Here is a 55,189-nt window from a genome sequence, read left to right as displayed (position 1 = left end):
GCTACCGCAATTTCAATGTGTTCCTGAACAACCACCGGATCGAGGAAGCCAAGGCGGCGCTCGCCGATCCCGCCCAGGCCGAGGTCCCAGTCATCACCATCGCGATGGACGCCGGCTTCCAATCGCTCGGTCCCTTCAACCGCGCCTTCAAGGCGGTGACGGGCGTGACGCCGACGGAATACCGGCGGCTCAAGGTGAGTGCGGCGTAAGTTCTAACCCTTTCCAATCACGCCGAAATTCCAGAATCGACCAGCCCGGTTCAGTTTCAGCCAGTCCATTTTCCAAATCCGGCGAGCACTCCTCCGCCCGCTCCGGCTTCCTCCCGGCACACGCCCCAGCCGGAGAAAGCCCGTGACCCGCCGCCGCAAGATCATCCTCCTGACCACCGCCGTCGCCTGTCTCGGCCTCGCGTTCGGCGCGGCTCGCGCGCGCACTGCGCCGCAGGTCGCCACCGGCTTCCTCGCCGACATCCTCTGCGCCGAGACATTCGTCTCCGGCCTCGATCCGCAGCGCACCTTCACCGAGACCACCGACGCGATGCCCGGCACGGGCCTGATCACCTGGGCGATGGACTACCGGATCGACCGGGCGCGCAAGGACGTCACCGTGACGCTGTTCGGTCTCGGCCGTAGCCATGCCGTCTATCGCGAGGGGCTGGGCTGTACGCTGGAGCACGGAGCTGATATCGCCGACGTCGCGCCGCCGGCCGACGACAAGCAGCCCGCATTGCTCCCCGAGATCGCGGGACCCTCGATCGTGCCGCCACAAAGCCCGGAGCTGTCGGCCGCACTCGATCGCGCCTTCACCGAACCCGCGCAACCGCCCGCCCGCCGCACCCGCGCCATCGTCGTCATGAAGTCAGGCCGCGTCATCGCCGAGCGTTATGCGGATGGTGTCGGGCCCGAGACGCCGCTGCTCGGCTTCTCCATGACGAAGTCGGTGATCTCGGCGCTAACAGGCATTCTCGTGCGCCAGGGCAAGCTGAAGCTCGACGGGCCCGCGCCGGTCGCGGCGTGGACAAATCCGGATGATCCGCGCCACGCCATCACCGTCGACCAGCTGCTGCGGCACACCGCGGGCCTCGCGCTCGGCAGCTCGCTGCAGGCTTCGCTCGGCTCCGCCTTCGAGCCGGTCAATCGCATGAAATTCATCGAGGACGACATGGCCGCCTATGCCGCGAGCATGCCGCTTGCCACCGCGCCGGGCGCGGTGTGGAATTATCACGACGGCAACACCATCATGCTCGCGCATCTGATCCGCAATGCTTCCGGCGGCAGCCCCGCGGACGCGCTGCGCTTCGCGCGCCGTGAATTGTTCGCGCCGCTCGGCATGCGCCACGTCACGCTCCAGCTCGACGGCGCCGGCACGATCGAGGGATCGAGCGAGATGCTGGCCTCCGCGCGCGACTGGGCGCGCTTCGGTCAGCTCTATCTCAATGACGGCGTCGCCGGCGGCAAGCGTATCCTCCCCGAGGGCTGGGTGAATTACGCGGCGTCAGCCACGCCGAATGCCTTGGTCGGCATCGGCGCCGGCTTCTGGACCAACCGGGGCGACAGCTTTGGCGCGAATTTCCGCGTGGAGCACGGCTGGCCGCGCGATGCGTTTTTCGCCAAGGGCACGATCGGGCAGTACACGATCATCATTCCCTCGGAGCGTCTGGTGATCGTGCGGCTGGGCCGCTCGTCCAACTGGCCGCCGGAAGCGGATGGCGTGTTCGATCTGGTGCGGGATGTGGTGGCGGTGACGCGCGAGAAGGGGAAAATGGCGGGGGTGGATTGATGACAGCAGCAGAGCGCTGTCTCTTACCCTCCCCTGGAGGGGGAGGGTCGATCGCGCGCAGCGCGAGCGGGGTGGGGTGAACCCTCCGCACGGGCACTGTTGAATGCGGAGGGACCGTCACCCCACCCCGTCTCATATTTCGCTGCGCTCTATATGAGCCGACCCTCCCCCTCCAGGGGAGGGTAAGCAGCTCCTACCTCCCCAGCTCCGTGGCTTTCGCCACGCGGTCGAACCGCTCCAGTGTCATGATCGCGTCCGCAAACTTCTCCGCGCGCGCGTTCAGCACCGGGCGCGCCAGCGTCAGAAACTTCTGCTGCATCGCCTGCGCGTCGGGGAACGAATTCGGCTCGCCCGAGGGATCGGCATAGAGCCGCTCATGCACGCCATCGTCTGTCGTGATGCTGACGCGCGCGCCGAACGGGTGGGTGCGGCCGACCTCGAGCCGATCGTCCTGCACCACGTCGAACTTGTCGGCGAGCGCGTCGATGGCGGCGTCACCAAGGCGGTTGTAATCGTCCCAGCCGAACGAGCCCTGGTCGAGCGCGAGCGCACCGGTGAAGAACATCGAGAACTGGCCGCCGACGATCGAGGTGGGATGCCGCTTGGTCGCGACATCGCCGGTCAAGGTGATGCCGTTCCGATGCAGGCCGATCTCGACGCGCTTGACCTGGTCGGGCGTCAGATTGTGCTCGCGCCGCATCGCGATCAGCGCGTCGATCGCCGCATGGGTGTAGCGGCAGCTCGGATACGGCTTCACGCCGATCTTCATCGTCTCATAGGTCTTGCCGAGCCCGGCGACCGCCTTGGCCGGATGCGCGTTGTCGGTGTAGCCGGCGAGCAGGCCGTGCTTGCCCTCGACCGATTCGCTCGCGCCGACGAAATCGTTGCGCGCCAGCGTCGCGGCGATCACGCCATTCATCGCGGCGGCGCCGACCTGGTAGCGCTTGTTCCAGGCGCCGTTGACCAGGAATTGCAGCGAGCCCGCGGCCTGGCTGCCGGAGACGCCGAAGGCGGCGATGATCTGTTGCTCGGACAGGCCGAACAGTTTGCCCGCGGCGGCCGCCGCGCCATAGGTGCCGGCGGTCGCGGTCGGGTGGAAGCCGCGCGCGTAATGCGAGGTCGGGTCGAGCGCGTTGCCGAGCCGGCAGCAGACCTCATAGCCCGCGACGATCGCGGTCAGCACGTCGCGGCCCGACGCGCCGACCATCTCGCCGACGGCGAAGGCGGCCGGAACCACCGGCGCGCTCGGATGCAGCGAGGAATCCGCGTGCGTATCGTCGAAATCGAGGGAATGGCCGAGCGCGCCGTTGAGCAGTGCCGCGACCGCCGGCGTCCAGGTCTTGCTGTCGCCGAACACGGTGGACTCGCCCTTGGTGTCGAGCGCGAGCGCTTCCAGCATCTTCAGGATCGAGGGGGTGGATTCCGCCTCGCTGCGGGCCCGGATGGCGCTGCCGAGGAAGTCCAGCGTCAGCACCTTGGCGCGATTCAGCACTTCCGCCGGAATATCCTGGTATTTCAGATTGACGACATAAGCGGCGAGCGTTGCGGTTTCGTGAGCCATCGTGTTTCCTCGTTTTGGCGCGCAAGTTAGGCGGGCTGATTTGGCCTTTCAAGCGGCCTTGGGGCCGCGGGCATCAGCCATGCTTTTGGCAGGCTCCAAGAGGATCGGACCGGGACATTCGACGATGGCATTCGCAAGACAAATGTTCGACCGGATCCGATCACGACGCACGCAGTTGGGGCTGGCGATCCGGGTCACGGTGGCCGCAGTGGCGGCCTATGCGATCGCCACCGCGCTGCATCTGCTATTGCCGCTCTGGGCCGTGCTGACCTCGCTGATCGTGACCCAGATGAGCGTCGGCCGCTCGCTGAAGGCGACGCGCGACTACGTGCTCGGCACGATCGGCGGCGCCATCTATGGCGGCGCCATCGCGATCCTGATCCCTTATTCCACCGAGGCGGGCCTGTTGGGGCTGCTGGTGCTGGCGGTCGCGCCGCTCGCCTTCGTGGCCGCGATCAACCCAAGCCTCAACGCCGCCACGGTGACCGCGATCATCGTGCTGCTGGTTCCGACCATGCATCATTCAGATCCCCTGGCGTCGGCGATCGACCGCGTCAGCGAGGTCGGGGTGGGCGCCATCACTGGCCTGCTGGTCTCATTCCTAGTGCTGCCGTCCCGCGCCGTGCGGCAGATCCGCGCCAGCGCGGCCACGCTGCTCGAACTGATCGCGGATGCCTTCACCGAACTGCTCGCGGGGCTCACGCGCGGCCGCGACAACGACGCGCTGCACCGGATCCAGGACGGCATCGGCACGGCAATGGTGGGCATGAACGCGATCGGCGCCGAAGCCGAGCGTGAACGCTCCGTGCGACTGTCGAGCGGCCCCGACACCGGCCCGCTGCTGCGCACCGTGCTGCGGCTGCGCCATGACGTCGTGATGATCGGCCGTGCCACGGTGGTGCCGCTGCCGGCCGAGGTGCAGATGCGGCTTGCAGCCCCGCTGACGGAAGTCTCGACCGTGATCGCGCGATTCCTTCGCTCCGCCGCCGCGGCGCTGCGCGAGGGCGCCGGCGCGCCGGCGATCCATCCGGTCCACGTCGCGCTCCAGCATTATGCCGAGGCCGTCGCCGCCGTCCGTCATGACGGCCTGATCCGCGGCCAGCCCGGCGACACCGCCGAGCGCTTCTTTGCCATCGGCTTCTCGCTGGAGCAGATGCACCAGAATCTCTGCGATCTCGATCGCGTCGTCGGCGAATGGTCAGAGGCTTCGACCGACAAGTCCGCGCGCGTGGCGGAGTGATTCTTTAGAGGTCGAAGAAAGCGAGCGCTGCCGCGTCGCGCTGCTCGATGCCGTCGGTCAGCGCCTTCAGCGCGACATCGAAGCCGGGCTGCTTCTGCTCCAACTCCCATGCGCCGTCATGGTCCCACTGAAAGCACTGGCCATGTCGCTCGCCCGGCTCGACATGGAGCAGCAGGCAGCGACTGAGCTGTGATGGCTCGGCGATGGGCACCAGGTGTTTCAGCGACACGCCATACTCCTTGCGGAAATAGGCGCAGGCCTCTTCGAGCTCGTCCTCGGAATGAGCAATGAAGTCGAGGACGTTGCGCAGCTGCGTGGCCAGCTCGTCCGGTGCGTAGAAGCGTAGCTCGGAGGACGATTCAGGCAGCCGTACCAGCAGCTCGGTCTCGCCGCGGCTCAGCAGGAAATTGCGATAATCGTCGGGCAGTTTGACATCGATGGCCTGCTCTGCCGCGCTGACATCCGCTTCGCTGGCCGGCGTGCCGGGCTTCCAGCGCCAGCCCTTTGCGGTCGTGCCTGCCTTGCGCCGGGCTTCATATTCGGCGTAGCCGGGAAACAGCGTGATGACATCGTAGCCGCCGAACCGTGACCATTGATAGGCATCGTCAAAGGCTTCCTCCCGTCGCTCCGGAAAGAAGCCGCAAAGAATCTCGGCACGCTGGAGAATGCGATCATGGTTCGGAGCGATCTTGCAGAGATGCTCGATCGTCGCGAGCGCCGCGACCGGATTTTCCGCGAGAAGATAGACGTCGCTGAGCAATTCGAGGATGCGACCTTCAAGGTCGCCTTCGTACATGGACCAGGCGTAATGCGACTGTCCCGCAGCCCGCCGTGCGCGGAGCGCGTCACGCGCCTGTTCGGCAAAGCGCAGGGTCTGCGTAAAATCTTCGCCTGCGGCCTTGCCGTGATGAGCGGCGAGCCAGAGATACAACGGCTCATGTTCGGCCGGAGTGCCCTTGAGCGCGTCGAGCTGCGCGGCCTGCTCGGCCATCGGCGCGCTGAGCGCCAGGATCATCAGCTCATCGAGCCCCTTCTGCCAGTCCGGCTTGGCTCGCGGATTGGGACCGAGGTCGCGCAGCGTGTAGTTGGTATGATCCGTCTCGACATAGCCGGCCGCGACCAGCTTGGCGACATGGCGGCGGAAAGCCGCTGCGGCGCCGGCGATATCAGGAAATTCCTCGCGCAGGAATTCGTTCGCGTCGGGCTCGCCCTTCCAGTTCATATGAATGCCGATCACCATGGGATCGCTGCCCGGGACCAGCATCAGCTCGCGATCGTCATCGTCGGGTGCGCGGTGGAAGAACTTTGCCAGATACATGCGACCCTCCGAACGCGCCGCCGGGATCGGGGCGCCACGTCTCAGTCGCAGTTTCAGGGAAACCGGTTCATGCCGGCCGGCAAGAGCGTTTTCGAGCGAAGCGGATAGCGGTTCGCGTGAAGAAAACGCGTCCTAAACAACGGTCAGCGCTTTTTCAGGCCCTTAGCCACCATGCGCCAGAGCAGCAGGTCGATGCGGTCCTGGCCGAAGAACGGCTCGTTCTCGAACACGAAGGTCGGCACGCCCCAATGGCCGGAGGCGGCATGGTCCTTTTCGTTCTCGGCGATCACCCGCTCGTAGCGATCGGGGTCGGCACTGATCGCTTCATCCATCGCGGCGAGATCGAAGCCGGCCGCTTCAGTGGCGCGCGCGAGGTGATCGCCTTCGTTCCAGCCCGCCACCGAGCCGTCCCACAGCACGCGCGCGATCGCATCGGTGAATGCGAGCGAGCGGCCTTCGAGCTGCGCCATCGCACCCAGCCGGGTCAGGCGGTGGATGTAGGGCTGCTCGGCCGCAACATCGAACGTCGTCTTGTCCTGCACGATCGGATCGGGCCTCGGAAAGCGGAACGGGATGCCCTCGTGCTGCGCCACGCGCGTGCTGTCGAGCACCACATAGCGAATGAAGTTCGGACTGGCCTTCTTGAAGAAGCCGGGCACGCGGACGGCGAGCGGATAGACCGGTCGCAGGTTCACCGCGAGATCGTACTCTTCGACGAGCTTGAGCGTCTTCGGCAGCGCCAGATAGCTGAAAGGACTGCGGTAGGAGTAGAAGAGGTCCACGGACAGGGTCATCGCACCGGCTCCATGATCCCGATCATCCCGCCAGTCTGCGCGTCAGCATGCGGAAGCGCAAGATCAGGAGGCCGGCATAGACGAACGTGCCGATCGAGAACCCGATCCAGACGCCGACCGCGCCGAGCCCGGCATTGAAGGCCAGCACCCAGGCGATGGGAAAGGCGACGCACCAATAGCCGATCGCCGCGAACAGCAACGTCATCCTTGTATCGTTGATGCCGCGCAGCGCGCCGGCCATGATGGTCTGGAGGCCGTCGGCGATGAAGAAGGTCGCGCCGACCAGCAGCAGGGTCGCCGTCAGCTCGACAGTGGCCGCGCTGGCCTCGCTGCTCCCGAAGAACAACCGTCCGAGCTCGTAGCGGCCGAGGATGATGGCAACGGTCAGGGCCGAGACCAACGCTACGCCAAGCACCGCCGCGACGAGGCCCGCGCGCCTCACCGCGGCCGGGTCGTCGCGGCCGAAAGCATGGCCGACACGGACCGTCGCCGCCATGCCGATGCCAAGCGGGACCATGAACAGCACGGCTGTGACCTGGAGCGCGATCTGGTGCGCGGCAAGCGCCGTGGTCGAGATCAATCCCATCAGCAGCGCGGCGGACGAGAACAGGCCATATTCCAGCAGCAGGGAAAACGAGATCGGCGCGCCGACCGCGATGAGCTGTCGCATCAGGGGCCAGTCGATCCGCCACAGATGGGCGAGCGGGCGGTAGTCTGCGAACGGCTTTCGCCATGCGGCGATGGCGAGCACGGCGAGGAAGGTGCCGAGATTGACGAGCGTGGTCGCAAGCCCTGCGCCGAACAGGCCGAGCTCCGGCAGGCCGAACAGGCCGTGGATCAGGCAATAGACCAGCGCCGCGTTGGCGGGGATCGCTGCAACGGTGATCCACAGCGGCGGCTGCGGCCGGTTCACCGCGCTCATCATGCTGCGCAACGCGATGAAGCCGAGCGCCGGCGCGATGCCCCAGGCCAGCCCGTTCAGATAGCGTTGCGCGAGCGCGGCCGATTGCGGCGCCTGTCCGAGCGCCAGCAGGATGCGCTCGCCATAGAGCGGCGAGGCCATCATCGGCAGCGAGATCAGGAGTGCGACCCACAGGCCGGCGCGCAGCGAGCGGCGGATGCGCTTGACGTCGCCGGCACCGAACGCCTGCGCGGCCAGCGGCGACACCGCGGCCATCAATCCGAGCCCGAAGGTGAAACTGACGAAATAAACCGTGTGCGCCAGCGCGGCGGCCGCGACCGCATCCTCGCCGAGCCGCCCGATCAGCGCGAGATCGGTCGTGATCATCGCGATCTGCCCGAGCTGCGTCAGCATCATCGGCACAGCCAGCCGCAGCGTCTCGACGAACTCTTCGGCGAGATGGTTTTGCGGCACGCCGGCTTGCGGCCGCGGACGAGGCTGGACGGTGTCGAGCATGGCGGTTGCAATAGCACAGCCGCACGTCGAAAACATGGCCCAGCTCTCGTGTCCCGGACGCGCGAAGCGCGAGCCGGGACCCGGGAGCCAAGGGCGCGGCTCTCAGGAACCGTAGGGTGGGCAAAGGCGCGCTTGCGCCGTGCCCACCATCAGTCCAACGCGGCAACAGAAGCGGTGGGCACGCTACGCTTTGCCCACCCTACGATACTGTGGCGCGGAGAGAACTTCTCAGCCCTTCCTTTCAGGCACGCGCCTGATCTTGGCGCCGAGCGCGTTCAGGCGTTCGTCGATGCGCTCGTAGCCGCGCTCGATCTGGTCGGCGTTGTTGATCGTGGAGGTACCCTCGGCGCAGACCGCGGCGAGCAGCATCGCCATGCCGGCGCGGATGTCGGGCGAGATCATCGATGCGCCGCGCAGGCGGCTGGGGCCGGCGATGATGGCGCGATGAGGATCACAGAGAACAATTCGCGCGCCCATGGCGATCAGCTTGTCGACGAAGAACATCCGCGATTCGAACATCTTCTCGAACATCAGGATCACGCCGTCGCATTGCGTGGCGGTGACGATCGCGATCGACATCAGGTCGGCCGGGAAGGCCGGCCAGGGCTGATCTTCCAGCTTCGGCACGTGGCCGCCGAAATCGTCCTGGATCTTCAGCGTCTGGTTCGAGGGCACGATGAGATCATCACCCTCGATGCGGCAGACGATGCCGAGCCGCTCGAATCCCATGCGGATCGAGCGCAGATGCTCGACGCCGGCGCGCACGATGCGAAGCGGGGAGCGCGTGACGGCCGCAAGCCCGATCAGCGAGCCGACCTCGATATGGTCGGGCTGGATCCGGTAGGTCGTGGCGCCCAGCGTCGCCGGTCCATGCACGATCATGGTGTTGGTGCCGATGCCCTCGATTCGCGCGCCGAGCGCGACCAGGAAATTGGCGAGGTCCTGCACATGCGGCTCGGAGGCCGCGTTGCGCAAATGGGTGACGCCGTCGGCGGCGACCGCTGCGACCAGCGCGTTCTCGGTTGCGGTGACGCTCGGCTCGTCCAGAAACACGTCGGCACCGGCGAGCTTTGCCGCGCGGAATTCGAGCCGGTCGGTGGCGGTGACCTTGGCGCCCAGTTGTTCGAGCGCGAGCACATGGGTGTCCAGCCGACGGCGGCCGATGACGTCGCCGCCGGGCGGCGGCAGCATCACTTCGCCGCAGCGGGCGAGCAGGGGGCCCGCGAGCAGGATCGAGGCGCGGATACGGACGCAGAGCTCGGGGTCGAGGTCGGCGGCGCGGATGCTCTTGGCGTGGATGTGCAGCGTGTTGCGGGCGGTCCATTCCGCCGCCGCGCCGACCGAGCGGATCAGCTCGACCAGCGTCTCGGTGTCGCGGATCCGCGGCACGTTCTCCAGCGTCACCGGATGCTCGGTGAGCAGGGCGGCGGCGATGATCGGCAGCGCCGAATTCTTGTTGCCGGACGGCTCGATCGAGCCCGAGAGCCGGTGACCGCCCTCGACAATGTACTGGATGGGCGCCACGGGGTTCTCGCTGTCCTGTTGGGTGGGGCTGTTTCGGGCGGAAACTACAGAGAATTGAGCGCGGGAGCAATTGCGGCGGCCACCGGCTGTTGCCGATCCGTTAGCCTCGGAGAGGCTGCCAATCCCTCATGGTGAGGAGCGCGGAACGCGCGTCTCGAACCATGAAGGCCCGGATATCTCGCCCGCGGCCATCCTTCGAGACGCCCGCTTCGCGGGCTCCTCAGGATGAGGATGGGTACTTGTAGCCGCGGGTGCTCAGAACAGGCCGATGATATTCCCCACCACATACAGGATCGCGATCAGGATCAGCGCGCCGATCATGACGAAGGAAATCTCGATCGCGATGGCGCCGGTGCCAAGCGTCGCGGCCACGGCGGCAAGGAGCCGCTCCTCCCGAAAGATCAGCGCGAGGACCGAGAGCAGGATGGCGAGCAGGCCGAGCGAGATCGCGGTGGCCGAAGCGGTTTCGCTCCAGCTCCGTCCAGCCGATTTCTCGACCTTCGGCGCCTGATACTCCACGCCCTTCACCCGCGCGATCACGCGGTCCTTGATGCGATGGCCGGTGTCGACGATGACCTGGTCCGCCGGGGGCGGCGGGAACACCATCGGCACCACCCAGTGCGGCAACACAGCCGCCATCAGCGCCAGCACACCGACAATGCTGCCGATGATGCCGAGACGGCGGGAGGGGAGGGCGGAACTGGTGGTCGCAGAGCTGGTCATGCGTGGCGCATCCCGGCCGGAATTGGCCTTACGGGTTCATGCCGTTTCGTCGCGATGGTGGGGGGTGAGGTTCAGCGATGCTGGGATCGGCCTAGCCGTCATGCCCGGGCTTGTCCCGCCTGCGCGGCCGAAGCCGCTTCGGCGAGGCGAAGGCCCGGGCATCCACGTTCCTTGTTCCGCGGAGCAAGGCGTGGATGGCCGGGACAAGCCCGGCCATGACGCTGCGGAAGCAGCGCGCCTCAGATATCGATCGTCGCGCTCAGCGAATGTTCCTGGATGAAGTCGCGGCGCGGCTCGACCACGTCGCCCATCAGCTTGGTGAAGATGTCGTCGGCCTCGTCGACTTCCTTGACCTTGACCTGCAGCAGCGAGCGCGCATCGATGTCCAGCGTCGTTTCCCAGAGCTGCTCCGGGTTCATCTCGCCCAGACCTTTGTAACGCTGCAGCGTGATGCCCTTGCGGCCGGCGTCGGTGACCGCTTCGAACAGGTCGACCGGGCCGTAGACCATGTGCTCGACGTCCTTGCGCCGCAGCTTGCCAGGGCGGGCATAAACGTCCTGGAGCTTCACGGTGTATTCGTCGAGCTTGCGGGCTTCGACCGAGCCCAGGAAGGCGGCGTCGATGACGGCGGCTTCCTTGACGCCGCGCACGGTGCGCTCGAACTGGAAGCCCTGGCCTTCCACGTACTGGCCGACCCAGCCGCGTTCGACCTCCTCGGCCTGGTTGTCCAGCCGTCCCGCGATGTATTGTGCCGCTGCGGCGGCTTTCTCGGGATCGCCGTAGATCGCCTTGTTGAGCACGCCGGTGATGGCGGCCTGCTCGATCACCTTGCGATTGTAGCGGCTGTGCAGATTGCGCAGGACGCTGCGGACGGTGCGGGCGTCGTCGACCAGCGAGCGCAAATCGCGGCCGGTGCGATCACCGCCGACGCCGGGAATGAAGACGCAGTCGTCGAGGCCTGTGTCGATCAGATAATCCTCGAGCGCCCGCTCGTCCTTCAGATACTGCTCGGACTTGCCGCGGCTGACCTTATAGAGCGGCGGCTGGGCGATATAGAGGTACCCGCCGTCGATGATGTCGCGCATCTGACGGTAGAAGAAGGTCAGCAGCAGCGTGCGGATGTGAGCGCCGTCGACGTCGGCGTCCGTCATCACGATGATCTTGTGATAGCGCAGCTTCTCGATCGAGAATTCGTCGCTGATGCCGGTCCCGAGCGCGGTGATCAGCGTGCCGATCTGCTCGCTTCCCAGCATCTTGTCGGGGCGGACGCGTTCGACGTTGAGGATCTTGCCGCGCAGCGGCAGCACCGCCTGGAATTCGCGGTTGCGGCCCTGCTTGGCGCTGCCGCCTGCGGAGTCGCCCTCGACGATGAAGAGTTCGGATTTCGCCGGGTCCTTTTCCTGGCAGTCGGCGAGCTTGCCGGGCAGCGAGGAGACCGAGAGCGGGCTCTTGCGCGTCAGCTCACGCGCTTTTCGCGCGGCTTCACGCGCGGCGGCGGCCTGGATCACCTTGCCGACGATCATCTTGGCTTCCGAGGGATGCTCCTCGAACCAGGCCTGGAGCGCCTCGTTGAGGACGTTCTCGACCACGGGACGCACTTCCGAGGACACCAGCTTGTCCTTGGTCTGCGACGAGAATTTCGGATCGGGCACCTTCACCGAGAGAACGGCGGTGAGGCCTTCACGGCAATCGTCGCCGGTCAGCGCGATCTTTTCCTTTTTGGCGTTGGCCTCGGCATAGCCGTTGACCTGGCGCGTCAGCGCGCCGCGGAAACCGGCCAGATGGGTGCCGCCGTCACGCTGCGGGATGTTGTTGGTGAAGCACAGCACGTTCTCGTGGTAGCTGTCGTTCCACCACAGTGCGGCCTCGACGCCGATGCCGTTGGCCTCCGCGCGCACCATGATCGGCGCCGGCACGATCGCCTTCTTGTTGCGGTCGAGATATTTGACGAACTCCTCGACGCCGCCGGAATAGTGCATCTCCTCGCGCTTCTCGACCGCATGGCGCATGTCGGAGAGGGCGATGTTGACGCCGGAATTGAGGAAGGCGAGCTCGCGCAGCCGGTGCTCCAGCGTCGCAAAATCATATTCGATGTTCTTGAAGGTTTCCGTCGAGGCCTGGAATGTCACCTCGGTGCCGCGCTTGCCCGGCGCGTCGCCGACCACTACCAGCGGCGCGACCGCATCGCCATGGGCGAACTCGATGTAGTGCTCCTTGTTGTCGCGCCAGATGCGCAAGCCGAGCTTGCTCGACAGCGCGTTGACGACGGAGACGCCGACGCCGTGCAGGCCGCCGGAGACCTTGTAGGAATTCTGGTCGAACTTTCCGCCGGCATGGAGCTGGGTCATGATGACCTCGGCCGCGGAGATGCCTTCGCCCTTGTGGATGTCGACGGGAATGCCGCGGCCGTCGTCGCGCACCGTGACGGAATTGTCGGCATTGAGCACGACGTCGACGCGCGTGGCATGGCCCGCGAGTGCCTCGTCGATCGCGTTGTCAACGACCTCGTAGACCATGTGGTGCAGGCCGGAGCCGTCGTCGGTGTCGCCGATATACATGCCCGGGCGCTTGCGGACGGCGTCGAGACCCTTGAGCACGCGGATCGATTCCGCCCCGTAATCGCTTGGATTTGAGGGCTCGTTTTCGGCAGGCGTCTGCCGAGCAGGTTCTGTCATGAGAGGCCTTCGAGATGTCGCCCGAATCAGCCGCGCAAAAGGCGCTGATTTGCAGGCTATTTGTGCCATGAAAGACCGCTTGCGCCTAGCGCAAAGTATCCTCCGGCAACCCTTTGACGAGATAGGGATTTTTTGCCGGTTTTCAAGGCTCCTGGAGGCCGATTCTGGGGCTTGCGAAAAGGGCGATTCGAGGTCCTGTTTTTAGCTCTTGAAGGCGTGGATTTTGCGGGGCGGAGAAGCGCGTTCCCAGGCGCCGTGGCGCCCCGGAACAGGTCACTGGGTTCAGTAGATCTGATCCGGCTTCTTGTCGTCGTCGCCCAAGCTGAGGGACCAAGCCTCGCCTGAGGCTACGGTGATGGTATCGGTGCGCACCGCATAGCCCGACACGACCAGCTTGTAGGAATATTTGCCGGGCGGCAGATCCAGCGTTTGTGGGTGATTGACGCCGCCCGCGATCTTGATGGTCTGATCGTTGATCGTGAGCGAAGCCGTGTCCGGCGCGAGATAGCCGAATATCAGCCGCGCTTGTCCTGCTATCGGCAGGAAATTGGCCTTCGCCGCGGCCTCCGTATTCCGCTGCACAAGGCTGACAATGGTCTCGTCCTGCGCGCGGCCAAGCTTCAGGGTGGCCGGCCCCTTGGGGGAGGCGAAGGCGAGCTGCACATGATCGGCGGCAACCAGAGTGCTTTCAGGCCTTTCCTCCCAGCCGCGCTTTGCGAGCTCCGTGCGGTAGAAGGCGAGCACATCGCTGAGCTGGGCCGGCACATGGGCTTCGAGCCCGACCCGCAGCGGGATTTCGATGCCGGTCATATGGGTGGTGTTGGAGCTGGAGAAGTTGTGTTGCTTCGGCACCGGCATCTCGGCGTCGGGATCCGCCGGTGTGAGTGCGGCCGAAGTTTGCGGTGACGGGTGCGGCAGCCATCCGCCGGCGCCTGCGGCGACCAGGCCGCCCGCGAGAAGAGCGAGGCCGCACGCGAACAGCCGCCATCGTGCCGGGACCTTCGTTCTGCGCCTCACCGTCGTCATGCCACTCTCCAGGGATGTCGCGCGTTGTAGTCTTCGCGCGATGCAGCGGCTGCGACACAGTCGCCGCCGCCTCCGGACGACTAGTCGCCCCACCAACCGGACAGGTTCAACCTGGCCGTTACAGGCACAGGCGGCGGGATCAATACATCTGAAGCGGCAGCACGTCGCCGCTTGGCCCCACCAGGAGGCCCCAGGCGTCGCCGGCGGCTACGGTCAGGGTCTCGTTGCGAGCGGGCTGCCCGGGCAGGCGCAGCGCGTACTGATACTTGCCGGGCGGTAGATCCAGCATCGGGCCTTTCGGCGATTGCGGGCCGCCGGCGCCGGCTGCGCATCCAGCGCGCCAAATGAAGGATCCACTGCCGGCACTCCCTTCTCTACGCGATGATATTTCGCGCAGGCTTTCGAAGCGGATCCGCCGAACGATTTCCTAGCGAAGAAGGATGAGTTGTGGCGTTGGGGCCGACATGAATCGCCACGACTTGTCGCGCTTAGTCCCTCGCTCTTTCAAGTGCGTGTCGAATGACCTTTTGCTCATCCTCCGTCATCTGCGTCGCGCCAAGCTTGAAGGTCAGCTTGTCGATCTTGCCGGTGAAACGGAAGGGCAGCTTGTAGCTGTCGTCCACCGTCGTGCGGGTGTCGCTGCCGATGTCAAACGTTTCGTCGATGGCCATAAGAAACGGAATCGTGTGCGGGATCGTCTTTGCGGCAACCAGCTTGCCATCGGCCGTCAGTACACCGGTGCCACCCTTGCCCGGGCCGGGTCCGTTGTACTTGAAGTCGAATACAATGGTGTGCTTGCCCGGCTTGAGCGCATCCGTAAACAAGTCGCGACCGCCAATGCCGCCTTCCCAGCGGTACCGTTCTAGATCGAGCAGGTTATAGACGAAGACCGGCTTGCCTTTGAGCAGGTAGAGGGCGTATCCGCCAAAGCGACCGCCTAGAGTTGCGATCATTCCTTCCGCGCCGCCCTTGGGAACGGTAACCTCGGCCGTGATCGTGTAATCCTTGTTGAGAAGGCTCGGAGCGTTAGCGTCAGGGATGCCAGCGTTCTCACCAGAATATGTGAAAACGGTTCGTCCGGCGGTCGCGCTTGGGCGCGGTGTCACAATGCGGGGCAGGATCGAGTTGTCCAGCGGAAAGACCTGGTATTTCGCCGCCTCCGACAGGAACAACGCTTGCAACTCCTTGAGCTTGTCGGGATTCTTGGCTGCGAGGTCATTGGCCTGCGAGTAATCCTCGGCGATGTTGTAAAGCTCCCACTTGTATTCATTGATCCCCGGCAGCTTGGCGGTGCCCAGAAGCCAGGGAGGCGCAGGCGGCGTCGTACATGCATACCAACCATCGTGATAGATGCCGCGGTTCGCGAACATCTCGAAATATTGCGTGTCGCGCTTTGACGGCGCGTTGGCGTTGGCCTGGTCGAACGTATAGGCCATGCTGACGCCCTCGATGGGCCTTTGCTTGATGCCATTGACGGTGTCGGGAGCCTGAATGCCTGTGGCTTCCAGAATCGTCGGCACGATGTCGATCATGTGATGGAATTGGCTGCGGATGCCGCCAACGTCCTTGATATGACCGGGCCATGAGATGGCCATGCCTTGCCGGGTGCCGCCGAAGTGCGATGCCACCTGCTTGGTCCATTTGAACGGGGTATCGAAGGCCCACGACCACGCCACCGACATATGCGGGTAGGTCTTGTCGGAGCCCCAATCCTCGTAATGGAGCATCAGTTCGGTTTCGGGCAGTTTCAGAATGCCGTTGTAGGCGGTCATCTGGTTCGGCGTGCCCTCGAGCGTGCCTTCGGCGCTGGTGCCATTGTCGCCGCTGATATAGATGATCAGGGTGTTGTCGAGTTTGCCCATGTCCTCGACCGCCTGGATGACGCGGCCGATTTCGTAGTCGGTATAGGCCGCATAGCCGGCAAACACCTCGGCTTCGCGCGCGTACAATTTCTTCTGGATGAACGAGAGCGAGTCCCACTTCGGCAGCGTATCCGGCCAGGCGGTGAGCTGGGTGTTCGCCGGGATCACCCCGAGTTTCTTCTGATTGGCGAAGATCTGCTCGCGCAGCTTCTCCCAACCCATGTCGAACTTGCCCTTGAACTTCTCGCTCCATTCCTTCTTCGGCTGATGCGGGGAATGGGTGCCGCCAGGCACGTAGTAGACGAAGAACGGCTTCTCGGGCGCCGCCGCGTTCAGTCCGTTCATGTAGTTGATGGCGTCATCCGCCATGTCGGTGATGAGGTTGTAGCCGGTCTTGCCGACCCATGGAAAAACCTGGCTCGTGTTGCGGAAAAGGTAAGGCGTCCACTGGTCGGTCTCGCCGCCCATGAAGCCGTAGAAATATTCGAATCCCATTCCGACCGGCCATTGGTCGAACGGCCCGGCCGAGCTGTACAGATAGGTCGGGGTGTTGTGGTTCTTGCCGAACCACGAGGTGGCAAATCCGTTATCCCGCAGAATGGTCCCGATCGTCGCACTTTCCTGGCCAATGACGGAATCGTAGCCCGGATAGCCGGTGGACATTTCACCGATCACGCCAAACCCGACCGAGTGGTGGTTGCGGCCGGTGATCAGCGCTGCCCGCGTCGGCGAGCAGAGCGCTGTCGAGTGAAACTGCGTGTAACGCAGGCCCGCCTTGGCGATGCGATCCATGTTCGGGGTCGGGACCACCCCACCGAAGGTGCCGGTCACGCCATAACCCTGGTCGTCGGTCATGATCAGCAGCACGTTCGGCGCGCCTTTGGGCGGCACAACGGACGGTGGCCAGTATGGCTTGGAGTCCGCGGCATCTTCCTTGATCACGCCTTCGAACTTCGGAGGTTCAGGCGGAAGCTGCTTGCCATCGATGGTTGTCGTGGCGCTCGGCGAACCCGGCGTGCCGGTGGTTTGCTGCGCGAGGCAGGTCGTCTCCAGAGCACACAGCCAAAAAGCGACGGTCAGTGCGGTGCCACAAAGCAGCAAGTTGCGGTGGTTTAGTAAGCGGCTTTCTGGCTTTGAGCTATCGTCAACGTGACGGGTACCGGGCATTGCAAACTCCCTCTTGGAGACGTCAGAACCCTGTTGACGTCTATTCGGGACGCGATGCCGCAACGTCTGTTGATCTAGATCAACTTTCCGCCCACGGGTCCGAAACGCCGGCTGTGCGTGGGCGCACCTGCTTCGTCGCACCTCAATACATTTGCAGCGGAAGCACGTCGCCGCTTGGTCCCACCAGGAGGCCCCAGGCATCGCCGGCGGCAACGGTGAGGGTGTCGGTGCGGGCGGGCTGACCGGGCATACGCAGCGCGTACTGGTACTTGCCGGGCGGGAGGTCGAGCATCGGGCCTTTCGGCGATTGCGGGCCGCCGGCGCCGGCCGCGATCTTGATGGTCTGCTTGTTGATCGTCAGCGACGCCTCCTTCGGCCCGATATTGCCGAGCATCAGCCTGGCCTGGCCCGCCTTGGGCATGATGTCGGCCTTGGCCGCGGCCTGCGGATTCCGCTGCACCAGGCTGACCGTTGTCTCCTCCCTGGCGCGGCCGAGCTTCAGCATGGCCGGACCCTCCGGCGAGGTGAACGCAAGCTCCGCCCGATCGGCGGTAACAGTCGCGCCGTCAGTCTTTTCCTGCCAGCCGCGCTTGGTGAGCTCTGCGCGATAGAAGGCGAGGACATCTGAGAGCTCAGCCGGAATGCTGGCTTCAAGCTCCTTGCGGAACGACTGGTCGCTGCCGGGGAATTTCGTCGAGCTGATCCCGCTCGAGCTGCGCTGCGTCGGCACCGGCAGGGCGGAATCGGGATCGGGCTTCAGCGGCTCGGTCGATTTGGCTTGGATCGGCTTTGCTTCTGCCGATTTGGCCTCAACCGGCTTCGCCGCAGCCACGACCAGGCCGGTGCCGTTGGCGCTGACATTCACCTTCGGGCCCATCTGCATCACGGTCATCGAGATCGATTTGCCGGCCTTGGAGAATTCCATCACCGCCATGTTGGGCTGGTTGACGACGGAGGGCTGCTCTTTCCAGCCCGCGTTCTTCAACGATGCGCGGTAGAAGCTGCCGAGAGCCTTCACGCTCGACGTGGAAGAGAATTCGAGCCGGCCGTCGCCGCCTTCGAACGTCACGCCTTCGGCGGTCTCGGGCAGCGGCACCGGTGTCTTGCTGTCGGCGAGCGCATTGAGCGGCGCATCGGAGAGCGCGGCGGCCTGCACCTTGCGGCGGGCCTCGTCTGCGGCGATCATCTTCTGTGCGGCTGCTGCGGCATCGCTGAAGAACTTGTCGTCGGCCTCCTTCTTCGCCTTGGCGCGGGCGGCAAGCGCGGAGTCCTTCACCTGCGCGGTCAGGCTGACCATGGTGAAATCGTATTTGCGGCCGAGCCGCAGCACGCCGGTTTCCTCGGCGTTGGAGATTTTGATCGCGACCTCGTCGCCGGGGGCGAGCGGCGCGCTGCCATCCTCCTGCCAGCCGCGCGCGGCGAGCTCGCGGTGATAGAAGGCGAGCACGGCGGGCAGCTCGGCCATCGCGGCGGCCGACATCTCGCGCTTGTTGGAGCTTGCGCTGCCGAGGCCCCTGGCCGTCTTGGTCGGGTTCGGCCGCGGCAGGCCGGCAAGATCGCCATCGGCCTTGAGTTCGCCGGGCAGGGCGAACGGCGCCACCCGGATGTCGACATTGGTGCGGCCGTCGTCGCGGCGCGTCAGCGTCAGCATGACCGGCTTCTGCTGGTAGAAGCCGGTGTCCTTGCTGTCGGGGTGCGCGTAGAAGGCGCGCAGTCCGTTGGGAACGGTTTCATCCAGGCTGGTCGTCCAGCGCGCGGCGGTTTCCGGCGTGAGTTTCTGCCAGCCGATCGCGGCCATCTGGCTGGCGTAGAAATCCGACGTCGCATCGAGCGCGCTCGGCGCAATGCAGCCGAGATAGGGCCGGGTCCCATCGAACATGATGTCGCTCGCGCCGTCCGGAAACGGCACGTTCCCGTAGATCCGGTCGGTCGTGTAGTAGACCACGGATTGATCGGGCCGGCCGAGGGCCTGCGTGAAGTGAACCGAAAGGCCCTGCCGTCCCTTCTTGAAGTTCAGCGTGGTGCTCTTCTCCTCCAGCGGCCTCACATAGGGCACCCAGCCGTCGGCGCTGAGGAGTTTCTTCACCGCCGGCGATGTCACGGCTTCCGGCGTCGGCATGCGGTATTCGACGCGGTAGGGATCGGGGCGCGAGGTGTCTTCCACGGCGCCCTCGAGCTGCGGCAGCGCATGGACGTCGACAATGCCTCCGTCGGCAGCGGCCGCGATCGAGCAGCTCGCCATCAGGACAAGGCCGCAGGCAAGCAGCTGCCATCGTGCCGGGACTTGGGTCCCGCGCGGGATCATGACATCGTCACGTCTCCAGGATATCGCGCACGGCTCGGGCGCGCGCATTTGCAGGCTGCGACACCGTCGGCGCGGCCTCAGACGAGAAGTCGCGGCAGAAACCCGTGAGGTTCAATACAGCAGGAGCGGCGACCATGCCTCTCCGTCGCGCCCGACCGTCAGCTCCCAGGTATCGCCGGCAGCGAAGTTGAGGATGTTCGTCGTGGCTGGATGGCCCGGCACGCTCACCTCGTAGGAATATCTGCCGGGCTGCAGATCCAGCGAAACCGCGTAGGCGCCGGCGGCGTGCCTGATGGTCCGGTCGTTGATCGTGAGCGTGGCTTCCGTTTCGCTGATATTGGAGAACACCAGCTTCGCCTGGCCGGGCTCGGGCATCACGTTCGCATTGGCCGCGACAGATGCATTCTTCTGCACGAGGTTGACGGCGGTGCTGGCGTCCTTGCGGTCGAGCGCCAGCATGCCAGGTCCGAGCGGGGAGGCGAAGGCGAGCTTGACGTGATCGGCGGAGACCAACGCGCCATCGCGCTGCTCCTGCCAGCCGAGCTTGCTGAGCTCGGTGCGGTAGAAGGCGAGGACGTCGCCGAGCTCGGCGGGCACGGTGGCCTCCAGCCTAGTGCGGAGCGGCGTTTCAATGCCCTTGACGACGGTGGTGTGCGTTCCTCGGTAGCTGTAACGGGTCGGTGCGGGCAGCTTGGCAGCGGGGTCCGGCGTGAGCGCCGACGCGAACAGCGGCGACAGATGCGGCACCCAGGCGCTGGCGCTTGCTGCGAGCATGCAGACCGCGAGCAAGAGGAGGCCGCACGCAAAGGCCAGCCATTGAGCCGGGACTCGCGCCCCGGTCCTTACCGTCCGCATCTCATTCTCCAAGGGTTTTCGCGCGTGACGTCATTTGCGCGCTGGCGAAGGCCGTGACAGGCATCGCCGCGGCCTCAAAGGCTAGTCGCGATTGCAAACGGCCGGGTTCAACGGCGCGGTCTATCGCCGGGCGGAGACACGTCCGCTCTCGACGTCAAAGACATCGCCGCCTGCGCCAATGTCGGCGAAGGCGGCGGGGTCGGCGCCGGTCAGCCACACCTGCGCGCCGAGCTTGCGCAGCTCCTCGAACAGCGCCGCGCGCCGGTTCGGATCGAGATGCGCGACGACCTCGTCGAGCAGCAGCAGCGGCACGATGCCGGTCATCTCAGCGACCAGGCTCGCATGCGCCAGCACGAGGCCAATCAGCAGCGCCTTCTGCTCGCCGGTCGAGGCATCGCGCGCCGGCATGCTCTTCGGCGCATAGATCACCTGGAGATCGGTGAGGTGCGGGCCGTCGGTGGTGCGGCCGGCGATGGCGTCGCGCGGGCGGTTGTCGCGCAGGATCTGGCGGTAGCGGTCCTCGACCGCCGTCGCCGTCTCGTTGAGCAGCGCGTTCTCCATCCAGCCGTCCAGCGCGATTTGAGCGGACGGAAAGGCGGATTCCTGCGCGCGGGCGTTGAGCATGCCCGTCAAACGCGCCGCGGTCTGGCCGCGCGTTGCGGCGACCGCGACCGCAAGCTCTGCGGTCTCGCGCTCGATCGCATCACACCAATGGTCGTCGTAATTGCGCGTCTCGAGCAGGCGGTTGCGCGACCGCAGGGAGCGTTCGAGCGCGGAGATGCGGCTCGAATGCTCGCTGTCGATCGCCAGCACCAGGCGGTCGAAGAAGCGCCGCCGTTCGGAGGCTGCGCCCATGAACAGCCCGTCCATCGCCGGCGTCAGCCACACCATGCGGATATGGTCGCCGAAGGCGGTGGCCGAATTCACCGGCTCGCGGTCGATGCGGCAGCGCCGGCTGATCGTGCTGTCGGGGCGCGGCGCGTCGATGCCGGTGCCGAGCGTGGCGAGCCCCAGCGCACCCTCGACCTGCGCCGACACCGCCCAGGAGCCGTCGCCCTGGTTGTCGGCGACATCTTCCAGCGTGGCGCGCCGCAAGCCGCGGCCCGGCGACAGGAACGAGATCGCCTCGATGCAATTGGTCTTGCCGGCCCCGTTCGGCCCGACCAGCGCCACCATGTCAGCCGCCGTCTCGAGCCCCGCCGCCCGGTAATTGCGAAAATGCGTCAGCGTCAGGCGTTGAATGCGGGAGGGGGTCATATCACTCTGTCATTGCCGGACACCCACGTTCTCAGGCTCCCAAGACGTGGATGGCCGGGACAAGCCCGGCCATGACGCATGTAGTCAATGCGAAGGAGGCCGGTAGGCCTCACACCCGCATCGGCATCAGCACGTAGAGCGCGCTCTTGTCGTCCTTGTCCTGCACCAGCGTCGGCGAGCCGGGGTCGGCGAGCTTCAGCGTGGCGACGTCGCCTTCGATCTGGGCGGCGATGTCGAGCAGGTAGCGGGAGTTGAAGCCGATATCGAGGGCGTCGGAGGCGTATTCGACCTCGAGCTCTTCGGTCGCGCTGCCGGAATCCGGGTTGGTGACCGACAGCACCAGCTTGCCCGGCGACAGCGAGAGCTTCACGGCCCGGCCGCGCTCGCTGGAGATGGTGGAGACGCGGTCGACCGCGTTCTCGAAATCCTTCTTGTCGACGACGAGTTCCTTGTCGTTGCCCTGCGGGATCACGCGGCCATAGTCGGGGAAGGTGCCGTCGATCAGCTTCGAGGTCAGCACCACATTGCCGATGGTGAAGCGGATCTTTGCCTGCGACAGCTCGATCGTGACTTCGGCCTCGTTGTCCTCGATCAGGCGCTGCACCTCGCCGACGGTTTTCCGCGGCACGATCACGCCGGGCATGCCGTCGGCGCCCTTGGGCTGGACCAGGTCGAGCTGGGCGAGCCGGTGGCCGTCGGTGGCAACGCCGCGCAGGGTGGCGGCCGTGGCCGTGCCCGCGGCGTGCAGATAGATGCCGTTGAGGTAATAGCGCGTCTCTTCGGTCGAAATCGCGAACTGGGTGCGGTCGATCAGCCGCTTGACGTCCTTGGCGGCGAGCGAGAACGAATGCGACATGTCGCCGGCGGCCAGATCCGGGAAATCATTCTCCGGCAGGGTCTGCAGCGTGAAGCGCGAGCGGCCGGCGCGGATCGCCAGCACGGCGCGGTCGCCGTCGGCCTCCAGCACGATCTGCGAGCCGTCAGGCAGCTTGCGCACGATGTCGTAGAACATGTGCGCCGGCACGGTGGTGGAGCCCGCGGTCGCGGTTTCGGCCGGGAGCGTCTCGGTCACCTCGAGGTCGAGGTCGGTCGCCTTCAGCGACAATTTCGCGTTCTCGGCGCGCACCAGCACGTTGCCGAGGATCGGAATGGTGTTGCGGCGCTCGACCACGCGGTGGACATGACCCAGCGATTTCAGGAGTTGCGCGCGTTCGACCGTAACCTTCATTGCACTACTCGCCCGATCCCCAAGGAAACACAACGTTGGAAAAGCCGGGCGGCGGGACGCGCGCCACGGCATCGAAGACCCCGAAAAGCCGGATCATCCAGCCGATATGACCAAAGCCGTCAGGGTCGCGCAAGGTGGCGCGGAAAGCCATCCGTTTCAAGGGATTGGGGGGGTGGTTCCCCACGATTTACAGCCCAAAAGGAGGGCGGCCGTCCCGGCAAACGAACACCGCCGCCCAGGCATGGCCGGGGCGGCGGGAGAATGGCAGGAGCCTTAGGCGTTTATTCCTGAAGCTGGCGCTTCAGCGACTCGACTTCCTCGGACAGCGCCGTGTCCTTGTTGACCAGCGCCTCGATCTTGCGCACGGCGTGCAGCACCGTGGTGTGGTCGCGCCCGCCGAAGCGGCGGCCGATCTCGGGCAGCGAGCGCAGGGTCAGCGTCTTGGCGAGATACATCGCCACCTGGCGCGGACGGACCACGTTGGCGGTGCGGCGCGAGGACAGGAGGTCGGAACGGCTGACATTATACTGCCGCGCCACCACGCGCTGGATGTCCTCGATCTTGATCCGCTTCGGCTCCTGCGGCCGGACCAGATCGCGCACCTCACGCTCGGCCATCTCCAGCGTCACCGGCTGGTTATTCAGCTTCGAGTGCGCGAGAAGCCGGTTGATCGCGCCTTCAAGGTCGCGGCCGTTATGGGTGATGGTGCGCGCCAGATAAAGCAGCACCTCCTCCGGCACGTCGAAGGTGGCGTGATGGGCGCGGGCCGCGGCGACGCGCGACTTCAGGATGCCATGCCGCAGTTCTTCGCCGAGCGAGCCCATCTCGACCACGAGACCGCCGGCGAGACGCGAACGCACGCGATCGTCGAGGCTTTCGAGGTCGGACGGCGGACGGTCGGCCGCGATCACGACCTGGCGGCCGGCATCGATCAGCGCGTTCAGCGTGTGACAGAACTCGGCTTGGGTCGACTTGCCCTGGAGGAACTGGAGGTCGTCGATCACGAGCACGTCGATGCCGCGCAGCGCTTCCTTGAAGGCGAGCGCCGTCTGCGTCTTCAGCGCAGCGACGAAGCCGTACATGAATTTTTCAGCCGTGAGGTACAGCACCTTGCGCTCGTTGCCGGAATTGCCGGCCCAGGTCACGGCCTGGAGCAGATGCGTCTTGCCCAGCCCAACGCCCGCATGGATGTAGAGCGGGTTGAACATGACGGGATCGCCGCGACGCCCTTCGGCGACCTGACGAGCCGCCGCATGCGCCAGCGTGTTGGAGCGGCCGACGACGAAGCTTGCAAAGGTCAGGCGCGGATCGAGCGGCGAGCCGCCGAGCGCGTCATGATTTGCGGAGACCGGCGCAGTCGCCGTCGAGCGCAGTTCCGGCGCGGGTGCGCGGCGTGTTTCGACCGGCGCAGGCGTCTCCTTCTGCTGCACGACCGGGCGCACCGCGGAGCGAACGGTGAGATCGATGCGATGAACTTCCGGCGCCTCGGCCTGCCAGCACGACAGTACGCGCTCGGCATAATGCGCCTGAATCCAGCTCTTCAGGAAGCGCGTCGGCACCGAGAGCCGCACGCTCTCCTCCTGCACGCCTTCCAGATCCATACGGGCGAACCAGCTCGTATAGACGTCTTCGCCTACGTTCGAGCGCAGCCGGCTCTTCACGCGTGACCAGCGATCCTGTTCCGATGTGTTCATCGTCAAAAAACTTCTATTGAGAGATAAAGTTGCGTTGTGAGTGCCATGAAGGGGTCCCGCCAGGAGCCTTCAAAGGGCACGACCTCGAGCGATTCCATCGTCGGACACAGCTCCGCCGTTCGGCGCGAACGCCGCGGGTCGGACTGGCGATGTCAGAGATGGAGGGGTCGCGAGGTCAGCGCGTACTCGGCGCTCCGTCACACGCGGGAGGCTGGATGTTGGGCTGATCTAAACCGGCATCGTTGGAGTAGGTGGCTTGTTTCAATACCGCGTTGAGTCCGTAAGACATGATACCCTCCCCGTCCTGCCGTGATTGCTCACGGCAAGGTCCTGCGTGTCCTGAAGACAACTGCGACTGAAGTCGCCGATGTCCCGCCCGTCTGCACTGTTCGTCCGCTCGGCTACGCCATCACGTGTGTCGCGGTAGTTTCATGACATCTCTCGTTTGCGTCTGGCGCGAGCGGGATCGAAGATCCCGCTTGGAGACATTCAGACAAAGAGCTACCGTTCCCATATTGCTATGGGTTTTGAACCGACAATCGCTTGTTGAAGCGTCGCCTACGTGCACACCGCCGCCGATTTGCACGCTCGCCCCGTTTCTAAAACCGCGCTGGTCTTGAGATCGTGGGCGCTGCGGACGACTTAAGGAATACACTATGCGGAAAGACTCGCAACGAAATTGATTCACACTTGAGGCGACTAAAAACTTGACCAGCGTTAACGGCGCGCGGGAGTTGTGCACAGGCTTGCGAGCAAGAGTTTGAATCCGTGCACAGATTCGAAGGCGCCGCGCGTCATGTGACAAATCTCCGCCACCGCCAAAAATTTTTTACAAAAGCGTCACGCGCACGCCTTGCGGGCAATTTTTCCAAATGCTTGTCGGCGCTATGTCGATAAGTGATTATTGACACACCGCTTTTTGAGTCTCGTTTCGCAGGGTAACTCCATCGCGAACCGGTTCCGGGAAAACTACGGTGTGCAGAACTCTCGCGCGCGCGGATTCAACTTAAGCCCGCCCCGCAGGGGTTTTTCGCAGCGCAGTGAAAGTTTCCGCTGTTGCAAAAACATCCGCCAGTGAAATTACGGGCGCAGCGCAGCGAAGACGACACGAGTCTTCCAACGGAAGAGTGGTCGCCCAACGACCGCAAGCGTGAATTGTGACAGGCAACAAAAAGCCCGGCGCGAGCCGGGCTGATTGACGAGCGCGATGTCGATCCGATCAGTCGATCGGACGACTCGACGAGCTTACTTCGCGAGCTTGGCGATCTGCGCGGTGAGCCGGGAGACTTTGCGGCTCGCGTTGTTCTTGTGAACGATGTTGCGCTGCGCGGCCTGCATCAGCGCGGGCTCGGCGCTCGCCATCGCCTTCAGCGCGGCGGCGCGATCGCCGGTGGCGATGGCTTCTTCGACGGTACGCACGGCACCGCGCATCTGGGTGCGGCGCGACTTGTTGACGGCAGTGCGGCGGGCGATCTTGCGCGTCGCTTTCTTGGCGGAAGTGGTATTGGCCATGGTCTCAATATCCTTTGCGGTACCGGTCGCGTCTTGTTCGGGTAGCGCCGGCTGCTTGACCGCTTAATCGACGCTCGGATTTAGGGTGTTCGGTTGCTGGGCTGTTCCCGGAACATGAGCGACGGCCTTGCGGTCGTCTCTGAGGCTCCAAGCCCTTAAAGCTCAGGGAGCCTGCAACTGCTCAAAGAACAGCGGCGGCAGGATTGCGCCCACCGCCAGTTGGCGCCCTTATAGAGGGGGTCTGCGGCACCGTCAACGCTTTCCGGGGCTGGAAAACAGGCCTCGGGCGCTCCAGCGCGCGCCGTAACGCCCTGAAGAGGTTGAATTTCTGCCGTCGCCCGGCTATTGGCTGGCGGCATTGCAGAGGTCGTCCGATCGGACGACCATATAGGTGAGGCATGATCCGCGGCATTTTCCGACTGATTGGGCTGTTGCTGCTGGCCGGCGGGTTCATCTTCATGGTCTATGACGGCGCCCGCTGGGTGGCCGACCAGACCCTGCGGTTCACCCGGTTCGGCCAGTTCTGGAACGACATCAACCAGGCCAGCCAGACGGCGTTTCGTACCTGGGTCGAGGCCAAGGCGCCCTGGCTCTGGACCTCGGTGATCCGCCTCGTGCTGGATCAGCCGGTTTTCGCCGTGCTCGGCATTTTGGGCATCCTGCTGATGATCCTGTTCCGCCCGCGGAAGCCGCTGATCGGTTATTCCCGGGATTGATCTTTCAATTCCCGCCGAGACTGAACCTCGCGTTGCCGCCAGCCGTAACAGGGCTGCCCCCTCCTGCGTAGATACCTATATTCCCACCTTGATCGCGAGCGCGCCGCCTGAGCCCTTGGCTTGTTGCATTGGCTCAAGCGACGGACAGCTCGTCTCGGAGAGCCAATCATGCTGTTCATGCGCAAGACCACCGCATTGCCGAGCGCCACGGAAGCGCTGCCGGGCCGTGCGCAAGCCATTCCCACCGCGACCACCCATTTCGTCAACGGCGCGAAGTTGCAGCCGCCTTATCCCGCGGGCCTCGAGCAGGCCGTGTTCGGGCTCGGCTGCTTCTGGGGCGCCGAGCGCAAATTCTGGCAGCTCGGCGACGGTGTTTACGCGACCGCTGTCGGCTATGCCGGCGGCCACACGCCGAACCCGACCTATGAAGAGACCTGTTCGGGACGCACCGGCCACACCGAAGTGGTGTTGGTCGTGTTCGATCCGAAGAAAATCTCTTACGAGAAACTCCTGAAGACGTTCTGGGAGAGCCACAACCCGACGCAGGGCATGCGCCAGGGCAACGATGTCGGCACGCAGTACCGAAGCGCGATCTACACTTATTCAGATGCGCAGAAGAAAGCGGCCGATGAATCGAAGGGGCTCTATCAGAAGGCGCTTGCTGCAAAAGGTCTCGGCGCCATCACCACCGAGATCGCGCCCGCCGGCGCGTTCTATTTCGCCGAGGACTACCATCAGCAATATCTGGCGAAGAACCCCGCCGGCTATTGCGGCCTCGGTGGCACCGGCGTGTCCTGCCCGATCGGCGTGGGCGTGAGCGCGTAAGTTCGCCACGAACAACTCGTCATGCCCGGGACAAGCCCGGGGCATGACGGAGTGCGCGGTGCCATCGCATCCGCATTGCCGCGCTGACACCCCCCTCAACGCTTTGTTAACCATAACCGGTGCAAGACTGGACCGTCTCGTTTCGAGGGATAGGTCCTGTGCCGGTTGCACGCGCGTTTCGATGGTCGATCTTGACAGCCTCCTTGGCAGCGTCCGCCGCGCTTGCCCTCGGCGGCTGCATGCAGACCGCCGGTCCCGTCGCGGTCATGCAGCCCCGTGCCGATCTCGACTCCATGGCCTATGGTCAGCCCTATGGCGCACCACAGCCGGTCGTCGTCGCCGACGGTGGCGGCGCCATCGGCGCGTTGCGCAATTCCTTTGCCTCGTCGCCTGCACCCATGCCGGTCGGCTACGCCGCGCCGATGGCGGCGCCAGTGCGCTACGACTCCTCCTATCATCTCGATGCAGGCGACAGGCTGCGCGTCGTGGTCTACGGCCAGGAAGGCCTCACCAACAGCTACGCCATCGATGCCGGCGGTTCGATCACCATGCCGCTGATCGGCGGGGTGCCGGCCCGCGGCCGCACCCCGGCGGGTCTCGCCGGTGAAATCGCCGCGCGCCTCCGCAACGGTTACATCCGCGAGCCCTCGGTCGCGGTCGAGATCGAAGCCTACCGCCCGTTCTTCATCCTCGGCGAAGTCACCGCACCCGGCCAATATCCTTATGTGCCGAACATGACGGTCGAAAGCGCGGTCGCGATCGCCGGCGGATTCTCACCCCGCGCCAAGCGCGACGTGGTCACCGTCACGCACACCGAAGCCGGCGGCGCGATGCGCGCCATCGTCCCGCTCGGCACTCCCTTGAGCCCCGGCGACACCGTGTTCGTCGGCGAGCGCTGGTTCTAGCTCACCGCCTGAAATCCAGCCGCCCGTTCGGAAAGCGTCCGTCGATGCGCGTGCCATCGACCACGAGCCCGACCCATGGTCGCGTGATCGCAGGCGTGGTCAGGTTGATGTACTTTCCGACCAGGCGCGCGCCCTCGCGCGCAGCATCGATCAGGCCGTGCCGGCGGCCCTGGTCCCAGTCGAAACGCAGATAGATCCGGCTCCCCGCGACGCGGACTTCGGCGCGCCCCTCTTTCCATCTGTCCGGCGTATCGCCCGCAATGGTCGGATCGGCGCCGCCATTCCATCTGCTAGCCCAGATGCCTTCGAGCGGATCGGAGAGGGCGGCAATGGATGTCCATGCCGCCGCGTTGATGTCGGCCGCGTCGCCGGCCAGCGTGGCGGTCGCGGCGTAGTCCATGACTTCAGAATCGTCCGGGCCCGGGACGTCCATGGTTCCGAACGGATTGCGGATGACGAGGTGCGTGATGGCTCGCTGCATGGCGATCTCCCGGCGCGAGTTGGCTTGATCGGCCAGCTCTATCGCCGGGTGCCGTGATGCAGCCACCCGATTCCTGCTTTGAGTGGCGCGCGCTATTTCAAATGCTTCGCGAAAAATTCCATCGAGCGCGGCCAGGCGACATCCGAGCTCGCCTTGTCGTAGCTCGGTCGCTCGTCGCAGTGGAAGCCGTGCTGGGCGCCTGGATAGATGAAGACCGCCACATCCGGCCGCTTCGCCTTGACGGTCTCGACGTCGGTCAGGGGAATGCCGGCATCCTTCTCGCCGAAATGCAGTTGCGTCGGCGCCTTCGGTTTCTCGTCGGCAAAGCGCACCACGGCGCCGCCGTAATAGCCGATCGCGGCCTTCAGGCCCGACAGCCGCGTCGCCGCGACAAAGGCGACGCTGCCGCCCAGGCAAAAGCCGATGATGCCGACCGGCCCGACGCTCTTCACCGCGTCGATCGCGGCCTGCGTGTCGCGCAGCATCGCGTCCCAGTCGGGACTGGCGACGAACTTGCGCGCCTCGGCGATCTCGTCCGGCGTGTAGCCCGACTGGAAGTTCGGCGAGGTCCGGTCGAAGATCGACGGCGCGATCGCGACATAGCCTTCCCTGGCGATGCGGTCGCAGACCGAGCGGATGTGGTGATTGACCCCAAAGATCTCCTGGATCACCACCACCGCGCCCTTCGGGGCGCCTGAGGGATCAGCGCGATAGGCGCCGAGCTGGAAATTGTCGGAAGCCGTCAGCTTGATGTCTTGTCCCACGCGGGTTGTCCTTCTTTGTTAATACGAACTCTAATCTCTTCCCTCATCCTGAGGAGCGCGTCAGCGCGTCTCGAAGGATGGAGGCCGAGAAGCAGCAGCGGGGGCCTTCATCCTTCGAGACGCTTGCTCCGCAAGCTCCTCAGGATGAGGGGAGGCGGCTGTGCGTCGCTCTCACTCCCACATCCAGTTCTCGCCGTAGTCTTCCTTCCATCCCGCCAGCCGTCCGTGACGGAACTGCAGGAACAGGCGGTGACGGTAGGGGATCAGTCCGCTGCCGCCGAGGTTGCGAAGCGCGAGATAGATCTCGTTGCCGGGCCGCCCGCGCACATATTGCAGAGGCTGACCCAGTGCCCGCGCGGTCTGCTCGGCATCCATGCCGAAGGCGAGCGGCGTGTTGTTCGACAAGGTCGCAACGAAGGGCCGGCGCGGCTGCGTGCCGCCGAACGGTTCGGCCTGCGCAGACATCGACAGCAGCACCGCGCTCGCAGCCAGTATCGCTTGCTTCATTGCCAGTGTCCCTGTCCGACCGTCCTATCCCGGCAAGTTCTTCAGGAAAGGCGTCACCGCGTCAATAAAAGCCTTGGGCTGATCGATGTTGACGGCGTGACCGGCGGCGGGGATCACGACCTTTTGTGCGCCGGGGATCTTTGCGGCCATGTAGTCGGACGCCGCGAGGAACGGCGCGTCGTCGGCGCCGACCACGATGAGGCAGGGCACCTTGATGTCGGGGAGCAGCTCGATCACGCGGGCGTCGCGCTGGGTCAGCATGCCGCGTGCGGCGAGCGCCAATCCCCTGGCGTTGCGATGGCTCGCGGTGGCGCGCTCGCGTGTCGCCGACTTCAGCATGTCGAGACCTTCATGGTCGAGCTTGTCGGCGGTCGCAAGCGCCCGCGCATTCCAGGCCTCGCGCGCGTCGTCCTTCTTGAAGCCGGGGCCGGTGTCGATGATCAGCAGGGCACGGGCGCGTTGCGGGTAAGCGCGATAGAACGCGAGCGACATGTAGCCGCCGAGCGAGAGCCCGCCGATGATGGCGCGCTCGGCGCCGACCGCATCCAGGATCGCGGCCATGTCGCCGGTGGTGAGCGTTTCGCTATAGGCATGGGGATCGTCGGGATAGTCGGACTGGCCGTGGCCGCGCATGTCCCACAGGAGGTCCCTCGCGAGCGCGTCGACTTGCCCATGCCACATCGCCGAGGTCGAGGAATAGCCGTGGGTGAGCAACAGCGGCGGACCGTCGCCGTGAACTTCGTAGTAGATCCCGACACCGTCCCGATCGATCCTTGGCATGTCTCCCGCCTCTTTATGCTGGTTGTTGTTTTCGCGTCGATCCTAGCCCGACGGGTTACCTGGAAGAAACTGCCTGAACGCGATGGCACGCATGCCTGATGCATTCTCTGTTGCGTCCAGTCGCTGCGTCGGGTGCCGTTGTCGCAACGCACAACACTGAGCTGCCGCGATAGTTTCGATCGATTCCAAATTGCATTTGCCTCTGGCTGCGAACCCTATCATTCTCGCGATCAAGGTGGGCGCCAGCCCGGTGGGCGTCCACTGTTCAAGTTGCCGCCGTAAGCGGCTTCATGCACCGGCAGGGGAAGACGCCTATGCCAACTCTCACCATCAACGGGCGGAGTCTGTCCGTGGATGCGGCGAACGACACGCCGCTCCTCTGGGCGATCCGCGAGCAATTGCAGATGACCGGCACCAAGTTCGGCTGCGGTGCCGGGCTGTGCGGTGCCTGTACCGTGCACGTCAACGGCGAAGCCGTGCGCTCGTGCCAGACCATGGTCGGCGATGTCGCCGGCAAGAAGATCACCACCATCGAAGGCCTCTCCGCCAAGGGCGATCATCCGCTCCAGAAGGCGTGGATCGCCGAGCAGGTGCCGCAATGCGGCTACTGCCAGTCCGGTCAGATCATGCAGGCGGCCTCGCTGCTGGCCAAGAATGCCAATCCGACCAAGGAGGAGGTCGTGGCGCATATGGACGGCAATCTCTGCCGTTGCATGACCTATTCGCGGATCCAGAAGGCGATCATGCGCGCCGCTACCGAGATGCGCACCGCATCCGTCTCCGGCAACGAACGGAGGCCCACATGAATAAGCACGTGAACACCATCACACCCGAGACATCAGATCTCAGCCGCCGCTCCTTCCTGGTCGGCACGGCAGCGACCGGCCTCGTGCTCGGCTATGCCGGCGTGCCCGGCATCGGTGAGGCGCTCGCTGCGCCTTCGAACTTCGAGCCGAGCGTCTGGTATGCGATCGCGCCCGATGGCCTCGTCACCGTGACCTGCGGCAAGGCCGACATGGGCCAGCACATCGCCTCCACCATGGCGCAGATCGTCTGCGAGGAGCTCGGCGCGAAGTGGAGCGACATGCGCGTCGCGCTCGCCTCCAACGATCCGAAGTTCAACGACCCCGTGCTGGGTGCGCAGATCACCGGCGGCAGCTGGTCGACCATGATGAACTTCGACGCGATGAGCCGGGCCGGCGCAGCCGGACGGACGGCATTGACGGAAGGCGCGGCGGCCGCGATGGGCGTGCCGGCGTCGGAGCTCGTGGTGCGCGATTCCGTGATCTCGCATCCGAAGTCGAAGAAGCAGATGTCGTTCGCCGATGTCGTGAAGAGCGGCAAGGCGACCAAAACCTTCACGCCGGACGAGCTGAAGGCGATCAAGCTGAAGACGCCGGACCAGTACACCATGATCGGCGTGTCGGTGCCGCAGCTCGACATTCCCTCCAAGACCAACGGCACGGCCAAGTACGGCATCGACGTGATGCTGCCGGGCATGGCCTATGGCGCGGTGGTCACGCCGCCGGTGCGCTTCGGCGCCACGGTGAAGTCGGTCGACGACTCGGCTGCGAAGAAGGTGCCGGGCTTCATCAAGGCCGTCACCCTCGACGACAAGACCGGCACGACATCGGGCTGGGTCGTCGCGGTCGCCAGCACCTATGCCAACGCCAAGAAGGCGGCCGCGGCGCTGAAGATCGCCTATGACGGCGGTCCGAACGCGAAGGTCTCGAGCGAGTCGCTGCTCGACGAAGGCAAGCGGCTTCAGAAGCTCGAGGATTCCGGCCAGTTCTTCGTCAAGGACGGCGATCCCAACGCGGCGTTCGGGTCGGCCGCAAAAGTGCTGGAGGCGGAGTACACCACCAGCATCAACATCCACGCGCCGATGGAGCCGATGAACGCCACGGCGGAGTTCAAGGGCGACATCCTGCACATCTATTCCGGCAACCAGTTCGCGACGCGCTCCGGCGCGATTGCGGCAGGTGCCGCCGGGATCGATCCGAAGTTCGTGGTTATGCACCAGATGTGGCTCGGCGGCGGTTTTGGCCGCAGGCTCGATGCCGACATGATGGTGCCGGCGGTGCAGGCGGCGAAGGCCATCGGCAAGCCGGTGAAGGTGATCTACACGCGCGAGAACGACATGACGATGGATTTCTCGCGTCCGCTCACCTACCAGAAGGTCAAGGCCGGCGTGGACGGCGACGGCAAGCTCGTCGCGCTCAGCCACGACGTCGTCTCGGCCTGGCCGACCGCGCGCTGGGGCATCCCCGACTTCCTGACGCCCTCGGTCGACAAGAAGGGCCCGCTCGATTCCTTCACGGTGAACGGGGCCGACTTCTTCTACACCGTGCCCAACCATTATGTGCGCGCGATCAAGAACGAGCTCGCGCACAATGCGACGCCGTCCGGGCAGCTTCGCTCGGTGGCGCCCGGCTGGACGTTCTGGGCGGTCGAAAGCATGATCGACGAGATCGCGGCTGCGACCGGCAAGGACCCGGCGCAGTTCCGCATCGCGCTGCTCGACGGCAAGGGCAAGAACGACGGCGGCGCGCAGCGGCTGCGCAACACGTTGCTCGCCGCGATGGGGCTGTCCGGCTACGGCACCAAGCAATTGCCGAAAGGCGAGGGCATGGGCGTGGCCTGCGTCTCCTCGCAGGAACGCGCGACCGCGAGCTGGACGGCGTGCGTCGCCCATGTCGCGGTGGCGCCGTCGGGCGAGGTGATCGTGAAGAAGCTCACGGTCGCAACCGACGTCGGCACGCAGGTGCATCCCGACAACATCCGTGCCCAGGTCGAGGGTGCGGCGCTGTGGGGCCTGTCGCTGGCGATGTATGAGAAGGCGACGCTCAAGGACGGTGGCATCGAGCAGACAAACTTCGACAGCTACACGCCCTTGCGCATGAGCCAGATGCCCGAGGTCGCCGTCGCCGTGATCGCCAACGGCGAAAAGGCCACCGGCGTTGGCGAGCCCGCGGTGACGGTCATCGCCCCGGCAATCGGCAACGCCATCTTCAACGCCTCAGGCGCCCGCATCCGAGCCCTGCCGATCACGGCCGAGGCCGTGAAGGGGGCGATGAAGGCGTGAGGCGAGGCGCAATTGCCAGGTAAGCTGATCCGCCGGAGGGCAACTTCCGGCGGATTTGTTTTGGTAGGCGTCTCCACAATCTCGCTGTCATGCCCCGCGAAAGCGGGGCATCCAGTACGCCGCGGCCTCTCAGCTCCGGCCGCGCCGCCTCGGCGTACTGGGTCGCCCGGTCAAGCCGGGCGACGACAGCGGAGAGTGGGCGAGAGCGCCCCAAATTTCCCTTTTCCATCAAGGCCCGTTCTACTGTGCATGGGGTTGTTTTCACCGTTTTCGACTAGAACCGCGCCGCGACCCCAATTCCCTAAAATTGCGCGCAATTCCGCAGGGTTCCATTGAGCACGCCTCTTAAGGGCCGGAGAACCTGATCCGGCTTAGGCTGACGCCAAATCCACTCCCGTGCTCTGGGGAAGCCATGAACGCGCCAGCCAAATCCGCCGCCAAACGCCGGCTCTTGCTCGCTTCCGACCGGAGCGACGAGAGCACCGAGCTTGCCAGCATCCTGAAGGCCGTGGGCGACGTTTCGACGGTGACGACGCAGGACATTCCCGAGCAGCCGTCGCGCGATCTGTCCGGTCTCGTGGTCGACATCAATCTGCGCTCGCCCGAGAGCGTGCAGCGGGTGCGCAACAAGCTGCGCGGCGATGCCTACCGCACGATGCCGCGGCTGTTCGTGCTCGCCGATGCCCTGCATCACGGCACCATGCAGGCCTGGGCGCTGGGCGCCACTGACACGATCTCGCGGCCGCTGCAGCCCGATGCGATTCTTCAGCGCATCCGCGCGGCATTCCCCGACACCGCCACCTATGACGCGACCGATCGCGGCAAGACGCTCAACCGCGGCGTCGAGGCGGCGCATGCGGTGCTGGCGAAGATGTTCGAGAAGCTGCCGCTCGGCGTGCCCCTGACCTTCGACGACGTCATCGCCGCCGAGAGCAAGATCCTGAAGGCGATCAAGCATTCCTCGCTGCGCGAATGGCTCACCACCGTCGGCTGCCATCATGTCGGCAGCTACCGCCACTGCCTGTTCGTCACAGGCTTCGCCGTCGCCTTCGCGCAGCATCTCGGCATGCGCGAGGACGACCAGCGTCGCCTGACCCGCGCCGCGCTGTTGCACGACGTCGGCAAGGCCTTCGTTCCCTCCGTGCTGCTCGACAAGCCGGGCAAGCTCACCGACGAGGAGATGGCCGAGGTCCGCCAGCATCCGCGCCGCGGCTATGACGCGCTCGCGGAGCAGGGCGGCTTCCCGCCGGAGATGCTCGACGTCGTGCTGCATCACCACGAATTCCTCGACGGCTCTGGCTATCCGAACGGCCTGTCGTCGAACCAGATCAGCGACATCGTGCGGGTCACGACGATCGTCGACATCTACGCGGCACTGGTGGAGAAGCGCGCCTACCGCATGCCCTTCACCCACTCGCGCGCCTTCACGATGATGGAAGGCATGGGCGCCAAGCTCGATCAGCAACTGCTGCAGGCGTTCCGGCCGGTGGCGCTGGGATCGTTCTAGCTGGCTCCCGTAGGGTGGGCAAAGGCGCGAAGCGCCGTGCCCACCATGTATCCTTATCCGTGGCATGAATGGTGGGCACGCTTCCGCCTTCGCTCTTCGAGCTACGGCGGACAAGCCGCTTTGCCCACCCTACGGCAGCGCGCCGTATAGCCGAGTCTTAGCCCACCATCTTCCGCAACTCCGCCTTCGCCACCTTCTCCAGCGTCGAGCGCGGCATGTCGTCGACAAGCCTGATCTCGCGCGGCACCTTGAAATCCGCGAGTCCCGCGCCGCAGGCCGCCATCACGCGATCATGCAGATCGGGCGCCGCGCCCGCGACGCCGCCGTGCGGGATGATGAAGACAACAGGCACCTCGTCCAGCATCGGGTGCTTCTTCGCCACCACCGCGGCTTCGCGCACGCCTGCTACCACCGCGATCACCTGCTCGATCTCGGAGGCCGCGACGTTCTCGCCGCCGACCTTCAGCATGTCCTTGGCGCGGTCGCCGAACCTGATGAAGCCGTTCTCCAGCCGCTCGACGCGGTCGCCGGTGAGAAAGAAGCCGTGCTCGTCGAAGCTTTCGCGCGTCGCCTTTTCATTGTGCAGATACTCGGCGAACAGCGACAGCCCAGGGATGCCCTTGATGGAGAGATTTCCGGTGTCGCCGACCTCGGTCCGCCGTCCATCATCGTCGGTGATGCGGATCTGATATTCGGGAGCCGCGCGCCCGATCGACATCGGGATGTTGGGCTGGTCGACCTCGCCGACGATGCCGTGGGTGATGGTCTCGGTCATGCCCCACCAGCCGATCATCTTGACGCCGAACGCGGCAAACGCCGGTGGCTCGTTGATCGCGGTGCCCCACAGACGGAATTTGTGGCCTTTCGGGATCTCCTGCTCGAGCAGCGCCTTCATGCAGAACGGGATCGTCGAGGTCCAGGTCGAGCCGTGCTCGCGCGCGACGCCCCAGAACCGGCTCGCGGAGAAGCGCGGCTGGATCACGCAGGTGGCGCCAACCCACAGCGTTGCCAGCATCGAATAGGCCAGCGCATTGGTATGGAACAGCGGCAGATAGGTCTGGTGCACGTCGTTCGCATGAAGGTCCTCATGCGCGGCGTTGATCTTGGCGCCCCACAGCGCGTTGGCATGGGTCCACAGCACCGCTTTCGGGCGCGAGGTCGTGCCTGACGTGTACTGCACGCTGCACGGCGCGAACGGATCGGTCGCGCGCCTGGGACGGTCGGCGCTGTCGGCGAATAGCGATTCAAAACTGTCGCCGCGCGAGACCACTCGCGCGGGCGCCGCGCCCGCATCGTGCGAGGTCACCGCCAGCCAGCGGATGTTGCGGCAGTTTTGCGCGACGATTTCTGCATAGGCCGGTTGCGTGATCGCAGCGACCGCGCCGCAATGATCGGCGAAATATTCCATCTCCGCCGGAGCCGAGCGGGTGTTGGTGGTCACCGCGATGGCGCCGAGTTCGACGCAGGCGAACCAGGCCAGCAGCGCCTCGATGCAATTGTCCAGATGAATGAGCACATATTCGCCCGGCTTGACGCCGCGCTTCGCCAGCCCCGCCGCGAGCGCGCCGACGCGCTCGTGAAACTCGCCGTAGCTCCAGCGCCGCGCCGGCGCGTCGAACGGCGCCCAGATCAGGAACGCATGATCGTGGCGTACCGCGGCGCGCATCTTCAGCAGCCAGGGCACGTCGAGCCCGTCGAACGGTCCTACGAGTCCGGCTGCGGTCCGTTGGATAGGCATGAATCCTCCCCGTGCAGCCTGCATCTTGATGGCGGCTGCGTTTTCATGATTGCGTCTTCCCGCCATCGGATGGCGCGGGGAGCAAATCGGGGGCGTAACGCCCGCTCTCGCCATCGTCATTGCGAGCGCAGCGAAGCAATCCAGACTGTCTCCGCGGGGGGCAGTCTGGATTGCTTCGTCGCAAGGGCTCCTCGCAATGACGGCGCTTGGACCGGCAGCGCGGCCCTATCGACCACCGTCCTCGTACGACGAAATCTCGATCAGGCTGCCATCCGGATCCCGGCAATAGACCGAGCGCAGCGTGCCGCGGGCGCCCTGCTTGGGAACCGGGCCTTCCTCGATCGCGACGCCATGTGCCGTCAAATGCGCCACCACCTCGTCGGGCGCGGCAGAGGTGAGGAAGCACAGATCCTCGCTGCCGGCGGTCTGATGGTCCGCGGTGAACCACTCGACCTTGTCGGCGTCGCGCGGCCGGACGTTGATCTTCTGGTTACCGAATTGCAACGAAGTCCGCGGCGCTTTGCCGCCGCCGGGGTCGAACACCTTGACTTCCATGCCGAGAATCCTGCGGTACCACTCGGAGGTCACTGCGACGTCGGCGACGTTGATGACGAGATGATCGAGGGCTTCGACCTTGACCGGCATGCCTTATCCTTTCGTCGTGATGCGCCGGGCGCACTTTCCGCCTGCGGCAAGCTTTGTTACAACCGCGTCGACTTTGAAGCCATCTGGCTTTCAAGAACAACACGTTGGGAGAACCCTTGAGATGATCACTCGCCGTACCGCGCTGGGCCTGCTCGCAGCAAGTCCGCTTGCAGCCACCCCGCTGTCGAAGGCCCTTGCCGCCGACTATCCGGCCCGGCCCGTGAAATGGGTGGTCGGCTATCCGCCGGGCGGAGCCACCGACATCCTGGCGCGGCTGATCGGTCAGCGGCTGTCGGAACGGCTCGGCCAGCAATTCGTGATCGAGAACAAGCCCGGCGCCGGCAACAATATCGGCACCGAATCGGTCGTCAATGCCGAGCCCGACGGCTACACGCTGCAGCTGGTCAATCCGGCCAACTTCATCAACGCTTCGCTCTACACCAACCTCAAATTCAACTTCGTGCGCGACATCGCGCCGGTGGCCTCGTTCCAGCGGGTGCCGAACGTGATGACCGTCAACAAGGACGTTCCGGCCAAGAACGTCGCCGAGTTCATCGAATATGTGAAGGCCAATCCCGGCAAGGTGAACATGGCTTCGTCCGGCAACGGCACCTCGGTGCATCTGTCCGGCGAGATGTTCATGGCGCTGACCGGCTGCAAGATGCAGCACGTGCCCTATCGCGGCGCGGCGCCGGCGATCACCGACATGCTCGGCGGCCAGGTGCAGGTGATCTTCGACAACATGCCCTCGATCATCCAGCACATCCGCTCCGGCTCGCTTCGCGCGATCGGCGTCACCACCACGGAGCGCTCGCCGCAGCTGCCCGACGTCCAGGCAATCGCCGAGACCGTGAAGGACTACGAGGCCAGCGCGCTGTTCGGCATGGGCGCGCCGAAGAACACGCCCAAGGAGATCATCGCCAAGCTCAACAATGAGATCAATACGCTCATGAAGGAGCCCGACATGACCAAGCGCCTGGTCGAACTCGGCGGCGAGCCGCGGGTGCAGACGCCGGAGGCGTTCGGCGAGGAGATCAAGGCCGAGACCGAGAAGTGGAAGAAGGTCGTCGAGTTCGCCGGCCTGAAGGTCGAGTAGCGATCTTGTGATCCCTGAGATTGGAGCCCTGCCGCCTGGCAGGGCTTTTTTCTTGCGTACTTCGTTCCGTTGATCTGGAATAAAATGGCGCGGCGAAACCTGATGATACATGGCGCGTATCTCGCCCTGTGCAGAGAGGAGTCTGGATCATGCGCAAGACGCAATTGGCGCTGCTGACGCTGGGCGCGACGGTCCTTGCCGGCTTCGTCACCATCACGCCCGCGGCGGCCCGCGACTATCCCTGGTGCGCCCAGGGCGGTGAGTATGACTATCCCGGCGAATGTGCCTACAGCACCTATGAACAATGTCAGGCCAGCGTCTCCGGCCGCTTGCTGTACTGCGGGCCCAATCCAATGGTGGCCTATGGCCAGGCGCCGCAGCCGCAACCTCGGCCGCACCGTCGCGCGCGGCCCGTTGCACCGTACTAGCCGCGCGCGCATTGCGCAGCCGCGTATTTTTGCGCGATCGCTCCGGAATAAACCGGCTCCGCGAGCCTTTCACTCTGTGAGGTCGGATGTCGCGCGGCGAACATGGGAGGTCGGTCATGGGCAAGGCGCAATTTGTGCTGGGCGCCATAGTCCTTGTGTGGCTCGCTGGCGGGAGCCCGGCGCGCGCGGACTATGATTACGCGTGGTGCATTCAGAACTCGGAATACGGCTATCCCGGCGACTGCTCCTATCAGACCCGCGAGCAGTGTCAGATGAGCGCGTCGGGCCGCAAGGGCTATTGCGCGCAAAATCCTGCCCAGGTGGCCGTACGGCCTCCGCTTCAGCCGTCACTACGCGGGCGGTACGTTCGTCCGTACTAGTCGCGCCTCACACTGAGCACTGCCTGATCACGCAGTCGTGCAGATCCGGACGCGCGGGTTCCTGCTTGACGCCTTCTCGTTCACGTTTATACTAAACCAAATGGTTAAGTATAGAGACGAGACGCTCGACCGGACCTTTGCGGCGCTGTCCGATCCGACGCGGCGTGCCCTTCTCGCGCGGCTCGGCGAGCGGGACGGCCTGTCGGTGAGCGAGCTGGCCGCGCCGTTTCCGGTCTCGCTGCCGGCGATCATGAAGCATCTCGACGTGCTCACGGATGCGGGCCTGATCGTGCGGGAGAAGACCGGACGCACGGTGTCCTGCCGGCTCACCGCGCAGCCGATGGAGCAGGCGATGAACTGGCTCAATCGCTACGCGCAGTTCTGGTCCGAGAAGTTCGACCGCCTCGCCGCCTTCGTGGAGGACAAGACATGGCCAACGCAGCCGTCAGCACCGATCCCCGCACAGCCGAACGTCCAAGCGAGCGGCCCAGCCTCACGCTCACGCGCCGGCTCCGCGCACGGCCGGAGAAAGTCTACGCCGCCTGGACGCAAGCCGCGCAGCTAGTCCAGTGGTTCGGGCCGCCTAACATGAAGCCGGCGACGCTGGACGCCGAGCTCGATGTCCGTACCGGTGGCCGCTACCGCATCAGCTTCACCGGCGACGACGGCGAATATTTCGAGGCCGGCGGCATCTATCGCGAGGTCGTGCCGAACGAGCGGCTGGTGTTCACCTGGGCCTGGCATTCGACGCCGGAGCGCGAATCGCTGGTGACGATCACGCTGAAGCCGGATAGCGCCGGCACGCTGATGATCTTCCATCACGCCCAGTTCTTCGACGAAACCGCACGCGACAATCACCAGCGCGGCTGGAGCTCGTGCCTCGACAAGCTCGACGCCTTCGTCGCCTGACACCATGGAGGATACCGTGCAGCAACATCAGATCGTCTCGCGCGAGCAATGGATCGCGGCCCGCAAGGCCCACCTGGCGCATGAGAAGGAGCTCAGCCAGGCCCGCGAGCGCCTCGCCGAGCAGCGCCGCGCGCTGCCCTGGGTGAAGGTCGACAAGAACTATGTGTTCGACGGACCGAACGGCAAGGTGACGCTCGGCGATCTCTTCGGGAGCCACCCGCAGCTCGTGGTGCAGCATGTGATGTTCGCTCCCGACTGGGAGGCCGCGTGCAAGAGCTGCTCGTTCTGGGCCGACGGTCTCGATCGCATGGTGCCGCACCTCGCCGCGCGCGACACCTCTACGGTTGCGATCTCGCTGGCACCTAGCGCCAAGCTCGAGGCCTTCAAGAAGCGGATGGGCTGGACCTTCGACTGGGTCTCGTCAGGGAGCAACGACTTCAACTACGATTACGAGGTCTCGTTCACGCGCGAGCAGATCGACAAGGGCGTGCCGAAATACAATTTCGGCACCACGCCGTTCTACGGTCCGGAGCTGCCCGGTATCAGCGTGTTCTACCGCAACGAGGCCGGCGAGATCTTCCATACCTATTCATGCTTCGCGCGCGGTCTCGACATGATGAACGCGGCCTATCAGTATCTCGACCTCACCCCGCTCGGTCGTCACGAGGACGGCCTGCCCTATCCGATGGACTGGGTCCGCCTGCGCGACCAGTATGAGCCGCAGGCGAAGGGGGCGTGCTGCCACGGGTGAGGCGGCGGGTGCGCCGGATCCTCATCAAAGGTGTCATCGCCCGGCTTGACCGGGCGATCCAGTACTCCGAGACGGTCGTGTCGAATCTAGAAGCCGCGGCGTACTGGATGCCCCGCCTTCGGGGGGCATGACAGCGGAGGCTGAAGCGCAGTCTACCGCTTGGCGTCGGCCTGCTCCGTGCCGTTGCACGAGATCAGCATCGTGTACGGCCGCGCGTTGCCGGCGATGTCGGTGGTCTTGAGCTCGCCCTTCGGTTCGGCGGTCTGGTAGGGCACCACGGAATTGTCGAGGAAGTCGCGCAGCATGCCGGTCTTGATGGCGAAGTTGATGTTCTCCGGAATGTTGCCGGTCGCAGCGACGATGCGCAGCGCGGGGATCTTTGCGGTGACCACGCCCACGATCTGACCGGTGGTGTCGAACAGCGGGCCGCCGCTATTGCCGGGCTGCACCGGCGCGCTGATTTGCAGGAAACGCGTGTCGTTGCGCATGCCGCTGAGCGAGCTCGCGATACCGGTCGTCACGGTGAAGTCCGACGTGAGCAAACCATGGAAGGGAAAGCCGATTACGATGACGGAATCGCCGGAGCGGATCGAGCGATCGCGGATCCGCGCAAAGTCCTTGAATGTCGTCGTCGACGGCGCCTGCAACAAAGCGAGATCGTTGTTGACGTCGCTCGATACGACGCGCAGCACCATCGCGGCCTCACCGGTGAGGTTGCCCTTGATGTCGCCGACGCAGCCGTCGATCACATGGTTGTTGGTGACGACATGGCCGTTCGCACTGACCACGAAGCCGGTGCCGGTCTTGGCCCTGGCAACTTTGCTGCCGGCCGGCGGCGCCTGCTTGTCCGGCGCAGGCTGCGGCTTGGCGGCCATCTTGGTGAAGTCGCCGGCCTTGTCGAGCCCGTCGGCTTTCACCTTGGTCACGCAATTGGCCAATGCGGCGATCACCGGCCCGGTCGATGTCAGATCGAAATTCAGAACGGCGCGGCCGGCTGTCGCCACCATCAGGCTAGCCTTCTGAAACGTACGCACAACATTGACCGGCATGATGGCCGTGAGCATGTTAGGCTGGTACGCCGTGGCGAACAGCCTGGCTTGCTCCTGCCCGTCAAAGGTCACGTCGATCGCGGCGTTCTCGCCCTTGTTGAAGCGGTAGCTGGGACTCGCAAAGGCGAGCGACCATGTGCCGGCGGCATTTTGGCTCACGACGAGGATGACGCCGTTCGCATAAGGCGTCGTCGCGGCGCAATGGGAGAAAGCGCCCGTCTCGTCATTGCTGAAGGCGCCGCCGATCCAGTTGCCGACATTGACGCTGCCGAATGGTCCTTTCGCATGCGAGATGCCGGCGACGCTCACCTGCAACAGAGACGCGACGACAAATGACTTAAGCCACATACTTCCTTCCCCCCGGAATGCTTTTGAAGCCATCTTATCCGGCCGAGGTCGTGCGGCGCAACCGGCAGTTGTTTGTGCGGATCGAACCATCCGGCTGCGACTTCCGGGCTTGCCTTTACTTTGCGGTGCGATATACTTTGCGATACAAAGTGACGGGACGGGCGGTCCCGGTTAATTGGGCGGAGCGGGGTTTTAGCGTTGCCAATGCGCGATCTCGACAAGGCACTGGCCGACATCGTGGCGATCCGCAACCAGATTGCGGCGGGCACGGCGTTCCGCGGTTATGGCCCGGCGACGATCGCTGCGACGGGCGCCGTCGCGCTTCTTACCGCAATCCTCCAATTCTGGCTGCTCGGCGATCCCACAAGCGAGCCGGTCGGCTTCTTCTTCGGCTGGTTCATGGCCGCGGTGCTCTCCGTTCTGATGATCGGCATCGAGATGCGCGCGCGCTCGCGCCGTCATCATTCCGGTCTGGCCGATGCCATGATCCATCAGGCGGTCGAGCAGTTCCTGCCCGCGGGCGTCGCCGGCGTGCTGCTCGCGGTGGTGATGTGGAAGTTCGCGAGCGAGACGCTGTGGCTGCTGCCCGGCCTGTGGCAGATCCTGGTGTCGCTCGGCATTTTCGCTTCCGTCCGCTCGCTGCCGCGCACCGTCGCGCTCGCGGGCGCCTGGTATTTCATTTCCGGCTTCGCGGTCGTGGTGCTCGCGAGCCGGACTCACACGCTATCGCCATGGACCATGGGACTGCCCTTCGTGATCGGGCAGTCGGTGATGGCGGGCATTCTGTATTTCGCGTCCGGAGACCATGATGTCGAAGACTGACAGCGCACCCTTCTCCTATGAAGGGCTCGACCGCGTCATCCACGAGAAGGCGAGGCTCGGGCTTCTGACCTCGCTGATGGCGCATCCGAAGGGTCTGGCATTCGCCGACCTCAAGCAGCTCTGCGGCCTCACCGACGGCAATCTCAGCCGGCATCTCGCCGTGCTCCAGGAGGCCGGCCTCGTCGAGGTGACCAAAGGCTATGAGGGCAACCGCCCGCACACGACCTGCCGCCTGACCAAGGCCGGCCGCCGCCGCTTCCTCGACTATCTCGCCGTGCTCGAGCGGCTGGTGCGCGACGCCGCCAAGGCCGCCGGCCGCGACGCGCCGCCGCTCGGCCGTCTCGGTATCATCTCGACCTGATCCCCCTTTTTTGACCGGAGACTTTGCAATGCAAAGCGACATGACCTCTCGCAACGAGAAGCTTCACGTCGGCATCATCATGGACGGCAACGGCCGGTGGGCGACGCGCCGCGGCCTGTCGCGCCTGCGCGGCCACGAGGCCGGCGTGGAGGCGATCCGCCGCATCGTCGAGGCCGCACCCAAGCAGGGCATCGGGACGCTGACACTTTACGCCTTCTCCACCGACAATTGGCGACGGCCGAAAACCGAAGTCGCCGCGCTGATGACGCTGCTGCGCTTCTATCTCGCCAACGAGGTGCAGAGCCTCGCCAGGAACGGCGTGCGCCTCACCGTGATCGGCCGACGCGACCGTCTGCCCGACGGCATCGCCAATGCGATCGCGCGCGCGGAAGACGCCACCGCGCACGGCAGCGCGCTTCACCTGCGCATCGCGGTCGACTATTCCGCGCGTGACGCCATCCTCAACGCCGCAGCGAAGGCCGCGGCACTGACGAGCCTCACCCGCGAAGCCTTCTCCCAACTCGTCACCGGTGAAGCCGGCCTGCGCGACGTCGATCTCATCATCCGCACCTCCGGCGAGAAGCGGCTGTCGGATTTCCTGCTCTGGGAAGGCGCCTATGCCGAGCTGCACTTCACCGAGCGGATGTGGCCCGAATTCGATGCGGGCGATCTCTCCGCGGCTCTGGCGTCCTTCCACGGCCGCGAGCGCCGCTTCGGCGGCCTCCAGGCGATCATGCCCGACGAGGTGCCGTCACTCTCCCGTGTGTGATGTACGGCACGGGACAACGAGCTGTTCGTTTTCAGCCGCATGATTGGCGGTGGTGTCCAAGCCGCGGAAGCGCGGCCTCGGTTAGGTGTGCGAGCCACGCAACCTGCCGAGAGCATCACGCATGTCACTGTTGTTTCCGGGAGCCGTCGTCGAGGCGCTCGAACTGGCCGAAGCGAGGGGCATGGTCTGCATCAGGACCGCCAGCGTATCCGACGTCGAGAACCTTTCGGTCTATTTCACCGGCCTGTCCACGACGTCGCGTAACAAGCGCTTCATGGGCGCGCGTACCGACTTCGCCCTGGTCGCGGCCGAATGCGTGGCGAGGACGGGCCGTCCCGGTCATTTCACCCTGCTCGCCGAAGTCAGGCAGGGAGGGCAGCACACCATCATCGGCGAAGCGAACTACGCCTATGATGCGACTGCACAGCATGGCGAGTTTGCCATCTCGGTCGCCGATGCGTTCCAGCGCCTGGGCCTCGGCTTGCAGATGATGACGGCGATGGAGACGCGTGCGGCCGATCTTGGCCACGCGATGATCGCCGCCGAGACTGCGCGGACAAATGCCGAGATGCGTGGTCTGGCGAAGAAGGCAGGCTTCCGGGATACCGGTCTCGGAGACTGGCAGTCGGTTCACCTCGCAAAGCGCTTGTCGCGATAGCTGTCCGCGCGTTGCCGCCTGGCACGGATCGTGCTCTAGTATCGCCTGGATTTCCCCAGCGATGGGAGCTTCGGCGATGCGCGCAGTTCTGGATCATTGCACCGGCGGAACGGAGCGGCAGGTCAAGGCCGGCACGTCGGTCGTCACCGAGGGCGGCACCAGCAGCGGCCACCTCTACGTCCTCGTCGAGGGCAAGCTCGAGGTGCTCAAGAGCGACACGGTGGTCGCGACCATCACCGAGCCCGGCGCCGTGTTCGGCGAGATGTCCGTGCTGCTCGGGCTGCCGCACACCGCGACGGTGCGGGCCAGCTCGGATTCCGTCATCTATGAGTTCGAGGACGCGGCGTCATTCCTGATTCAGCGGCCCGAGGTCGCGCTGCTGCTCGCGCGCACGCTGGCGCAGCGGCTCAACGTCGCCAACACTTATCTGGCCGATCTCAAGCGGCAATATGCTGGCCATGGCACACATCTCGCCATGGTCGGCGAGGTGCTCCAGAGCATGATCAACCTGCCGCCGCTCGAGGTCTCGCCAGGCTCGGATCGGCAATCCGATCCAAGGATGTGAGCCAGTCCGGCGGCTCCTCGACGGTGTTTGCGGGCCGCTTCAGCGGCGCGCCGAGGTCGATCCACTGCGCTTCGCCCGCTGCCAGCCAGAACGCCTTGTTCGCATCGAGATCCAGCACGATATGCGTCGGCGGCCGTCCCGGTTGCAGACCGGCGTTGAAGACCCATGTCTGCCCGAGCCGGTCGAACCACGATCCGTCGGCGATGAAGGGTGACTGGTGCACATGGCCCGAGATCACCATCGACGGCTGATACTGCATGATCCACTGCACCAGATCGACATCGCCGAAGAAGCGCTTGCCGCCCCAGCTCGTCGGTGAATTCGCCGGCGGCGCATGATGCGCCCAGATCCAGTGCTGCGGGCGATTAGTGGCGGCGGCGTCGCGCAGCTGCGCGACGATGCGCTGCTTGACCAGCGGGCCATCCCACCACGGGCACACCGTGAACAGCGTGTCGCCGATGGCGAGGCTGTCGCCGTCGCAAATGATCCCGAGCTCCCGCACCTCCGAGATCCAGCGCGAGATCTTTTCGCCCTCCGCATTGCGTTCGTCGAGGTCGTGATTGCCGGAGCAGAGGATCACGCGGGTCTGCGTCGCCAGCAGCGTGAGGTATTTCTTCACCACCACGATCTGCGCGCGAAAATCCACCATCGAGCCGATGTCGAGGGCATCGCCGGCAAAGATCACGAGGTCGAACTGCGGCGCCGCGCTGACCAGCCAGTCGAGCTGCGGCAGCGAGTAGTGCAAATCGGCCACGACCAGGCAGCGCATTGAAAATCCATGGGCGGGTTTGAAAAGGTCTGGGAATTCCAAAACGTTATTTATAAAGCAAGAAGCAGACCAGAATGGCTGCTCTCTTCGTCAGGCCAATGGCCGGCCGCATGCTGCGGCGCATTGGCGTGCGCAGGTGGCCGGGCACCGCAGGGCTGGACCATGTCATCGAATTCTGATGTCGTGGCGCATCCTCAAACGCCCGTAGCCGCATGACCTCCTTCAAGACCATTCGTGCCCGCGCCGAGAAACGCAAGGGCGGCCCCAAGGCGCTGGACAAGCTGATGCCCGAAAAGCCCGACCTGAAGGGGCTGGCCAAGCTCGGCGACGATCGCATCCTCGCCGAGATGACCAGGCGGGTGTTTTGCGCCGGCTTTGCCTGGAGCGTGATCGATTCGAAATGGGACGGATTTGAAGAGGTGTTCCTGCATTTCCAGCCGGCCAAGCTCACCTTCCAGCCCGAAGACTATTGGGAGGGCCTCTTGCGCGACGCGCGCATCGTGCGCAACGGCGCCAAGATCATGTCGGTGCGCGACAACGCCAGCTTCGTCCAGGAGATCGCAAAAGAGCACGGCAGCTTCGGCAAGTTTCTGGCGAAATGGCCGCCATCCAACGAGGTCGGCCTGCTCGATCTCCTGACCAAGCGCCGCAGCCGGCTCGGCGGCAACACCGGGCAGATGCTGCTGCGCTTCGTCGGCTGGGATGGTTTTGTCACCTCCAGGGATGTCGTCGCCTGCCTGCGCGATGCCGGCCTCGACATCGCCGAAGAGGTCAAATCAAAGGGCGATCTCGCAAAGGTGCAGGCACAGTTCAACGCCTGGGCCGAGGAGACCGGTCTGCCCTACACATATCTGTCACGCATCTGCGCGCTCTCGGTTGGCGAGAACCGAAGCGAGCATTAGGTCACGAGAACAAGGAGAAACAAAATGGCAAAAGCCTATTGGGTTGCGACCTACCGTGCGATCAAGAGCTCCGACGCCATGGCGGCCTACGCCAAGCTGTCGCGTCCGGCCATCGAGGCCGCCGGTGGACGCGTGCTCGCGCGCGGGATGCCGGTTGCGGCCTTCGAGCACGGCCTGATGGAACGCGTCGTTCTCATCGAGTTCGACAGCGTCGAGCGCGCCAGGGCGGCGTATGAAAGTCCCGCCTACAAGGCCGCTCACGACCTGCTCGGCGACGGTGCCGACCGCGACATCCGGATCGTCGAAGCCGTCGAATAGCGCCATCGACAGGCGGATCATGTGCATCGTGTGGCGATCCCGTGCCGCGAGCGCGGCAGATGAAACTCGCGATCACGAAATGCATTTTTCCGGAACATTCGTGCGCAACACCCGTTCGGGAATTTGAGCCAGGCGACACAGGCGCAGGGAACGCCCGTCTTGGCTCAACTCACTGAAACCCGGCACGACAGAAACGGAGCAGCGCATGAAGCTCACATCCGAACAGGTGAAGCAGACCGTCAACCAACTCGGCGCCCAGGTGCTGCCCGACGAACATCCCGCCATGCCGCAGCTCAACAGCATGTTCGGCGAGCACACCTTCTTCGTCGACGAGGCGGGCCTGAAGGTGCTCGAGCCGACGCCGTCGCTCAGCGCCGAGCGCCAGACCGGCGAAGTCGTCAGCCTCGCCGACTGGAGCGATGCCGACCTCACGCGCCTGATGGCCCACGAGCCGGAGCCGACGGGTGTGATCGTCGTGTTCGAGCATATGAGGCATTGATTGGCCCGAGCGGATCGGCCTTTATCGGTGGCGGGTCTGAAAATCCCGCCACCTTCATGATTGGTCTGGGGCCGCGCAGCGGACAAGGATCTCGCGTTCGCGGCGGGGCTTTCCAGGCTGGCTCAAATGCCGAAAGTCAGCTGCGGCTCCGCATCGTCGCCGTCCTGGAGGGCAGACAGCGATACCCCCACGAGCCTGACGCGCTTGGGCAGCGGCATCTCGGCTTCGAGCAGGCCGCAGGCCAGCCGCTCCAGGTCGTCCCGGCCTGCAACCGGCGCTGTGACGGACCGGCTGCGCGTGATGATCTCGAAGTCGGCGAATTTGATCTTCAGGGTGACAGTGCGGCCGCGGTTGCCGGTCGTCTCGCAATGGCGCCAGACCTTGTCGACGAGCGGCTTGAGCTCGGCGGCCAGCGCGCCGTATTCGTCGAGGTCGGTCGAGAACGTCGTCTCCGCGCCGATCGACTTGCGAATCCGGTTGGCCCGGACCGGCCGCTCGTCGACGCCGCGTGAGATCCAGTAGTAATAGGCGCCCGACTTGCCGAAATTCGCATTCATGAACTCCAGCGTCTGGTTGCGGATGTCGAGGCCGGTGAACAGGCCGAGCGCGTTCATCTTCGCACTGGTCGCCGGACCTATCCCGTGGAACTTGCCGACGGGCAGAGTCTCGACGAAGGCGGGCCCCATTTCCGGCGAGATCACGAACTGACCGTTGGGCTTGCGATGATCGGAGGCGAGCTTTGCAAGAAACTTGTTGTAGGAAATACCCGCCGAAGCGTTGAGGCCGGTCTCGGCCTTGATCTTCTCACGGATCAGCAAGGCGACGTCCCGCGCCAGCGGGATGCCTTGCAAATTCTCCGTCACGTCGAGATAGGCTTCGTCGAGCGACAATGGCTCGATAACAGGCGTGTGCTCGGCAAAGATGTCGCGGATCTGCCTGGAGATCGCCTTGTAGACCTCGAAGCGCGGCCTGACGAAGATCAGGTCGGGACATTGCCGCTTCGCGGTCACCGACGGCATGGCGGAGCGAACACCGAACTTGCGGGCCTCGTAGCTCGCGGCCGCGACGACGCCGCGTTCCGCGGAGCCGCCGACGGCGACCGGCTTGCCGCGCAGCTCCGGATTGTCGCGCTGCTCCACGGACGCATAGAAGGCATCCATGTCGATATGGATGATCTTGCGGACGGGCGAGACCTCGCCAGTCACCGTGCCGGATTCGCTCATGGAACGATGATACAATTGCCCGAAGAGAAGCGCGAGGTGATGGATGCTTCAGCTATTGGTCTTCGTCGTCGGTGTCGTCGGCATCGGCTGGCTGATCGGCGCGACCAATCTTCTGGGAGAGTGGTATGCGGCCCTTGCCAAGCCGGGTTTCGTGCCGCCGAACTGGGCGTTCCCGGTCGCGTGGACCATCCTTTACATCATGATCGCGGTTGCGGGCTGGCGGACTTTTCGCCGTGAGCCGTCGGGTCGAGCGATGCAGGTCTGGGCCGCGCAGCTGGCGCTGAATTTCGTCTGGTCCCCGGTGATGTTCACGATGCACCAGATCGGCGCCGCGCTCGTCATCCTCATCTGTCTGTTCGTCGCGATCGTGACCTACATCAGTCTCGAGACATCACGGGACAGGCTGGCCGCTGCGTTGTTCGTGCCTTACGCTGCCTGGGTCGCCTTTGCCGGCCTGCTCAATGCGGCCATCTGGCGCTTGAATTGAGGCGATTTGTCCAGGGTTCATCAAAGAGCAATCTCAGGCTTGTGAGTGGCGAGCCTAGGCCCGCGTTCCTACATGGGGGCGCGGAGGACAGCCAATGCAATACAGCTCCGAGCTCGTTCAGACCATGCGCCAGGCCCTCGACACCGTGATGGCGAGCGTACCAGCCGATCAGTCGGTGTTCGGTCTGAAAGCCGCTGTCGCCGAATGCATTTTGAAGGCCGCCGCGCACGGTCATACGTCGTATGACGCCCTGGTGACGTCCGCCTCCGATCAGATCCAGTCGATCATCTCGATGCTGACGTGAGTGCTTGTTCTGGGAGGCCGGCGGCAGATCCGGAGTTCATGCCGACGGAGGCGCCCATAGGAACTCAGGACGAATGCCCTGCTGGATGAGGTCCGTGCCAAGCGACTGAAGTGTGAACATGGCGCCGATGCTGGGTCTTGTACCGCTTGTCCAGCAAGTTTGAAGGCCGATCAAGAGCTGCGACAGGGCCTGATTGAACGCAAGCGACGGACTCGGTGTGACGGTCGATTGCTGAAAATCGAACCAGGTCGGAAACGGGATTGGTGCTCCCGTAAAGCTCCAATGGCCCGCCGCATCCTGCACCAGCGTTTTCTCGGTGTAGATTTCCTTGAAGACATAATAGTGGGCGAATGTTGCATTGCCGGTTGGGGGTTGGTTAGGAGAGCCTTCCGTACCTTCACCTTCGGCCTTGATCAGCTGGATCGCCGCCTGCGCATCGGCGATGCTCTTGATCGGCGTTGCTTCCCCCGAATTGACCGCGAAGGCGCTGGCATTGATCGCGGGATTGACTGTGGTGAAACCCTCGGCGATCGCATCGTAGAAATCACCGATCGTCGCGGGTCCCGTTCTTGCGGCGAGCGCAACCGGTGGAAATTCCGGATACTCGATCTGCATGAAGACCTGAACTTGATCTGGCGTAAGCGGCTTCAGATCAACGGGCAACTTTTGCAGAATTTCTCCGGGCAGGACATTGGTCGGGTAGCTCGGAATGAAGGCCGCATTGGCAATGGATGGCACGCCGCCGATCGCGGTCAGCATGTTGCCTGCCAGGGCAAAGTGATACATCTCTTGCACCACAATGTCCTCAATCATACCGCCGACGCCGCCCGGGTCGCTGTTGATCGACCATTGCGCGCAAAGATAAGGCGGGATGGTGGAGAACTCCAATTGCATCGCGGTCTGGAGTGCGTCTTTCAGGTCGGAAAGCGTCGTAATGCGATCCTCGACGAACTGGGCGATGGTTTTCATCTGAAGCACCCCTCCCGACTCGGTTGATTGCGAAGCCCTGTTCCTGGCGCCGCCACTGGATCGACGTCGTCAAGCAGGTTCCGTGTTGGCTCATTGCTTGCGGGACGAGCGCTTCTGGGGTGGTTCAGTCCGACAATAACCGGATATCGGTCTGCGACATCACGCCTACAATCGGACCTGCCCCGATGATGCGACCAGAAACATGCTGCGATCAGGCTCATTTTCCGCAACCCATGAACAATAGTACAATTTAAGGGTGCAATCAATTGCGCAGTTGATCAGAGATTTGTGACCGCTTTTCCATGCGACATGCTTAGCCGGACGCGCGCGCGACGTTGCGAAGGCCAGATTGCGAGCCGCAACATTTGATGGATGGTGCCGTCACAGCGTCAAAAGCCGGCGCACAGTCTCGGTCCGGCACACAGTCTCGGTAAAGAGTAAGGAGACTGGCGCACCCGACACGATTCGAACGTGTGACCTTTGCCTTCGGAGGGCAACGCTCTATCCAGCTGAGCTACGGGTGCTAGTCGAGGTTCATTTAGCCGATTGGCGAGGGGTGGGCAACCTCCGCTTTGCCCGGGCCCCGGACGCCCGGCATCGCCCAATTCCTGGTCTTATGCTTCGCTCTTCAATCCCGGAGGGCGGCCGGTCCCGAGATCTCGCCGGAATCGGTCACGAACATCAACGGGCCCGTCTCCGAGGTGGCGAACACGGCCGCGGTGAGCGGGCCGCCAAAGCAGGCGCCGGTATCCAGGTTCAACCGGTTGGCTCGCAGATCAGGTGTCCCGGACCGGACCGGCGTATGACCATGGACAACGAAAAGCCCGTGGTCGTGATCCGACGACAGGAAGGGTTCCCGGATCCACAGCAGGTCCCGCTCGGATTGTGACGCCAGCGGCACGTCCGGCCGTAGCCCAGCGTGGACGAAAACTCGTCCATGCTCGATTTTCATCAGCGGAAGCGCGCGTATCCAGTCGAGATGCTCGCTCGGCAGGTCGGCGGGATCGTCAATCCCGTAACTGTCGAGCGTCTGCTCGCCGCCGTTGCCCCACCAATTCATGAGGTCGCGGTCGGTGCGCTCCATGTCGGCTGCGCGAAGCAGCATCTCCTCATGGTTACCCCGCAGACAGACGAAGGGGCGGTTCTGCTTCCCATGGTTGCCGAGGAGAAAATCCATCACCTCGCGGCTCTGGCGGCCCCTGTCGATGTAGTCCCCGACAAGGACAAACTGGGCGCTCCGCTGGCCGCGAATCCGGTCGCACGCGGCGAGAAGCGACGTCAGCTTCTCAAAGCAGCCGTGGATGTCGCCGATCGCGAAGGTGAGCAGTTCGTGCTCGGGAAGATGCAAAGCCAGGTTTCTCCCGCGTGCCAACTTAGATGGTGAGACCCTTTGTCGTGCCTTTGAACTTGATCCGCTCCGGACCCACGCCCACCTTCGCGAGCGATTCAATCACTCTGTCGTTCAGCGTCTTGCCGTCCTTGTCCTTGCGATCGCGTTGAACCGCGGTGAAATCATACACGAGCAGCCCGACATTGGCGCTGCTCACGTTGATCTTTGCCCCCTTCGCAACGGCGCTGATCGCCGCAGCCACATTGCGGTGTCCGTTGCTCCATTCCGCCATCTCGGCCAGATTCTTCGCAACCCATCGATAGCTGTCATCGAACTCCGTCTTGTGAAGGTCGATCACCTTCTGATAGTCCCCGAGCTGACCGACAATGTCGCCGTTCTCCAGCTCGGGGTTGCTGAACGTCTTGGCCTCCCAGAACGCAAGATACACGCCGGTCGCCGTCGTTTCGAAGTTCGCCAGGTCCATGCGGGGGAGGTTCCGCTTGATGCCGGGGACGCCGGATGCGTTGATCGCAATCTCGACGTCGACGACGGAGAGATTGGACGTCGCGATCTCGTGGACGCCTTCCTTCTCCTGTCCGGAATAGGGCGATGCGGCCCTTTTGAGCTTCGCCAGCGTCTCTGCGCCTTCGTAGTCGCGCGTCAGCATCCTTTGCTCGGCCTTGCCGAAGGCGAACTTCCCCTCGACGAGCGAAATCTGATCCTTGAGGTCCGGATTCAGCAGATACTTTTCGTGCGTCGAGGCGGTCACTTTCCCGCCCTTGAATGACACTTTGAAGATGGATTGTCCCTGCCAATAGACGTTCAGGTACTCGTCCCGAATGCCGATGATGAGTGTGGGATCGGCGAGAACGTCTTTCCACCACCCATCCTGCTGGGCGAGTGTCTCGAGTGCCTTGCGAAAGTCGTCGCCCCGGATTCCGCGTCTGAAGCTCATCTCATACCTCCCACCATTCGCCATCGCTGCGTCGCGTGACGTTGTCAAAATATCTGGAGAAACTGTCGCCTTCGAATGTGTGAACGGGCACCAGCCTGTCCGGCTGTATTGCGTTCGCGAGCCGCTTGAGATCCAGGATGCTGGCGTGGCCCGAGGTGTGGATGATCTCGATGGGAACGCCGCGTGTCGCGAGATCCGCCTTCAGTCTGGCGCCAGGACCGTCCTTCAGGTATCCGTCCCATTGCGACCAGATCGCTCTGGTGCCGGGCCAGAGATTTGCGGCCTCCACGTCGTGGGCCATTGCCGGACGAAACAGCATCACGGTGCGATCGGCGATCTCGGTGATGCGCTCGCGGTAGATCCGTGCGGATTTGTAGGGATCCAGCAGGTCGAAGCGCTTGTTCCTTGCGATCTGTCGCCGCTGATATTCCGGCACATAGACCGACAAATTGGGCCAGCCGGCGTTCGGCAAGCGCTGGTTGCCGGTGGCCCGCAATATCTCCATCGCATAGAGGTCCAGCAGCAGCGTCCGGCCGCTGCGCTTGCAGGCGCGATAGATGCTGACGATGCGATCGATGTTCTGCGCGGACGCCGAGAGGATGACGAAGCCTGGCTGTTTAAAACTCTGGGTCAGCCTCGCCTCGATGTCGTCCTCCGTCGGGAATTGCGTGTGCTCGTCGAGACGGCCGAGGCTCGACCCCTCCATCAGCATCGTGTCGATACCGCGGGGCGGATTGCTCGCCAATTGCTCGAACAGACCGCCCTTGCGACCGTGCGCACGGATGTCGCCGCTGTAGAACAGACGCCGGCCGGCAGCCTGGATCAGCAGCGCATAAGCATCATAGGCCGAGTGATCGACAAGATAGGGCGTGATGCTGAATGGGCCGATCTGGAAGGTTCTGCGATCGTTCAGCTCGAATGAAACATTGGGCACGAAGGCGTTGGGCACGAAAGGAGCTGCCGCACACATGATGCGCGCGGTCGCAGCGCCCATGGCGAGGGGGACATTGGGTCTGCACAGGGGGAGCAAACCCCAATGATCGCCATGTCCGTGCGACAGGACAACCGCACGCAGGGTTGGATCTTCGACGCGAAGCCCGGCCACAGGCGGGAGAAGATCGTCGGACGCGCCGTCGGCATCCAGCGGAAGTCCAAGGTCGAGCAGGATTCGCTCGCCCGCGGCCTCGAGCTCGATGCAGGTGCCACCAATTTGCTGCGTTCCGCGGTGGACACGTCCGCGAAACGAACCGGCTGCCTCGGTCATCAGCGGTTGGTCTTGGCGGCCGAGCCGGGTTCGGCCGTCACTCGCGACCAGGCGATGGCGTTTTTGGCGGAGGGGAGGGCACTGCGAGATGGGCGGGGAAATTTCAAAGCGAATACGGCTCCAGGCAACGACATATCTATATT

Annotated in this window: 54 protein-coding genes, 1 tRNA gene and 1 pseudogene (2 of these 56 only partly in view); 26 read left to right on the top strand and 30 right to left on the bottom strand. The window is 64.6% G+C overall.

The genetic code is table 11. The features are described from left to right. On the top strand, positions 1–209 hold the end of the coding sequence (locus tag ABIB99_RS19930) for an AraC family transcriptional regulator (RefSeq protein ID WP_354177403.1). It extends 853 nt beyond the left edge of the window; only the last 209 of its 1,062 coding nucleotides appear in the window; its start codon lies beyond the left edge, outside the window; the stop codon is at positions 207–209. A 142-nt stretch (positions 210–351) separates the two neighbouring features. Further along, positions 352–1,779 carry a serine hydrolase domain-containing protein gene (locus ABIB99_RS19925; protein WP_354177230.1) on the top strand — a complete coding sequence of 476 codons (1,428 nt, stop codon included), beginning with the start codon at positions 352–354 and terminating at the stop codon, positions 1,777–1,779. 193 nt (positions 1,780–1,972) lie between these two features. Here ABIB99_RS19925 and ABIB99_RS19920 read toward each other — a convergent pair whose 3' ends face one another. Further along, positions 1,973–3,340: an MmgE/PrpD family protein gene (locus ABIB99_RS19920; RefSeq protein ID WP_354177229.1), complete on the bottom strand. Its 1,368-nt coding sequence runs from the start codon at positions 3,338–3,340 to the stop codon at positions 1,973–1,975. Positions 3,341–3,464: 124 nt separating this feature from the next. Here ABIB99_RS19920 and ABIB99_RS19915 point away from each other — a divergent pair, with 124 nt between their 5' ends. Beyond that, positions 3,465–4,580: an FUSC family protein gene (locus ABIB99_RS19915; RefSeq protein ID WP_063980110.1), complete on the top strand. Its 1,116-nt coding sequence runs from the start codon at positions 3,465–3,467 to the stop codon at positions 4,578–4,580. A gap of 4 nt (positions 4,581–4,584) precedes the next feature. Here the strand turns inward: ABIB99_RS19915 and ABIB99_RS19910 are convergent, their stop codons facing one another. The 15 genes from ABIB99_RS19910 to rpsT all read right to left on the bottom strand — a co-directional run bounded on the left by ABIB99_RS19910 (position 4,585) and on the right by rpsT (position 25,937). Then, a complete protein-coding gene (locus ABIB99_RS19910) occupies positions 4,585–5,898 on the bottom strand; it encodes an SMI1/KNR4 family protein (RefSeq protein WP_354177227.1) in 1,314 nt (437 codons plus the stop codon). A 143-nt stretch (positions 5,899–6,041) separates the two neighbouring features. Further along, positions 6,042–6,692 carry a 2-hydroxychromene-2-carboxylate isomerase gene (locus tag ABIB99_RS19905; protein ID WP_063980108.1) on the bottom strand — a complete coding sequence of 217 codons (651 nt, stop codon included), beginning with the start codon at positions 6,690–6,692 and terminating at the stop codon, positions 6,042–6,044. A 22-nt stretch (positions 6,693–6,714) separates the two neighbouring features. Continuing rightward, positions 6,715–8,109, bottom strand: coding sequence for an MATE family efflux transporter (locus ABIB99_RS19900; protein WP_354177225.1), 1,395 nt, complete (start codon positions 8,107–8,109; stop codon positions 6,715–6,717). 228 nt (positions 8,110–8,337) lie between these two features. Then, on the bottom strand, positions 8,338–9,633 hold the full coding sequence (murA, locus tag ABIB99_RS19895; protein ID WP_014491005.1) for a UDP-N-acetylglucosamine 1-carboxyvinyltransferase: 1,296 nt from the start codon (positions 9,631–9,633) through the stop codon (positions 8,338–8,340). Between the two features lie 255 nt (positions 9,634–9,888). Beyond that, positions 9,889–10,356: an inner membrane protein YidI gene (gene yidI / locus ABIB99_RS19890; RefSeq protein ID WP_354177224.1), complete on the bottom strand. Its 468-nt coding sequence runs from the start codon at positions 10,354–10,356 to the stop codon at positions 9,889–9,891. A 239-nt stretch (positions 10,357–10,595) separates the two neighbouring features. Continuing rightward, positions 10,596–13,031, bottom strand: coding sequence for a DNA topoisomerase (ATP-hydrolyzing) subunit B (gyrB, locus tag ABIB99_RS19885; RefSeq protein WP_166347611.1), 2,436 nt, complete (start codon positions 13,029–13,031; stop codon positions 10,596–10,598). A 282-nt stretch (positions 13,032–13,313) separates the two neighbouring features. Next, positions 13,314–14,057: a peptidase associated/transthyretin-like domain-containing protein gene (locus tag ABIB99_RS19880; protein WP_354177222.1), complete on the bottom strand. Its 744-nt coding sequence runs from the start codon at positions 14,055–14,057 to the stop codon at positions 13,314–13,316. Positions 14,058–14,196: 139 nt separating this feature from the next. Next, positions 14,197–14,346, bottom strand: a complete 150-nt coding sequence (locus tag ABIB99_RS19875) for a hypothetical protein (protein ID WP_354177221.1) — start codon at positions 14,344–14,346, stop codon at positions 14,197–14,199. A 199-nt stretch (positions 14,347–14,545) separates the two neighbouring features. Continuing rightward, the gene (locus tag ABIB99_RS19870; protein ID WP_354177220.1) at positions 14,546–17,287 is read right to left on the bottom strand and encodes an arylsulfatase; all 2,742 of its coding nucleotides are present in this window, start codon (positions 17,285–17,287) and stop codon (positions 14,546–14,548) included. Further along, positions 17,229–19,391: a hypothetical protein gene (locus ABIB99_RS19865; RefSeq protein WP_354177219.1), complete on the bottom strand. Its 2,163-nt coding sequence runs from the start codon at positions 19,389–19,391 to the stop codon at positions 17,229–17,231. The genes ABIB99_RS19870 and ABIB99_RS19865 overlap by 59 nt, the downstream gene beginning before the upstream one ends. Before the next feature lie 111 nt (positions 19,392–19,502). Then, entirely contained in the window at positions 19,503–20,246 is a 744-nt protein-coding gene (locus ABIB99_RS19860) for a hypothetical protein (protein ID WP_354177218.1), read from the bottom strand. A gap of 120 nt (positions 20,247–20,366) precedes the next feature. Next, positions 20,367–21,503 (bottom strand): DNA replication/repair protein RecF, encoded by a 1,137-nt coding sequence (gene recF, locus ABIB99_RS19855; protein ID WP_354177217.1) that lies wholly within the window; start codon positions 21,501–21,503, stop codon positions 20,367–20,369. Positions 21,504–21,612: 109 nt separating this feature from the next. Continuing rightward, positions 21,613–22,731 carry a DNA polymerase III subunit beta gene (gene dnaN / locus ABIB99_RS19850; RefSeq protein ID WP_014491013.1) on the bottom strand — a complete coding sequence of 373 codons (1,119 nt, stop codon included), beginning with the start codon at positions 22,729–22,731 and terminating at the stop codon, positions 21,613–21,615. A gap of 281 nt (positions 22,732–23,012) precedes the next feature. After that, positions 23,013–24,425, bottom strand: coding sequence for a chromosomal replication initiator protein DnaA (gene dnaA / locus ABIB99_RS19845; RefSeq protein WP_063980098.1), 1,413 nt, complete (start codon positions 24,423–24,425; stop codon positions 23,013–23,015). A gap of 1,245 nt (positions 24,426–25,670) precedes the next feature. Next, on the bottom strand, positions 25,671–25,937 hold the full coding sequence (gene rpsT / locus ABIB99_RS19840) for a 30S ribosomal protein S20 (protein WP_028151115.1): 267 nt from the start codon (positions 25,935–25,937) through the stop codon (positions 25,671–25,673). A gap of 398 nt (positions 25,938–26,335) precedes the next feature. On the opposite strand from rpsT, the gene ABIB99_RS19835 reads away from it, so the two are divergent. The 3 genes from ABIB99_RS19835 (at position 26,336) to ABIB99_RS19825 (ending at position 28,383) form a co-directional block, all read left to right on the top strand. Beyond that, positions 26,336–26,653, top strand: coding sequence for a hypothetical protein (locus ABIB99_RS19835; RefSeq protein WP_208083689.1), 318 nt, complete (start codon positions 26,336–26,338; stop codon positions 26,651–26,653). 168 nt (positions 26,654–26,821) lie between these two features. Beyond that, positions 26,822–27,478 carry a peptide-methionine (S)-S-oxide reductase MsrA gene (gene msrA / locus ABIB99_RS19830; RefSeq protein ID WP_354177215.1) on the top strand — a complete coding sequence of 219 codons (657 nt, stop codon included), beginning with the start codon at positions 26,822–26,824 and terminating at the stop codon, positions 27,476–27,478. Positions 27,479–27,636: 158 nt separating this feature from the next. Beyond that, a complete protein-coding gene (locus tag ABIB99_RS19825) occupies positions 27,637–28,383 on the top strand; it encodes a polysaccharide biosynthesis/export family protein (RefSeq protein WP_028151117.1) in 747 nt (248 codons plus the stop codon). A 1-nt stretch (position 28,384) separates the two neighbouring features. On the opposite strand, the gene ABIB99_RS19820 is transcribed toward ABIB99_RS19825, so the two are convergent. The 4 genes from ABIB99_RS19820 to ABIB99_RS19805 form a co-directional block, all read right to left on the bottom strand. Beyond that, entirely contained in the window at positions 28,385–28,864 is a 480-nt protein-coding gene (locus ABIB99_RS19820; protein WP_354177214.1) for a hypothetical protein, read from the bottom strand. 92 nt (positions 28,865–28,956) lie between these two features. Continuing rightward, entirely contained in the window at positions 28,957–29,628 is a 672-nt protein-coding gene (locus tag ABIB99_RS19815; protein WP_354177213.1) for a dienelactone hydrolase family protein, read from the bottom strand. A gap of 171 nt (positions 29,629–29,799) precedes the next feature. Then, a complete protein-coding gene (locus tag ABIB99_RS19810; RefSeq protein WP_085405078.1) occupies positions 29,800–30,135 on the bottom strand; it encodes a hypothetical protein in 336 nt (111 codons plus the stop codon). 24 nt (positions 30,136–30,159) lie between these two features. Next, positions 30,160–30,915, bottom strand: a complete 756-nt coding sequence (locus ABIB99_RS19805) for an alpha/beta fold hydrolase (RefSeq protein ID WP_354177212.1) — start codon at positions 30,913–30,915, stop codon at positions 30,160–30,162. Between the two features lie 314 nt (positions 30,916–31,229). On the opposite strand from ABIB99_RS19805, the gene ABIB99_RS19800 reads away from it, so the two are divergent. From ABIB99_RS19800 to ABIB99_RS19790, 3 genes are all read left to right on the top strand, one after another. Next, positions 31,230–31,721 (top strand): (2Fe-2S)-binding protein, encoded by a 492-nt coding sequence (locus ABIB99_RS19800; RefSeq protein ID WP_014491023.1) that lies wholly within the window; start codon positions 31,230–31,232, stop codon positions 31,719–31,721. After that, positions 31,718–34,000: a xanthine dehydrogenase family protein molybdopterin-binding subunit gene (locus ABIB99_RS19795; RefSeq protein ID WP_354177211.1), complete on the top strand. Its 2,283-nt coding sequence runs from the start codon at positions 31,718–31,720 to the stop codon at positions 33,998–34,000. The genes ABIB99_RS19800 and ABIB99_RS19795 overlap by 4 nt, the downstream gene beginning before the upstream one ends. Positions 34,001–34,412: 412 nt before the next feature. Next, the gene (locus tag ABIB99_RS19790) at positions 34,413–35,507 is read left to right on the top strand and encodes an HD-GYP domain-containing protein (RefSeq protein WP_354177209.1); all 1,095 of its coding nucleotides are present in this window, start codon (positions 34,413–34,415) and stop codon (positions 35,505–35,507) included. 157 nt (positions 35,508–35,664) lie between these two features. Here ABIB99_RS19790 and ABIB99_RS19785 read toward each other — a convergent pair whose 3' ends face one another. Next, complete coding sequence (locus ABIB99_RS19785) at positions 35,665–37,245, bottom strand: AMP-binding protein (RefSeq protein WP_354177207.1); 1,581 nt, start codon at positions 37,243–37,245, stop codon at positions 35,665–35,667. Positions 37,246–37,470: 225 nt separating this feature from the next. Then, a complete protein-coding gene (locus tag ABIB99_RS19780; RefSeq protein ID WP_354177205.1) occupies positions 37,471–37,890 on the bottom strand; it encodes a VOC family protein in 420 nt (139 codons plus the stop codon). A 121-nt stretch (positions 37,891–38,011) separates the two neighbouring features. On the opposite strand from ABIB99_RS19780, the gene ABIB99_RS19775 reads away from it, so the two are divergent. From ABIB99_RS19775 to ABIB99_RS19750, 6 genes and pseudogenes are all read left to right on the top strand, one after another. After that, positions 38,012–38,986: a Bug family tripartite tricarboxylate transporter substrate binding protein gene (locus tag ABIB99_RS19775; protein ID WP_071908968.1), complete on the top strand. Its 975-nt coding sequence runs from the start codon at positions 38,012–38,014 to the stop codon at positions 38,984–38,986. Positions 38,987–39,135: 149 nt separating this feature from the next. Next, complete coding sequence (locus ABIB99_RS19770) at positions 39,136–39,414, top strand: DUF3551 domain-containing protein (protein ID WP_354177204.1); 279 nt, start codon at positions 39,136–39,138, stop codon at positions 39,412–39,414. Positions 39,415–39,500: 86 nt separating this feature from the next. Beyond that, positions 39,501–39,794, top strand: coding sequence for a DUF3551 domain-containing protein (locus tag ABIB99_RS19765; protein ID WP_354177202.1), 294 nt, complete (start codon positions 39,501–39,503; stop codon positions 39,792–39,794). Positions 39,795–39,894: 100 nt separating this feature from the next. Next, the gene (locus ABIB99_RS19760; RefSeq protein WP_354177200.1) at positions 39,895–40,359 is read left to right on the top strand and encodes an ArsR/SmtB family transcription factor; all 465 of its coding nucleotides are present in this window, start codon (positions 39,895–39,897) and stop codon (positions 40,357–40,359) included. 11 nt (positions 40,360–40,370) lie between these two features. Then, positions 40,371–40,703: pseudogene (locus ABIB99_RS19755) on the top strand (SRPBCC family protein); the annotation flags it as partial. 16 nt (positions 40,704–40,719) lie between these two features. Next, a complete protein-coding gene (locus ABIB99_RS19750; RefSeq protein ID WP_354177199.1) occupies positions 40,720–41,454 on the top strand; it encodes a DUF899 domain-containing protein in 735 nt (244 codons plus the stop codon). Positions 41,455–41,606: 152 nt separating this feature from the next. Here ABIB99_RS19750 and ABIB99_RS19745 read toward each other — a convergent pair whose 3' ends face one another. Further along, positions 41,607–42,851, bottom strand: a complete 1,245-nt coding sequence (locus tag ABIB99_RS19745; protein WP_354177198.1) for a S1C family serine protease — start codon at positions 42,849–42,851, stop codon at positions 41,607–41,609. Positions 42,852–43,055: 204 nt separating this feature from the next. Between ABIB99_RS19745 and ABIB99_RS19740 the strand changes: the two genes are divergently transcribed. The 5 genes from ABIB99_RS19740 to ABIB99_RS19720 all read left to right on the top strand — a co-directional run bounded on the left by ABIB99_RS19740 (position 43,056) and on the right by ABIB99_RS19720 (position 46,026). Further along, a complete protein-coding gene (locus ABIB99_RS19740; protein ID WP_028155350.1) occupies positions 43,056–43,673 on the top strand; it encodes a hypothetical protein in 618 nt (205 codons plus the stop codon). Beyond that, entirely contained in the window at positions 43,660–44,034 is a 375-nt protein-coding gene (locus ABIB99_RS19735) for a winged helix-turn-helix domain-containing protein (RefSeq protein ID WP_063985952.1), read from the top strand. The genes ABIB99_RS19740 and ABIB99_RS19735 overlap by 14 nt, the downstream gene beginning before the upstream one ends. A gap of 28 nt (positions 44,035–44,062) precedes the next feature. Then, positions 44,063–44,803 (top strand): di-trans,poly-cis-decaprenylcistransferase, encoded by a 741-nt coding sequence (locus ABIB99_RS19730; RefSeq protein ID WP_063980082.1) that lies wholly within the window; start codon positions 44,063–44,065, stop codon positions 44,801–44,803. Between the two features lie 121 nt (positions 44,804–44,924). Beyond that, positions 44,925–45,461: a GNAT family N-acetyltransferase gene (locus ABIB99_RS19725; protein ID WP_354177197.1), complete on the top strand. Its 537-nt coding sequence runs from the start codon at positions 44,925–44,927 to the stop codon at positions 45,459–45,461. Positions 45,462–45,537: 76 nt separating this feature from the next. Continuing rightward, positions 45,538–46,026 carry a Crp/Fnr family transcriptional regulator gene (locus tag ABIB99_RS19720; RefSeq protein WP_071917051.1) on the top strand — a complete coding sequence of 163 codons (489 nt, stop codon included), beginning with the start codon at positions 45,538–45,540 and terminating at the stop codon, positions 46,024–46,026. On the opposite strand, the gene ABIB99_RS19715 is transcribed toward ABIB99_RS19720, so the two are convergent. Beyond that, positions 45,965–46,795 (bottom strand): metallophosphoesterase family protein, encoded by an 831-nt coding sequence (locus ABIB99_RS19715; RefSeq protein WP_354177195.1) that lies wholly within the window; start codon positions 46,793–46,795, stop codon positions 45,965–45,967. The genes ABIB99_RS19720 and ABIB99_RS19715 overlap by 62 nt on opposite strands. A 212-nt stretch (positions 46,796–47,007) precedes the next feature. Here ABIB99_RS19715 and ABIB99_RS19710 point away from each other — a divergent pair, with 212 nt between their 5' ends. The 3 genes from ABIB99_RS19710 to ABIB99_RS19700 all read left to right on the top strand — a co-directional run bounded on the left by ABIB99_RS19710 (position 47,008) and on the right by ABIB99_RS19700 (position 48,514). After that, complete coding sequence (locus ABIB99_RS19710; RefSeq protein ID WP_354177194.1) at positions 47,008–47,697, top strand: DNA-3-methyladenine glycosylase I; 690 nt, start codon at positions 47,008–47,010, stop codon at positions 47,695–47,697. Positions 47,698–47,721: 24 nt separating this feature from the next. Continuing rightward, positions 47,722–48,015 carry a DUF1330 domain-containing protein gene (locus ABIB99_RS19705; RefSeq protein ID WP_354177193.1) on the top strand — a complete coding sequence of 98 codons (294 nt, stop codon included), beginning with the start codon at positions 47,722–47,724 and terminating at the stop codon, positions 48,013–48,015. Positions 48,016–48,220: 205 nt separating this feature from the next. Continuing rightward, a complete protein-coding gene (locus ABIB99_RS19700) occupies positions 48,221–48,514 on the top strand; it encodes a hypothetical protein (protein ID WP_354177192.1) in 294 nt (97 codons plus the stop codon). Between the two features lie 122 nt (positions 48,515–48,636). Here the strand turns inward: ABIB99_RS19700 and dinB are convergent, their stop codons facing one another. After that, a complete protein-coding gene (gene dinB / locus ABIB99_RS19695) occupies positions 48,637–49,737 on the bottom strand; it encodes a DNA polymerase IV (RefSeq protein ID WP_354177191.1) in 1,101 nt (366 codons plus the stop codon). A gap of 43 nt (positions 49,738–49,780) precedes the next feature. Here dinB and ABIB99_RS19690 point away from each other — a divergent pair, with 43 nt between their 5' ends. Together ABIB99_RS19690 and ABIB99_RS19685 are read left to right on the top strand one after the other, a co-directional pair. Continuing rightward, the gene (locus tag ABIB99_RS19690; RefSeq protein WP_354177189.1) at positions 49,781–50,224 is read left to right on the top strand and encodes a TspO/MBR family protein; all 444 of its coding nucleotides are present in this window, start codon (positions 49,781–49,783) and stop codon (positions 50,222–50,224) included. Positions 50,225–50,318: 94 nt separating this feature from the next. Beyond that, entirely contained in the window at positions 50,319–50,528 is a 210-nt protein-coding gene (locus tag ABIB99_RS19685) for a hypothetical protein (RefSeq protein WP_354177188.1), read from the top strand. A 36-nt stretch (positions 50,529–50,564) separates the two neighbouring features. Here ABIB99_RS19685 and ABIB99_RS19680 read toward each other — a convergent pair whose 3' ends face one another. The 5 genes from ABIB99_RS19680 to ABIB99_RS19660 all read right to left on the bottom strand — a co-directional run bounded on the left by ABIB99_RS19680 (position 50,565) and on the right by ABIB99_RS19660 (position 54,926). Next, a complete protein-coding gene (locus tag ABIB99_RS19680) occupies positions 50,565–51,497 on the bottom strand; it encodes a ferritin-like domain-containing protein (protein WP_354177187.1) in 933 nt (310 codons plus the stop codon). Positions 51,498–51,944: 447 nt separating this feature from the next. After that, a tRNA-Arg gene (locus tag ABIB99_RS19675) sits at positions 51,945–52,021 on the bottom strand. A 104-nt stretch (positions 52,022–52,125) separates the two neighbouring features. Beyond that, on the bottom strand, positions 52,126–52,845 hold the full coding sequence (locus ABIB99_RS19670; protein ID WP_354177186.1) for a metallophosphoesterase family protein: 720 nt from the start codon (positions 52,843–52,845) through the stop codon (positions 52,126–52,128). Positions 52,846–52,870: 25 nt separating this feature from the next. Continuing rightward, positions 52,871–53,782 (bottom strand): hypothetical protein, encoded by a 912-nt coding sequence (locus ABIB99_RS19665; protein WP_354177184.1) that lies wholly within the window; start codon positions 53,780–53,782, stop codon positions 52,871–52,873. 1 nt (position 53,783) lies between these two features. Next, positions 53,784–54,926, bottom strand: coding sequence for an MBL fold metallo-hydrolase (locus ABIB99_RS19660; protein ID WP_354177402.1), 1,143 nt, complete (start codon positions 54,924–54,926; stop codon positions 53,784–53,786). Between ABIB99_RS19660 and ABIB99_RS19655 the strand changes: the two genes are divergently transcribed. Next, positions 54,819–55,189 carry the 5' portion of a hypothetical protein gene (locus ABIB99_RS19655; RefSeq protein WP_354177408.1) on the top strand. The gene runs 79 nt beyond the window's last position, so 371 of the gene's 450 nt are visible here — the first part of the coding sequence; it begins with the start codon at positions 54,819–54,821; its stop codon lies off the right edge, out of view. The two genes, ABIB99_RS19660 and ABIB99_RS19655, sit on opposite strands and share 108 nt — an antisense overlap.

The sequence above is a fragment of the Bradyrhizobium sp. LA6.1 genome (assembly GCF_040547805.1).
GTDB classification, from domain to species: Bacteria; Pseudomonadota; Alphaproteobacteria; order Rhizobiales; family Xanthobacteraceae; genus Bradyrhizobium; species Bradyrhizobium barranii.
This window is presented reverse-complemented; position numbering and strand designations above follow the sequence as displayed.

Bases quoted from the DNA above. Each gene is read 5' to 3' on its own strand.
- ABIB99_RS19865 (WP_354177219.1), bottom strand. From the start codon at position 19,391: ATGATCCCGCGCGGGACCCAAGTCCCGGCACGATGGCAGCTGCTTGCC.
- ABIB99_RS19880 (WP_354177222.1), bottom strand. From the start codon at position 14,057: ATGACGACGGTGAGGCGCAGAACGAAGGTCCCGGCACGATGGCGGCTG.
- ABIB99_RS19725 (WP_354177197.1), top strand. From the start codon at position 44,925: ATGTCACTGTTGTTTCCGGGAGCCGTCGTCGAGGCGCTCGAACTGGCC.
- ABIB99_RS19920 (WP_354177229.1), bottom strand. From the start codon at position 3,340: ATGGCTCACGAAACCGCAACGCTCGCCGCTTATGTCGTCAATCTGAAA.
- ABIB99_RS19745 (WP_354177198.1), bottom strand. From the start codon at position 42,851: ATGTGGCTTAAGTCATTTGTCGTCGCGTCTCTGTTGCAGGTGAGCGTC.
- ABIB99_RS19800 (WP_014491023.1), top strand. From the start codon at position 31,230: ATGCCAACTCTCACCATCAACGGGCGGAGTCTGTCCGTGGATGCGGCG.
- ABIB99_RS19730 (WP_063980082.1), top strand. From the start codon at position 44,063: ATGCAAAGCGACATGACCTCTCGCAACGAGAAGCTTCACGTCGGCATC.
- ABIB99_RS19680 (WP_354177187.1), bottom strand. From the start codon at position 51,497: ATGAAAACCATCGCCCAGTTCGTCGAGGATCGCATTACGACGCTTTCC.
- ABIB99_RS19765 (WP_354177202.1), top strand. From the start codon at position 39,501: ATGTCGCGCGGCGAACATGGGAGGTCGGTCATGGGCAAGGCGCAATTT.
- ABIB99_RS19740 (WP_028155350.1), top strand. From the start codon at position 43,056: ATGCGCGATCTCGACAAGGCACTGGCCGACATCGTGGCGATCCGCAAC.
- dnaN (WP_014491013.1), bottom strand. From the start codon at position 22,731: ATGAAGGTTACGGTCGAACGCGCGCAACTCCTGAAATCGCTGGGTCAT.
- ABIB99_RS19690 (WP_354177189.1), top strand. From the start codon at position 49,781: ATGCTTCAGCTATTGGTCTTCGTCGTCGGTGTCGTCGGCATCGGCTGG.
- ABIB99_RS19665 (WP_354177184.1), bottom strand. From the start codon at position 53,782: ATGAGCTTCAGACGCGGAATCCGGGGCGACGACTTTCGCAAGGCACTC.
- rpsT (WP_028151115.1), bottom strand. From the start codon at position 25,937: ATGGCCAATACCACTTCCGCCAAGAAAGCGACGCGCAAGATCGCCCGC.
- ABIB99_RS19900 (WP_354177225.1), bottom strand. From the start codon at position 8,109: ATGCTCGACACCGTCCAGCCTCGTCCGCGGCCGCAAGCCGGCGTGCCG.
- ABIB99_RS19915 (WP_063980110.1), top strand. From the start codon at position 3,465: ATGGCATTCGCAAGACAAATGTTCGACCGGATCCGATCACGACGCACG.
- ABIB99_RS19780 (WP_354177205.1), bottom strand. From the start codon at position 37,890: ATGCCGGTCAAGGTCGAAGCCCTCGATCATCTCGTCATCAACGTCGCC.
- ABIB99_RS19810 (WP_085405078.1), bottom strand. From the start codon at position 30,135: ATGAAGCAAGCGATACTGGCTGCGAGCGCGGTGCTGCTGTCGATGTCT.
- ABIB99_RS19875 (WP_354177221.1), bottom strand. From the start codon at position 14,346: ATGCTGGATCTACCGCCCGGCAAGTATCAGTACGCGCTGCGCCTGCCC.
- gyrB (WP_166347611.1), bottom strand. From the start codon at position 13,031: ATGACAGAACCTGCTCGGCAGACGCCTGCCGAAAACGAGCCCTCAAAT.
- ABIB99_RS19870 (WP_354177220.1), bottom strand. From the start codon at position 17,287: ATGCCTGGGGCCTCCTGGTGGGACCAAGCGGCGACGTGCTTCCGCTGC.
- ABIB99_RS19775 (WP_071908968.1), top strand. From the start codon at position 38,012: ATGATCACTCGCCGTACCGCGCTGGGCCTGCTCGCAGCAAGTCCGCTT.
- dnaA (WP_063980098.1), bottom strand. From the start codon at position 24,425: ATGAACACATCGGAACAGGATCGCTGGTCACGCGTGAAGAGCCGGCTG.
- yidI (WP_354177224.1), bottom strand. From the start codon at position 10,356: ATGACCAGCTCTGCGACCACCAGTTCCGCCCTCCCCTCCCGCCGTCTC.
- ABIB99_RS19905 (WP_063980108.1), bottom strand. From the start codon at position 6,692: ATGACCCTGTCCGTGGACCTCTTCTACTCCTACCGCAGTCCTTTCAGC.
- dinB (WP_354177191.1), bottom strand. From the start codon at position 49,737: ATGAGCGAATCCGGCACGGTGACTGGCGAGGTCTCGCCCGTCCGCAAG.
- ABIB99_RS19860 (WP_354177218.1), bottom strand. From the start codon at position 20,246: ATGCGGACGGTAAGGACCGGGGCGCGAGTCCCGGCTCAATGGCTGGCC.
- msrA (WP_354177215.1), top strand. From the start codon at position 26,822: ATGCTGTTCATGCGCAAGACCACCGCATTGCCGAGCGCCACGGAAGCG.
- ABIB99_RS19735 (WP_063985952.1), top strand. From the start codon at position 43,660: ATGTCGAAGACTGACAGCGCACCCTTCTCCTATGAAGGGCTCGACCGC.
- ABIB99_RS19720 (WP_071917051.1), top strand. From the start codon at position 45,538: ATGCGCGCAGTTCTGGATCATTGCACCGGCGGAACGGAGCGGCAGGTC.
- ABIB99_RS19705 (WP_354177193.1), top strand. From the start codon at position 47,722: ATGGCAAAAGCCTATTGGGTTGCGACCTACCGTGCGATCAAGAGCTCC.
- ABIB99_RS19820 (WP_354177214.1), bottom strand. From the start codon at position 28,864: ATGCAGCGAGCCATCACGCACCTCGTCATCCGCAATCCGTTCGGAACC.
- ABIB99_RS19785 (WP_354177207.1), bottom strand. From the start codon at position 37,245: ATGCCTATCCAACGGACCGCAGCCGGACTCGTAGGACCGTTCGACGGG.
- ABIB99_RS19760 (WP_354177200.1), top strand. From the start codon at position 39,895: ATGGTTAAGTATAGAGACGAGACGCTCGACCGGACCTTTGCGGCGCTG.
- ABIB99_RS19715 (WP_354177195.1), bottom strand. From the start codon at position 46,795: ATGCGCTGCCTGGTCGTGGCCGATTTGCACTACTCGCTGCCGCAGCTC.
- recF (WP_354177217.1), bottom strand. From the start codon at position 21,503: ATGACCCCCTCCCGCATTCAACGCCTGACGCTGACGCATTTTCGCAAT.
- ABIB99_RS19700 (WP_354177192.1), top strand. From the start codon at position 48,221: ATGAAGCTCACATCCGAACAGGTGAAGCAGACCGTCAACCAACTCGGC.
- ABIB99_RS19910 (WP_354177227.1), bottom strand. From the start codon at position 5,898: ATGTATCTGGCAAAGTTCTTCCACCGCGCACCCGACGATGACGATCGC.
- ABIB99_RS19835 (WP_208083689.1), top strand. From the start codon at position 26,336: ATGATCCGCGGCATTTTCCGACTGATTGGGCTGTTGCTGCTGGCCGGC.
- ABIB99_RS19790 (WP_354177209.1), top strand. From the start codon at position 34,413: ATGAACGCGCCAGCCAAATCCGCCGCCAAACGCCGGCTCTTGCTCGCT.
- ABIB99_RS19685 (WP_354177188.1), top strand. From the start codon at position 50,319: ATGCAATACAGCTCCGAGCTCGTTCAGACCATGCGCCAGGCCCTCGAC.
- ABIB99_RS19710 (WP_354177194.1), top strand. From the start codon at position 47,008: ATGACCTCCTTCAAGACCATTCGTGCCCGCGCCGAGAAACGCAAGGGC.
- ABIB99_RS19805 (WP_354177212.1), bottom strand. From the start codon at position 30,915: ATGCCAAGGATCGATCGGGACGGTGTCGGGATCTACTACGAAGTTCAC.
- ABIB99_RS19795 (WP_354177211.1), top strand. From the start codon at position 31,718: ATGAATAAGCACGTGAACACCATCACACCCGAGACATCAGATCTCAGC.
- ABIB99_RS19770 (WP_354177204.1), top strand. From the start codon at position 39,136: ATGCGCAAGACGCAATTGGCGCTGCTGACGCTGGGCGCGACGGTCCTT.